The organism is Rathayibacter sp. AY1B8 (genome assembly GCF_002932775.1).
Taxonomy (GTDB): Bacteria; Actinomycetota; Actinomycetes; order Actinomycetales; family Microbacteriaceae; genus Rathayibacter.
Window position 1 is genome coordinate 1 of the sequence record NZ_PSWJ01000004.1, and the last position, 55,585, is coordinate 55,585.

Genomic DNA, 55,585 nt, shown 5'->3' on the forward strand with positions numbered 1-55,585 from the left:
GGTGGAGGTCATGGGTCGATGCTCCGCCGCCCCGGGGCGGGCCGCGAGGATCCGTGCCGTTCCGGCATGCGGCGCGACCGCCCGTGCCAGGATGGCGTCGTGCCCGAGACCCCTCCCGCCCCCTCCGACGACGAGATCGTCGCCGCCGTCGGACCGCGGCTCCGGCGCCTGCGCACCCGCCGCGACCGCACGCTCGCGTCCCTCGCGGCCGAGACCGGCATCTCGGCGAGCACCCTCTCGCGCCTCGAGAGCGGAGGCCGTCGCGCGACGCTGGAGCTGCTCCTCCCGATCGCCCGCGCCCTCGGGGCGCCGCTCGACGAGCTCGTCGGCGCCGCGCCGGAGGATCCCCGCGTGCACGGGCGGCCGGTGCGCCGGAACGGCATGCTCATCCAGCCGCTCAGCCGCGACGCGGGCGCGCTCCAGGCGTTCAAGCACACGCTCCCGGCCGGGCCGGTGACGGAGCCGGCGGAGCAGCGCGCTCACGAGGGCTTCGAGTGGCTCTACGTGCTGAGCGGGCGGCTCCGCCTGCGACTCGGCGAGCACGATCTGGTGCTGCCGGCCGGCGAGGCCGCCGAGTTCGACACCCGGGTGCCGCACTGGTTCGGCCGCGCCGACGAGCAGCAGGTCGAGTTCCTCAGCCTCTTCGGCCGCCAGGGCGAGCGGATGCACGTGCGCGCGTACACGCGCCGCTGAGCGCGGTCACGCCTCGCCGAGCACCTCGCGCGCGAAGCCCTCGGTGCGCGCCCGCAGAGTCGCGATCCGCTGCGCCCGCGCCGCCTCGAGGTCGAACCCGATGTAGGCCACCGACGGGCGCCGCCGCACATTCACCGAGCACTCGAAGCGGGAGCAGACGAGCGTGCCGAGCGAGTCCCCCGCCCGCCCGGCCGCTCCGGCCTTCCGCGCCCCGAAGAAGACGACGTCGTTCGGGAGCTGCACGTCGCGGCACCACGAGCACTGCGCCCGCGAGCGCGGCAGGGCGTCGGCCTGGGTGAGCAGGACCCCGACGAGGCGCTCCTCCAGCGGCACGACGACGTAGGCGCGGCGGCCCATCCTCCGGTCGCGCCAGCCGAGATGGTCGATGACCGACCAGTCGAGCGCGTCGAAGTCCTTCGGCAGCGCGAGATCGGCGACCTCCTTGCGGGAGGCGTTGACGAAGGACTCGCGGATCTCGGTCTCGGTCAGTGGCTGCATGGCGCTTCCGAGCCTAGGCCGGGATCAGCCCAGGTGGGCGACGGCCTCCTTCGGAGCCTGAGCGAGGAACTCCTCCTTCTTCACCCGGATCATCGCGACGGCGACGACGGAGGCCACGACCAGCCCGATCGCGGCCGCGACGAAGACCGCGGAGTAGCCGTCGACGAAGGCGACCGGCGACTGCTGCTCACCCGCGACTCCCGCGTAGAGGGTCGTGAAGATCGACAGCCCGATCGAGCCGCCGATCTGCATGGCGGCGTTCGCGGTCGCTCCGGCGGCACCGGCGTCGTGGGCCGCGACTCCGGTGAGCGCGAGGTTCTGCAGCGGCACGAAGACCATCGCCATGCCGATGCCCAGGAGGATCAGCGCGGGCAGCACCTCGAGGAGGTAGCCGCCGTCGGGGGTGATGCGGCTCAGGTAGAGGAGCCCGGCCGCCGCGATCAGCGGGCCGACGATCATCAGCACGCGCGGGCCGGTGCGCGGCAGCAGCTTGGCGGCGACTCCGGCGACGATCATGATCGTCACCGTCATCGGCAGATTGGCCAGGCCCGCCTCGAGCGGCGGCAGGCCCAGGACCAGCTGCAGGTGCAGGGTCAGGTAGAGGGTGGAGCCGATCATCACGCTGCCGACGATCGCCTGGACCAGGAAGGCTCCGCCGCGGACGCGGTCGGCGACGATGCGCAGCGGCAGCGACGGGTGGTCGGAGCGGGCCTGGATCCGCACGAAGAGGGCCAGCAGCAGCACGCCGACGAGGAGGAAGCCGAGGGTGTCGACGCGGAGCCAGCCCTGCTCGGCGAGGGTGAAGCCGTAGACGACGCTCGCGAGCCCGAGCGCGACGGTGATCGTCCCGGCGACGTCGAAGCGGTTGCGCCCCTCCGCGCGGCTCTCGGTGACGAGCAGCTGGCCGGCGATCGCGCCGACCACGACGACGGGGACGTTGACGAGGAGGCACCAGCGCCAGTCGGCGAACTCGGTGAGCAGCCCGCCCAGCACGAGGCCGACGGCGGCGCCCGCTCCGGCGACCGCTCCGAAGACGGCGAAGGCCGTGCCCCGCTCGCGGCCGGAGGGGAAGGAGACGGTGAGGAGGGCCAGAGCGGCCGGGGCGAGCAGCGCGGCGAAGGCGCCCTGCAGCCCGCGGGCGGCGATCAGCTCGGTGCCGGAGGTGGCGAGGCCGCCCCAGGCGGAGGCGGCGCCGAAGCCGATCATCCCGATCAGGTAGGTGCGCTTGCGGCCGGTGTAGTCGGCGATGCGGCCGCCCAGGAGCAGGAGCGCGCCGAACGCGAGGGCGTAGGCGGTGACGACCCACTGGCGCTCGACGTCGGTGAGGCCGAGGTCGGCCTGTGCGGCGGGGAGCGCGATCGTGACGATGGTGCCGTCGAGCACGACGACGAGCTGCGTGAGCGCGAGGATCACGAGCACCCACCAGCGGCGGGCGGAGGAGGGAGCGGACGGGGAGGGCATGGCGGCCTTTCACACGGAGCGGAGCGGGACCGGCGGGTCCGGATCCGAGCCGCGTCATCGGGGCCGAACCACCCCAACCAGTTGGTTGGGCGAAGAAGAGTGTATCGTTCGAGCGCCCGGAGGTGAACCATGGAGCCGACATCCGATGCGGCGCTGCCCGCGCGCGAGCGGATCCTCCGCGCGGCCTCCGTCGAGTTCGCCGCCCACGGCTTCGCGGGCGCCCGGGTCGACCGTGTGGCCGCGGCCGCGGGTCTGAACAAGGAGCGGCTCTACGCCTACTACGGCGGCAAGCGCGGCCTGTTCGTCGCGACCGTCGTCGAGGCGCTCGGCGCTCTCGACGAGACGCTCCTCGCCGAGGCGGCGGACCTCCCCGACCTCGCGGGCCGCATGTTCGACCATGTGTGGGAGCACCCGGAGTTCCTGCGCCTGCTCACGTGGGCGCGCCTGGAGGGAGCCGGCGTCTGGGAGGAGGCCGGCGAGCAGCTCGGCGGGGTCCCCGCCCCCGAGGCCCGGGTCCTCGAGTGGCAGCGCGCCGGCGTCGTCGACGCGAGCTGGTCCGCCGACGACCTCTTCATCGCCCTCCTCGGCCTCTGCGAGATCTGGCACCTCACCCCCTTCGCCTCCCGGGGCGGGGAGGAGACGCGCGACCGCCGCCGCGCCTTCGTCGTGCACGTCGCGCAGCTGGTGGGCGCACCGCGCTGAAGCCAGCCCCTCCCCCTTCACGGGGAGCGACGTCGGCATCATCTGATCCGGACGCGGTGGACGGGGCGGCTCATCCCTCCGAGCCGGAACCCGACGGATCGGAGGGGAGTGGGAGGTCCCACGGATCCGGCTTCGGGACGACCCCTTCATCACCCGGAAGGACCGCGCCCGCCGCGCGCTGAGCCTCGTCCTCGAGGAGGAGTGATTCGAAATCGCCGGGCGCGCACGGCATCTCCGCCCCGATCATGTACATCTCCTCGACAGCGCCGGTGACGAAGCTCGCCCGGAGCACCGGTCCGCCCTGCCCGTAGACCGTCGGGCGCGGAGTCGAATCGGTCACTCTCACCGTCATCCCCAGCGACTCCCAGTAGTCCGCGACCTTCCGCGCATCCCCCTCGACATCGGTGCCCGCCGGGGCCCACCAGGCGTAGCTGTAGCTCGCACCGCTCACCCGGTCGCCGGGGCCGCACACATCGGGCCTGGCCGCGCCGCTCCGCGGCCACCACCCCTCCACATCGAGCCGCCCCGCGGAGTCCCGCACGAACTCCACCACCCGATCCCGACCCTCCCGAGGACTCATCGTGCTCACCGGTCTCGCCTCCTTCTCCGTTGCACAAGCGGTCATCGACATCACGAGCAGAGCGGCGACGGTCAGCGCGACGCCCGTCCGCTGAGGAGAGCCTCTACCCGCCATGGGAGGCTCCCACGACCGCCTTCTGGAAGGCGGTCGGTCCGAGCGGCCGGTTCTCGGTCAGCAGGTCGAGTCGCCGGGAGACGGCCCACGCCGCGTTCTGCAGGGACTCGGTGTTCGTGTCGAGATACCCCGCGAGATCGCCGTCGTCGCTCTTCAGCGCAGCGTGATCCGTCACGATCCTCCCGGCGTCGCCTCCGGTCTCGACACCGAAGACGCGCGCGCCGAAGTCCTCGTCAGCGGGATCCGTGTGGTGGTTCCAGCTGAAGGCGCGGCCCATCCACGCGGCCTCGTCGCCGCTCTCGGTCTCGCCGAGGTACTTGTCCCGCGCCTGCCCCGCGAAGACGGATTCCGCGTGCAGGCCGCTCGCCTCGTCGACGCTGTCCGGGAGGCCGGCCGAGCCCAGCGTCACGACGACCCCGAGCTCGACGTCCGAGCGCGAGGCGGCGACGGCCATGACGGTGCTGCCGTAGGAGTGGGCGACGACGTTCGGCTTCGGCAGGTCGTCGCCCCGGACCGCGGAGAGCCCCTGGACAGCCGAGGCGAGTGCGGCGCCGCCGGCGACCGCCTGGTTCGAGGTGAGGACGTCCATGCCGTTCCCGCCGAGCCGCGCCATCGGCGGGGTCTCGTAGCCGATCCAGGAGACGACGGCGCTGCCGGGCGGGAGGAGCGACTGCAGATTCTGCGACGCCTTCGTCCATCGGGTCATGCTCTCCGTCGTCTGTCCCATCCCGGGGACGGCGTAGGTGACGTTCGTGGCGGTGTCGGGATCGCCGATCGAGACGGCGGCGAGCGGAGGCTCGTCGGCGGTCAGGGAGATGAGGAAGCGCGGGTCCTGACCGAGACCGCGCCGCAGCGATGCCCGGACGTCCCTCAGCGCCACCAGCTGCGACTCCACCGCCGCGAGTCGCTCCCCGTCGCCCGCCTTCCCGCGCAGGCCCGCCGCCTCGCTCCTCAGCGCCGCGATCCGCGCCCTCAGCGCGCTCTCGTTCGCCCTCACCCGGGCGCGGTAGGGAACACCCTCCAGATTCCCGATCACCCCGGGCAGACCGGCGACCAGCGCCTCCTGCTGCGGCGAGAAGCGCGCGCCGTCCGTGGAGTCGAGGCTCCGCCACCAGTCGTTCACGAGGGTCGGAGCCAGTCGCCCGAGCCGGGCCGCGAGATCGGGCGACGCGGCGAGGAGTGTCGCGAGATCGTCGGACGAGAGCGCCGCGAGGGAGTCGAGCAGGCTCCGGCCGCCCCGGGGCCGCGCCAGGGTGCCGACGGCGTCGAGGACGGGAACGGAGAGCGCCGCTCCCCCGGCGGCGGTGAAGGCCAGGGAGATCTGCTCGACCCAGGTCGCGTCGGCCGCACCGATCGACAGCAGCTCGCGGAAGCCCTGGAGCACCGAGAAGGACTCGACCGGCGCCCACGAGCAGCGGTTGCCGAAGGCTCCCCAGGCGGCCATCAGATCCTGGAGCCGGGAGCGCATCGCCTCGTCCGCCTGCCGGGTCTGCGAGACGAACACGTCGAGACGCTCGGGGTCGGCGGAGGTCGTGCCTCCCGAGGCGGAGCCGCCCGGGGACGTGCGGGGCACCGACCGGGGGGAGAACAGCGCACGGATCGGCGGAGGCACGACCGGCCGATCGGACGGCGGCCGGTCGACGACCTCGTCGACTCCCGCCGCGAGGGCCGCGATCGGATCGAGGCGGCGCTGCTGCTCGCGCTCGTCCGCCCGCCGCTCCCAGGCCGCGTACTCCTCCCGGCGCCGACGCTCCTCCTCGGCCTTCCTCGCCACGAGCCGCACCGTGTCGGCGAGCTCGTGCAGCTCGGCGCTCAGCCGACCGCGATTCTCCCTGTCGCAGAGGCGGACCCGGCGGAACAGCTCGGCGTACGCGCCGCGGAACTCGCCCAGCGCGTACTCGGCAGCGACGGACCTCAGCAGCTCCTGGGAGGCGAGCGCCTCCGCCGCCTCGTCCGAGGCGCGGACCAGCTCCGCCGCTGCTGCATGGTCGAAAGAGAACAGGGTCATCGCCTCCTGAGTGAGAACATCTCAGGAAATGTAGAACGACCACGACGGCGTCGGCTCCGGGTGGCGCGAGACGGCACGCGGTCAGCGCGCCCGCGCCGCGTCCGGCGGCACGCAGAAGTGGCGCGGACCCCGTCGGTCCGCGCCACTCGTTCAGATCACGCGGCTCACTCCGCCGCGGTCAGCCGCTCCAGGTATCCCGCGAACGCACGCAGGTCCTCCTCGGGCCAGGCGCTCAGCGCCTCCTGCATCCGCTGCCGCTGACGGCCGCCGAGGTCGCGCATCCGCTCGCATCCGGCCGCGCTGAGCGAGAGGAACCGCGCTCGGCCGTCGGCGGGATCGGAGGTCATCTCGACCAGGCCCAGCTCGGCGAGCTGGCGGGCCTGGCGGCTGATCGCGCTGCGGTCGACCCCGAGCCGCTCCGCCGCGGCGCCGGAGTGGACCGGACCGCAGCGCTCGAGGATCCGCAGCAGCCGCAGTCCGAAGGGCGGCAGCGCCGGGTCGATCGACGCCGCCGCGTCCCGGACGGCGAGGCGCACCTGGACGGCGAGCACGGTGATCTGCTCCTCGACCTCGTGCAGCGCCTCGGCCGAGGGCGCGGCGGCGGGCATCAGGAGCGCTCGATCACGTCGACGGAGCCGGTGGGAGCGGCGTGCCGGGCGTGCCCGACCGGCTCCTCCTGCCGCTCCTCGTCGGCGTGGCGGCCGTGTCCGACGGGAGTGGCCTCGCGACCCTCCCGGGCGTGCGTCGCGTCGTCCGTCCGCCGGGCCTGGCCGACGGGGCGGAGCGCCGCCTGGCCGTCCGAGGCGGCGATGAGGGCGTCCTCCGCGGCCTGCAGCGGAGTGGTCGGCTCCGCCTTGAGCTGCACCGCGTTCTTCGAGCCGAGGCTCACGTTGGGCAGGAGGACGACGGCGATCAGCGTGACCACGGCGAGCGGGATGCTGTAGAGGAACACGTCGCCGACGCCGATCCCGTAAGCGCTCTCGACCACGACGCGCACGGCGTCGGGCAGGGTGGCCGGCTGCGGGATCGTGCCGCTGCCCAGCGCCTGCGCGGCGAGAGCCTGGTCGGCGGGAGCGAGCCCCGCGATGCCGGTCTTGATGCGGTCGGCGATCACGGTGCCGAGCATCGAGCCCAGGACCGAGACTCCGACGGTGCCGCCGAGGCTGCGGAAGAACGTGACCGCGCTGGTCGCGACGCCGAGGTTCTTCACCTCGATCGAGTTCTGCACCACCAGGACGAGGTTCTGCATCAGCATGCCCAGGCCGGCGCCGAGGACGGCCATGTAGATCCCGACGAGGACCAGGTCCGTGTCGTAGCGGAGGGTGCTGAGGAGGGAGGTTCCGATCACGGCGAGCACGCCGCCGCTGATCATGATCGCCTTCCACTTGCCGGTGCGGGAGATGATCCCGCCGAAGATCGTCGACGCGATCAGCAGGCCGGCCATCATCGGGATGGTGAGCAGGCCCGACTGGGTCGGCGTGGCTCCGCGGGCCAGCTGCATGTACTGCGCGAGGAAGACGGCGACGCCGAACATCGAGACGCCGACCGAGATGCTCGCTACGACGGCGAGGCTGAAGGTGCGGTTCTTGAACATCCCCATGGGGATGATCGGCTCGGCCACGGTGAGCTCGGTGATCACGGCGGCGATCAGCAGCACGACGGCACCGCCGACCATGACCGCGGTCTCCCACGAGGCCCAGTCGAAGTTCTTGCCGGCGAGGGAGACCCAGATCAGCAGGAGCGAGACTCCGCCCGCGATGAGCACGGCGCCGAGGTAGTCGATCCGCACCTTGCGCTTCGGGTGCGCGGGGAGGCGGAGGGTCATCTGGAGGAGGACGATCGCGACGATCGCGACGGGCATCGCGATGAAGAAGTTCCAGCGCCAGCCGAACGCGTCGGTCACGACGCCGCCCAGGAGCGGGCCGCCGACAGTGCCGATCGCCATCACGCCGCCGAAGAGGCCGGCGTACTTGCCGCGCTCACGGGGGCTGATGATGTCGGCCATGATGATCTGGCTCAGCGCGGCGAGTCCGCCGGCGCCCAGGCCCTGGAACACGCGGAAGACGATCAGCATGTTCGTGTCCTGCGAGAAGCCGGCCAGAGCGGAGCCGATGACGAACAGGCCGAGGGCGAGCTGGATCAGCAGCTTGCGGTTGAACAGGTCGGCGAACTTGCCCCAGAGCGGAGTGGAGACCGTGGTCGCGAGCAGGGTCGCGGTGACGACCCAGGTGTAGGCGTTCTGGTCGCCCTTGAGGTCGGAGATGATCCGGGGCAGCGAGGTCGACACGACCGTGCCCGCGAGGATCGAGACGAACATGCCCAGCAGCAGGCCGCTGAGCGATTCGAGCACCTGGCGGTGCGACATGGCGCCGTCCGGCCCGGCGGGGGCGTGCGGCGCGGTGGTTCCGCGCGATGCGGCGCGGTGTTCGGGGTGTGACATGGGCTCCTCTTCAGCACGGCGGCGGTTCTAGTTGACCGCGATCAACTATTGACCGAGAGCAACTATATAGCCGGGCGTCACGAATCTCCAGTGGCACTCTGCTGCCGTCCAGGCGCCGCTCCGGCCGCGCCTATCCTCGGAGCATGGACAACATCGATCGGAAGATCCTCGATCTGCTGCGCCAGAACTCCCGCGCGGGCTACGGCGACATCGGCGGCGTGGTCGGGCTCTCCGCCTCCGCGGTGAAGCGCCGCGTCGACCGCCTCGTGGCCGACGGCGTGATCCGCGGCTTCACGATCAAGGTCGACCCCGCGGTCGACGGCATGGCCACCGAGGCCTACGTCGAGCTCTTCTGCCGCGGCACCGTCGCTCCGGACGAGCTCCGCCGCATCCTCTCCGCGGTCCCCGAGGTCGTCGACGCCGGCACGGTCACCGGCTCCGCCGACGCGATCGTCCACATCCGCTCGCGCGACATCCCCAGCCTCGAGCTCGCCCTCGAGAAGGTCCGCATCGCGCCCAACGTCGACCACACGCGCTCCGCGATCGTCCTCTCCCGCCTCATCCAGCGCAGCGAGGCCTGACGGATCGCGCCACCTCCTCGACGCGCGTCGCGACCGCCTGGTACTCCATACCTGTATGGTGAATCCAGGAGGGCGAGCGTGAGCGACAGGGAACAGGCCGGTACGGCGGCACGACGGAGACGGCGCATCTGGCTGATGCTGCCGGCACTGTTCGTCGGCGTCCTGGCCGGGCACCTCGTCGCGACCGCGGTGGGCGCCGAGGATCCGTGGGACGTCGTGGTCACCGCCGCCGTCGCGGCAGCGGTGGCGTCCGTCGTCCTCGCCCTCGTCGACCGGCGGCGCTGAGCCCTCCCTCCTGGATCGGAATCCGAGGGAGGGAACGACGATGGAACGACAGAGGACGAGCACGGCACTGGTCGCGGCGGCGGCCGCTCTGCTGGCGGTGCCGCTGTTCACAGCGCAGGCCGCGCACGCCGAGCCGGCGAGGCAGGAGACGAGCAGCCGGGTGCACCTCGAGGCACGGGGCGGATCGGCGTCGACGGTGACCTTCGACGTCACCGACGACACGCGGATCGTCGAGCTGGCGGGCGGCGGGGTCGGCTTCACGGACGGCGCCGAGACGTCCGACGCACTCCCGGAGAGGATCGACGTCGGACGCGGCCGCACCGTGTCGGGCCACTGGTCGATCGACGACTCCGACACGCTCACCTTCCACTTCGCCCCGGACTCGGCGTCCCGCTCGGCGGCGGGCGGCCTGCACCTGAACAGCGACTGGAGCTCGCCCGAGTGGGGCCACTGCGTCGCCGGGAGCGGCGTCAGCGGTGCCGCGACCGGCGGGGTGATCGGCGCGATCTCCGGTCCCGGCGCGATCGCCTCAGCGACCGGCGGGCTGCTCGCGGGGATCATCGGCGGAGCGATCACCTGCTGAGCGCCGCCTCCTGAACGACCCGGATCAGGCGGGCGCGTCCGCTGCGGTGTGGACGCGCTCGCCGCCGATCCAGGTGCCCAGCACCCGGGTGTCCCCGATCGCGCGGGGGTCGCCGGCGAAGGGGTCCCGGTCCAGCAGGGCGAAGTCCGCCGCGAGTCCCACGGCGATCGAGCCCGACTCGCCCTCCAGGCCGTTCACCCACGCCGAGCCGGCCGTGGAGGCGGAGAGGGCGGTGGCGAGGTCGAGGCGCTGCTCCGGGAGGAACACCTCCTCGCTCCACCCCGGCTCGCGCTCGGACGGCGCCGAGAGCCGGTTCACCGCGACGTGGATCGCGGCGAGCGGGTCGGGCGTCGACACCGGCCAGTCGCTCCCCGACGCGAGCACCGCGCCCGAGCGGAGCAGATCGCCGAACGGGTACTGCCACGAGCCGCGCCGCTCACCGAGGAACGGCAGCGTCAGCTCCACCATCTGCGGCTCCGCCGAGGCCCACAGCATCTGCAGGTTCGCCGCGACGTCGAGCGCACGGAAGCGCGGCAGGTCGTCCGGATGCACGACCTGCAGGTGCGCGAGGTGGTGGCGGTTGCCGCGGCGCCCGTTCGCCTCGATCGCCCGCTCGACGGCGTCCAGGCACTCGCGCACGGCGCGATCGCCGATCGCGTGGAAGTGCACCTGGAACCCGGCCGCGTCCAGGAGCGGCACGGCCTCGTTCAGGAGGCGCGGGTCGACCATCGAGAGGCCGTCGCCGTGACCGTGGCCGCCGTGCCCGTCGAGGTAGGGCTCGAGCATCGCCGCCGTGAAGTTCTCGGCGACCCCGTCCTGCATGATCTTGACGGTCGTCGGCGCGAAGCCGTCGGCGGCGAGCGCCGCGCGCCGCTCGACGAGCTCCGGGATCTGCTCGACGCCGCGGCCCCGGTCCCACCACAGCGCACCGCGGACGCGCCCGGTCAGCTCGCCGCTCAGCGCCGCGCGGCGGTACACCGGACCGGGGTCGCCCACATCGCCGTAGGAGCCGATGATCGCGTCCTGCCACGCCGTCACTCCGAACGAGTGCAGGGTCTCCTGCCCGAGGAGCAGCGCCCGGTGGAGCTCGTCCGCGCTCGCGGGCGGGAGGTGGCGGCGGACCGCGTCCATCGCCCCCTCGTGCAGGGTGCCGGAGGGGGTGCCGTCGGCCAGGCGCTCGATGCGGCCGTCGGCGGGGTCCGGCGTCGTGCGGTCGATCCCCGCGAGGCGCAGTGCGGCGGAGTTGACCCAGGCGCCGTGCCCGTCGGCGTTGGTGAGGAAGGCGGGCCGGTCAGGGACGACCGTGTCGAGCTCGCGGGCGGTCGGAGTGCCTCCGGGGAAGTCGGGCAGGTTCCAGCCGCCGCCGAGGATCCACTCCGCTCCGCTCTCCCGAGCCGCGTACTCGGCGACCGTCGCCAGGTGCTCGGCGGGCGACCCTCCCGCTCCGAGCCAGCAGCGCAGCAGCGCGGCGCCGCCCCAGACCGGGTGCACGTGGGCGTCCTGGAAGCCGGGGACGAGCATCCGGCCCTCGAGGTCGACCACCTCGGTGCGCGGCCCGATCAGGTCGGAGGCGTCGGCGCCGACCGCGACGATCCGCCCTCCGACGACAGCGACGCCGTGCGCTCGGGAGCGCACGGCGTCGGCGGTGAAGACGGCGCCGCCGGTCAGGACGAGATCGGCGGCGCTCACGGGTTCAGAAGCCCGCGGGAGCGAAGGCCTGCGTCATCAGGGAGAAGAGCGACACCGTCCAGCCGATCGCGATGAGGAACGACACGACCACGACGCCGAGGAAGACCCAGAGCGGGAGGAGTCCGCCGCCGGTCACGCGCTTCACGACCACGCTTCGGCCGATCACGTAGACGTAGGGAGCGGCGAGGAAGGCCCACGCCCAGTGGAACGGACGCTGCAGGCCGGCTCGCTTCAGCTGGCGCCAGTCGAGGAAGGCGAAGACGACCTCCGCCGCGTAGATCAGGAAGCCGACGACCTGGAGCACGCCGAGGCCGACGAGGTAGGCGGTCGACATCCCCATCGAGGAGCTCGGCCCGTAGGTCGAGGCCATCGACGAGTCGACGATCGCGCTCGGCGGGAGGAGGAAGATCGACAGCGCCGAGAGCAGCGGCAGGAGAACCACCACCCAGATCCACGGGGTGGACGTGACGATGCTCGTGTCGCGCTGCTGCACGGGTGCTCCGGGAGCCGCGGCGTAGGCCGGGTACTGCGGCTGCTGCTGGCCGTAGGGCTGCTGCGGCTGCTGGCCGTACTGCTGGGGAGCCTGCTGGCCGTAGCCCTGCTGCCCGTAGCCCTGCTGCCCGTAGCCCTGCTGCCCGTAGCCCTGCTGCCCGTAGCTCTGCTGCGGGTCGGCGGACGACGGCTGCTGCGGATACCGACCCGAGGCCGACTGCCCGTAGCTCGTCGCCGCTCCGCTCGACGTCTCCCCGTAGGCGGGACGCTCGGCGGGCGGCGCGGGCGGAGTCGGTGCGGTCGGCGGAACGGGAGTCGCGGCGGCCTGCGCCGACCCGCTCTCGGCCGGGGCGGTGGGAGTGGCCGCCGGCGCGTCGCGGAGCGACTCCGTCCAGCCGGTCCCGTCCCACCAGCGCTGACGGGACGAGCCCGCCGGGTCCGGGTACCACCCGGCGCGGGGTCCGGAGGCCTCGCCGCCCGTGCTCGCGCCCTGGTCCGTGCCGGTTCCGTTGTCGTCCGTCATGGCGTCCTCCACTCCCCTCCGGGCGTCTGCCCGCGATCTCGGACCACCGTAGCGCCGCGACACGATGCATGGCCTGAGGGCGGGCTGATCGCGCGCTGTCCGAGCGCTGTCCGCTCCGGCAGACGCCGGAGGCCGCCGACCGCCAGGATGGACGCATGCCCCACCTCCTCCGAGCCCGCGCCGCCCTCTTCGACATGGACGGGACGCTCGTCGACTCGACGGCAGTCGTCGAGACCATCTGGGGCGCCTTCGCCGAGCGCTTCGCTCTCGACCACGACGCGGTGCTCGGCGCCGTTCACGGTGTCCGCGCCGCCGACAGCGTCCGCCGCTTCGCTCCGACCGGCAGCGACGTCGACGCGATCGTCGCGGAGCTCGACGCGTACGAGCTCGAGCACACCGAGGGCACCGTCGAGATCCCCGGCGCGACGGCGTTCCTCGCCTCACTCCCCCGCGAGCGCGTCGCCCTGGTCACGTCCGCGAGCCCGGCACTGGCGGCCGCCCGTCTGGCCGCGGCGGGCGTCCCCTCCCCCGACACCGTCGTCACCGCGCACGACGTCGCGAACGGCAAGCCTGCTCCCGACGGCTACCTCGCCGCCGCTGCCCTGCTCGGCGTCTCCCCCGAGGACGCGCTGGTGTTCGAGGACGCCGAGGCCGGCATCCGGGCGGGTCTGGACGCCGGCATGCGCGTCATCGTCGTCGGGAGCCACGAGAGTGCGAGCACCCGGGGGCTGCCCCGGATCGCGCACTACTCCGACGCGCACGCCGCGCTCGAGGGCGACGAGCTCGTCGTCACCCTCGGCGGGCCTCAGTAGCGGATCGCGTCGATCACCTTCACCCGCACGGCGACGATCGCCGGCACCAGGCCCGCGAGCGCGCCGACGAGGGTCGCCGCCCCGAGCCCGAGCAGCGCCGCCTCGGCCGGGAAAGGCGGGATGTCGGCGATCCCGTTGTCCTGCACGAAGGCCACCGTCCACGGGTTGGTGACGAGGATGACCGCGATCGTCACGCCGACCACTCCGGCGACCACGGTCGCCACGACGCTCTCCATCATGATCGAGAAGAAGATGCGGCCGGAGGAGGCGCCGAAGCTGCGCCGGATGCCGATCTCGCGGATCCGCTGCCGGACGGTGACCAGGGCGATGTTGAGCAGTCCGAGCGCGCCGAGCGCCAGCACCAGGCCCGCCACGCCGCCGATCACCCAGGTCAGCACGCCGAAGGGGTCGGAGTCGTAGACCAGGTAGTCCTGCCGGTCGACCGACACCTCGAAGTCGGATCCCAGGGCGCCGGCCACGTCGCGCTCCACCGCCGCGGCGAGGGGCTCGGCCAGGTCGAGCGGCACCCACATCTCGTAGTTCGGCACGCCCTGCCCGCCGAACTGCGGGTCGGCGTCGCGGGCGACCGCCGGGTAGGCGTCCGCGAGCATCATCATCGACGGATCCGTCTCGAACTGCGAGGAGGGAGTCACGCCGACCACCACGCCCGTGACGTCGCGCTCGGAGCCGAGCAGGGTGACCACCGGGTGGGTGCGCAGATCCGGGCTCCCGATCCGCTCCCAGAAGCGCTCGTTGACGACGAGTGCGGGAGCGAGGCGCTGGGAGTCGCGGGCGGTGAACCAGGAGCCGTCCACGATCTTCAGCCGGTGCATCTCGGCGAAGGGCTGGTCGACCGCCTGCACCGCGACGTCGACGGCGCCGTCGGCGAACTGGACGCGCGCGCTGCCGTAGGTCGAGCGGCTCGCGTAGGTGATGGAGTAGCGCTCGAGCGCACCGGTCCACGCGGCCTGGAGTGCGTCGGCATCCACCTCGGCGGTGCCGGTACCGGAGGGGTAGGCGGAGAGGAAGAGGCTCGCCGGGCGCCCGCTGGAGCGCTCGGCCTGCTCGATGCTGGCCTGGCGGGCGATGCCACCGGCGGCGACGACCGCGGTCAGGGCGGCGACGGCCACCGCGACTCCGATCAGCGAGAGAAGCACGCGTCCGCGGTGGATCCGCAGCTCGGTCCACGCCTCGACGATCGCGCCGGCGATCCCGACGAGCGCGCGCATCAGAGGACCGCCGCCTCGGCGACGGGGCCCGCATCCGCGGTCGAGCCCAGGCGGCCGTGGTCGAGCCGGTAGTGGCGCTCGGCCCGCGCCGCGATGGCCGGGTCGTGGGTGATGGTGACCAGCGCGGAGCCGGACTCGCGGGCGATCTCGTCGAGCAGGCCCATCACGCTCTCGCCGGTGTCGGTGTCGAGGGCGCCCGTCGGCTCGTCGGCGAGGATCAGCCGCGGTCGGCGCACCAGGGCGCGGGCGATCGCGATCCGCTGCTGCTCGCCGCCGGACATGCGCCCGGGCATCGAGTCCACGCGGTGCCCGAGGCCGACCCGCTCCAGCATCTCGGCCGCGAGGTCGCGGCGGCGCCAGAACTCCGATCCGGTCGCGTAGAGCAGCGGCGTCATCACGTTCTCGCGGGCGGTCCGCCCCTCCAGCAGGTTGAACTGCTGGAAGATGAAGCCGATGCTGCCGCCGCGGATGCGCGCGCGGGCCCGCGAGGACAGGGTCTCGGTGGGAGCACCCTCGAGCAGCATCCGCCCCTCGGTGGGCTCGTCGATGAGTCCGAGGATGTTGAGCAGCGTCGACTTGCCGGAGCCGCTGCGCCCCACGACCGAGACGTGGTCGCCCTCGCCCACCTCGAGATCGACGCCGTCGAGGATCGTCAGCGGCGGTGCGTCGGGCAGCGGGACGACCTTGCGGATCCCCTCGAGCCGGAGGATCGTCACGAGCAGAAGACCGAGCCGTCGGGCTGCGCGATGCAGTCGCCGCCCAGCTGGACGTCGGGAGCCGCCTCCTCCGCGCCCGGCACGAACTGCAGGAGCTCGGCGCCCTCCTCCACTCCGCCGGTGATCTCGACGGAGCTGCCGTCGGTGAGTCCCAGCGTCACCGGGACCTCCTCGGTGCTGCCGTCGTCCGCCCGGCGGAACACGACGCCGGACTGGGCGGTGCCCTCGACCGCGGTGGTCGGCACGACGAGGACGTCCTCCGCCTTGCCTCCCGCGAGCGTCACCGAGGCGGCGAGCCCGGGGAACACGGTGACCTCCGTCGGCACCTGGCAGGTGAAGCTCGTGCCGGAGCCGCCGGTGGAGGTTCCACCGCCGCCGCCGTCCGTCGCTCCGCCGGTCGTGCCGCCCTCGCCGGCTCCGGCGAGAGGGGTGCTGATGGTGAGGTCGGTGCAGGTGAAGCCGGCGGGCCCGCCGGTGATCGCGACCTGCGCCTCCGTCGGCCGGTTCTGGATGCGGTAGAGCTGCTGCGCGTCGATCGTGCCGGTGACGGCGTAGCTCGGCGGCGCGACCTGTCCGGTCACCTCGCCGACCGTGACGGCCTGGTCGTGGATGACGCCGAGCGCGCTGAGGGTGCCGCCGGTCGCGGCGTAGACCCGCTCGAAGCGCACGGAGGGCTCCTGCTGGGTGAGGGTGACGGCGCCGTCCGGGCCGGTCGTCTCGACCGGGTCGCGCGGAGTCTCGACGCGGATGTCGTAGATGAGATCGCCCGACGCGACGGCCGCGCCCTGCTGCACGTAGACGTCGTCGACCGTTCCGGCCGCCGTCGCCTTCAGCGGCACGGCGGGGTCGGCGGCGACGGTGCCCTGGAGGGTGAGGTCGTTGGTGACCGTGCCGCGGGCGACCGTGACGGTCGGCTCGGTGATCTCACCGGTCGGCTGCGTCGGATCGGCCTCGGCCGCGCCGTCCGGGAAGAACGCGATCTTCACCAGGGCGATGCTCGCCGCTCCGATGATGACCATCCACACGATCGGGAACACCCAACGCCGAACCGCACCCATCAAGTCCCCCGACTCCGCTTCCAGAGCGCTCCGCCGTGGGGCGCCGGAGGCAGCCTATCCGGCGACGAGGTGGCGTCCCGGACCGTGGCGCGCCCGTCAGCCGACGAGCGCCGCGACGATCGAGGCGACGCGGCGCGCCCTCGTCTCGGCGGCCTTCGCGCCCTCGACCGACGTGACGTGGGCCTTCCGCGCGCTGGGCGAGAGCGCGGCGAAGCGCTCCGCAGCGCCCGCTGAGGCCAGCGCGGACGCCAGGTCCTCCGGCACGACGACCTCGCGCGGCGCGGTGTCGAGCTCGATCACGACGTCGATCGCGTCACCGCCGGCGAGCTGCGTCTCGCGGCGCTTCTCGGCCGAGAACGGGATGAGCGCGCGTCCGCCCATCGCTCCGACCGTGCTGGTGAAGCGGTAGCCGTTCACCGTCACCGCGACGGCGGGACGCTTGCCGCCGCCGAGTGCCTCGAGGACCTCGGGCGGCACCTCGATGCCGGTGTTGTTGCCGATCCGGAAGAGCGTCGTGGTGAACTGCACGAGGCGATGATGGCACGGACTCCGCGTGTCGCGCGGCCGATCGCCGTACGGATGCGGAGGGCCGTCGACTCGATCCTCGTCGACCTCCCGTTCACGGATCCGGAGCGCTCGAGGGCGTTCTCCCCGGCGCTCGGCCGGACCCTGGATCCCCTGTTCAGCGACGACGCCGCCTGCTCCGTCGCCTCCGAGCACGTGTCCGCGATGCTCCTCCCGCACCCCTCCTTCTCGACCTCCAGGTCGAAGGAGATCGTCGACGCGCGCTCCCAGGTGCAGGGCCTCTTCTCGGTGAGCGTCGGCAGCCGGGAGGAGGTGGGCGAGGTGCTCGGGAACGGGCCGGCCTCCGGCGGCCCCGAGCCGGTCGCGGTGCAGGACCTCGGCTCCATGCGGGCGCGGCCTCGAGGACCCTGACGGGCACGTCCGGGAGTCCCTGTACATGAATTCGGCCGCGGCCGAGGCCGGTCCGCCCCGGGAGCGAGGGGTCGGTGCGCTCAGCAGGAGCGGGTGTCGGGGTCTCCGAGCGAGGAGCGCACGGCGTCGACCGTCATCCTGCCCTCGGGGTCGAGCCGGGCGAGCATGCGCGACATGATGTCGGCCAGCTGCGGGATCTGCTCGGCGTCGAGCGGATCGATGACGTCGGCCAGCACGGTCGCGACGTGACCGGGCGCCGTGTCGACGATCTTCTGGAGGCCGGCGTCGGTGAGCACCGCGTTCGTGGCGCGGCCGTCGGAGGCGCAGGGGCGGCGCTCGAGGTAGCCGCGGGCGACGAGGCGGGTCACCACGTGCGAGAGCCGGGGCAGGGTCGCGTTGGTGCGGGCGGCGAGCGTGGTCATCCGGAGGGCGCGGTCGGGCGCCTCGGACAGCATCGCCAGCGTCAGGTACTCGAAGTGCGTGAGCCCCGCGTCGCGCTGCAGCTGCGTGTCGAGGGCGCCCGGCAGCAGTTCCACGACCGCGATGAAGCGCAGCCAGGCGTCGAGCTGATCGGGCGTCAGCCAGCGTGTCTCGGGCGCACTCATCCCCCCACCCTACCCACTACTTGCCGCGACAAGTAAGTCCCCCCGCGCCTCGTCGAGCCGCGTCCCGGGGCTTCGTCGGGAGGCCGACCCGCGCCAGCCTGATCTCTCCATCCCCGCGAGCACCGCCCCCGAGGCGAACCAGCGATCCGCGTACCAGCGGATCGCTGCAGCCGTACGCACCCCGCCCTGCAGAACGCACCCCGTCGAGAAGCCGACCGCGCCACACTCGATCCACACCATCCCCGCGAGCACCGCCCCCGAGGCGAACCAGCGATCCGCGTACCAGCGGATCGCTGTAGCCGAACGCACCCCGCCCTGCAGAACGCACCCCGTCGAGAAGCCGACCGCGCCACGCCCGTCAGGGACGGGCGTGGAATCGACTACAGCACGTCGTCGCTCAGATCGATCGGGTTGCCGAAGCGGTGGTTCGTGATCGAGATCGCCTGCTCGCGGAGGAAGGGCAGCAGTTCGACGCGGCCGGCGGGGGTGACCGGGTCGGCGTAGACGGCGGTGTCGAGGGCGCCGCCGAGGGCTTCGGCGAGGGCGGTCGCGAGGGGGACGCGGGATCCGTCGGCGCGGGTGAGCGGGACCGGCTTGCCTGTGCTGCCGCGGGTCATGCCGGCGACGACGTCGGTGAAGGAGCCGGTCGAGTCGGACGATCGGCGGACGACGGCCTGCTGTCCGTGCGTCGGGCTGCCGGGGGCCTGCGGGCCCGCATAGCCGTCGACGCGGTCGGAGACGATGTCGCCGATGATGCGGATGCGCGGCGCCGTGATGCGGCCGGCCGCGGCGCGCTCGAGCCACTGGGCGTCGGTCTCGACGACGATGCGCGGGACGAGGCCCGCCATCTCGGCGAGCTCGTCGCCGCCGAGCATCTCCTCGACCCGCGGCGGGAGCGGGAGGGACGTGGAGATGTCCATCCGGGAGCGGGTCAGCAGGCCCGCGGCGATGACGCGGAGGAGCTCTCCGAGGTCGCCGCCGTCGGCCAGGCGCAGCGCGATCGGCACGCGGAGGTAGCGGAACAGGTTCCGCTCGACGCCGACCTTCGAGATGTCGGTGACGACGCCGAACTCGGTCGCCCAGGCGAGCTGGTCGGAGAGGGCGGAGCGGCGGAGCAGGTCGAACTGCTCGAACCGGAGCGAGGACTGGGCCGCCTCGATGAACTGGCGCGCGCGGTCGTCGAGGCCGCGCAGGTGCAGCGTCGAGGAGGAGCGCGCGGGCGAGGGCTTCCAGGAGCCGAGGCCGATGAGGTGGTTGGGTCCGCCCGTCTTCGCGCCGCCGCCGACGGACGAGCGCTTCCAGCCGCCGAAGGGCTGGCGCCGGACGATGGCTCCGGTGATGCCCCGGTTGACGTAGAGGTTGCCCGCCTCGACCGAGTCGATCCAGAGGGCGAGCTCGTCGGCGTGCAGGGAGTGGAGCCCGGCCGTGAGCCCGTACTCGGTGCCGTTCTGCATCCGGACGGCGTCCTCGAGGGTCGCCGCGTGCATGATCCCGAGCACCGGGCCGAAGAACTCGGTGAGGTGGACGTAGCTGTCCTCGGTGACGCCCTCTCGGATCCCGGGCGACCAGAGCGTGCCGCTCTCGTCGAGGCGCTGCGGCTCGACGAGCCACGACTCGCCTCCGCCCAGCGTGGTGAGCGCGTGCAGGAGCTTGCCGGTGGGCTCCTCGATGAGCGGCCCCATCACCGCCGACGGGTCGTCGGGCCGGCCGACGCGGAGCGACGTGACGGCGTCGACCAGCTGGGCGCGGAAGCGCTTGGAGCGGGCGACCGAGCCGACCAGGATCACCAGGGAGGCGGCGGAGCACTTCTGGCCGGCGTGCCCGAAGGCGCTGCGGACGATGTCGGCGACGGCGAGGTCGTAGTCGGCGTGGGGAGTGACGATGATCGCGTTCTTGCCGCTGGTCTCGGCCTGCAGTGCGAGGCCGGGCCGCCAGGAGCGGAAGAGGCGGGCGGTCTCGTAGGAGCCGGTGAGCAGCACGCGGTCCACGAGGGGGTCGGTGATCAGCGCCCGTCCCAGCTCCTCCTCGTCGAGGTCGACCAGGGCGAGGAGCTCCTGCGGGACGCCCGCGTCCCAGAGCGCCTCGACGAGCACAGCCGCCGAGCGGCGGGCCTGGGGCGCCGGCTTCACCACGACTCCGGAGCCGGCGGCGAGCGCCGCGAGGATCGATCCGGCCGGGATGGCGACCGGGAAGTTCCACGGCGGAGCGACGACGGTGACCCGCGCGGGGACGAAGGTGGCCCCGGTGACGGCGTCGAGCTCGCGGGCGCGGGTGGCGTAGTAGTGGGCGAAGTCGATGGCCTCGGAGACCTCGGGGTCGGCCTCGGCGATCGTCTTGCCGGTCTCGGAGGCCATCACCTCGATCAGGCGGTCGCGGTTCGCGGCGAGGACGAGGCCCGCGCGGTCGAGCACGGCCGCTCGGTCGTAGCCCAGGCGCTCGCCCCAGCGCTCCGCGCGGCGGGACACCGCGCGCAGCACCTCCTGGAGCTCCACCTCGGTGCTCACGCGCGCGGCGTCGGCCGTGCCCGCTCCGATGGTCGAGCCGGCGATGCGCTCGGTGATCAGGCGCGCCCAGCGGCGGTTGCCGGGGAGGGCGGGGTCGGTGTCGGGCTCGTTGTGGAAGCCCGCGGTCGCGGCGGCGGCACCGGAGCCGCGGCTGAGGCCGAGGACGGCCTGCGTCAGGCCCGCGGCGGCCGGGTCCTGCGCCCGCTCGCCGGCGCGGGCGTGCTCCTGCACGAGGCGGCGGCCGGAGCCGGAGGACCACTCCCGCAGGCGGTCCTGCGTGCGGTTCGGCGGCGGGACGGAGTCGTCGAGGGCCTCGAGCGAGGCGCGGAAGCGGCCGAGCTCCCGCTGCAGCACCTCCTCGTCGTCGAGGCGGAACGCGGCCGAGAGGAAGTTCTCGGGGCTGCTGTTCTCCTCGAGCCGGCGGATGAGGTACGAGATGGCCACGTCGAACTCGTGCGGGTGCACGACGGGCGTGTAGAGGAGGAGTCGTCCCACGTCCTCGCGGACGGCGCGCGCCTGCCCGGTCGCCATCCCGAGCAGCATCTCGATCTCGACCGCGCCGGTCACCCCGCGCTCGGTCGCCGTGAGCCACGCCCAGGCGAGGTCGAAGAGGTTGTGCCCGGCGACGCCCACGCGCACCGCGTCGACGCGCTCCGGCCGCAGCGCCCGGTCGAGCAGGCGCTTGTAGTTCGTGTCGGCCTCCACCTTGCTGCCGACGGTCGCGAGCGGCCAGTCGTGCAGGGCCGCGTCGACCCCCTCCATCGCGAGGTTCGCGCCCTTCACGACGCGCACCTTGATCGGGGCTCCGCCGCGGGCCCGGCGCTCCTGCGCCCACTCGGTCAGCTCGTCGAGCACGCGGACGGAGTCGGGCAGGTAGGCCTGCAGGACGATGCCCGCCTCGAGGTCGAGCATGCCCGGCTGCTCGAGGAGGCGCCGGAACACGGCGACCGTCAGGTCGAGGTCGCGGTACTCCTCCATGTCGAGGTTGATGAAGGTGGGGTCGGCTCCGGACGCGGCGGCCTGGTAGAGCGGGGTGAGACGCTCCACGACGCGGTCGACCTCCTCCTCGAAGGCCCACATCGACAGCTGGCTGACGACGCTCGAGACCTTGACGCTGACGTAGTCGACGTCCGGCCGCTCGAGCAGGCGGAGGGTCCCCTCGAGGCGGCGGCGGGCCTCGCGCTCGCCGAGCACGGCCTCGCCGAGGAGGTTGAGGTTGAGCCGGTCGCCGCCCTCGCGCAGCGCGGCGACGGCCGCACCGAGACGCGCCTCCGAGGCGTCGACCACGAGGTGCCCGACGAGGCGGCGGAGGACCCGGCGGGCCGCGGGCACGACCACCCAGGGCAGCACGGGGCCGACGGCGCCGCCGGTGCTGATCGCCGCGCGCAGGTAGGAGGGGAGGAAGGCGGGCGTCTTCGCGGTGAGCGCCGCGAGGTTCTCGGCCGCGACCGAGAGGTCCTCGGGCCGGGCGACGCCGTCGACGAACCCGACGGTGAAGTCGAGTCCGTTCGGGTCCTGGAGCACGCCCGCGAGCCGCTGGGCGGCGGGCTCGACCGGGAACTCGCCGCTGCGCGCGATCCAGCGGCGGACCAGGGACTCGACGCGCTCGATCATCGGGCGGTCGTCGACCTCGGGCTCGGCGGCGGCGGGCGCGGCGTGCTCCGACTCCGACGCGGCGTCGGGCCCGCGCACGACCTCGTCCTCAGCATCGCGCACGACCTCGTCGTCGGCATCGGGCTCGCTCACGGCCGCGTCCTGAGCGTCGCGCACGACCTCGTCCTCCTCCTGAACACCGGGCTCGCGCAGGTCCTCATCCTCAGCGTCGGACTCCTGCTCGTCCTGAGGCTCGGCCACGTCCTCGGACGCGGACTCCGGCGCCGGCACGACCTCGGCCCCGCTCACGGAGTCGCGCGCCTCACCGGCCTCGACCTCGTCGTCCGACCCCGTGCCGCCCTCCGGCGTCCGACCACCGATCGTCGCGTCGACCCCGCTCCGCACGGCCGCGTCGTCGGGCTCGCGCTCCGGGTCGCTGCCGGGCACACCTGGGGTCGTCGACTGCTGCATCCTCCGAGGCTAAGCCCGACCCGCCGCCCGGACGCGGCGTGACGCGGTGGTCGCGCCGACTCGCCCGCGAGCCGCCCCTGTGGAGGAGCGGATCAGTGCCGGCGGTGGTCCTGGATGGTCATCCGCGGGCCGTGCCGCGGCTTCCTCGCTCCGCTGCAGCCGATCAGCCGGATGACCCGCTGCCGGTGCCCGCGCCACGGCTCGAGGAGCTCGAGCATGCCGTCGTCGTCGACCCCGAGCCGGCCCGTGAGCGCGAAGCCGACGGCCGCGGCCAGGTGGTAGTCGCCCACGCTGACCGCGTCCGGATCTCCGTGGGCGCGCATCATCACCTCGGACGCCGTCCACGGCCCGATCCCCGGCACCGACTGCAGCCGGCGGGCGACCTCGTCGCCGCCCCGCCCGAGCGCGAGGGTCCGCTCGAGGCCGGAGGCGACGAGCGCGGCGGTGAGGACGGTCCGCGAGCGCCGCGGATCCACTCCCGCGCGGTGCCAGTCCCACGAGGGCACGCGCCGCCACTGCTGCGCGCTCGGAGCCACGTGCAGAGCGACCGGCCCCGGGGCGGGCTCCCCGTGGAGGCGCACCAGCACCCGGTAGGCGCGCCACGCCTCCGTGCTCGTGACCTTCTGCTCGAGGACCGACGGCGCGAGCATCTCGAACACCAGGTTCGCGCGCGTGAGGCGCAGGCCCGACGAGCGGCGGAGCACCTCGGCGAGCGGCGCGTGGGCCGACAGGTCGAGCCCGCTCCAGTCGTCGCCGTGGCCGAGGAGCTCGGGGACCGCGTCGATCAGCCACTCCGCTCCCCCGCCCCAGGCGCGCGCGTGGACCGCGCCGTCCGCCGCCTGCCGCAGGTGCAGCGTGCCCGGGCCGAGCGGCGTGCGGAACGCCCGCCAGAAGCCGGACGCGTCGAGGAGCATGGTCGGGTCGCCCGAGCCCCGCAGCAGCGTGCGGAGGGTGAGCGCGAGGCTCACGGGCTCCGACGGCGCGTAGACCGTCGCCCAGGATGGCTCGGGAGCAGGGGCGGGGATCGACACGCAGTGATGGTAACCGGCGGCTCCGACACCGGATCGGACGCTCCTCCGCAGAACCCCCATCCACGACGTGTTCGGAGCGACACACCCGGCGGATTGGTTCAGACGGCGTGAACACATGCGCGGATCCGATCGCCCGTTTCCACTGGTCAGCAGGTCGGTCCCGGGCGTAGCTTCGCGCTGTCGCGGCGGCGCTCCAGCCGCCCGGCACCCGCCTATCACTGGAGATGCGCACATGTTCGACACGACCTTCATCCGCAACGCGATCGTCAAGAGCTCTGAGACCGCTCTCGACCGTCGCCGCTTCTTCGAGGCCACCGGCGTCGCCGGCCTCGGCATCGGAGCCGCGGCCCTCGCCGCGCCCACCGCCTCCGCCGAGGAGGTCGCTGCCAGCGGCCCCAGCGACGCCTCGATCCTCAACTTCGCCCTCAACCTCGAGTACCTCGAGGCCGAGTTCTACCTCCGCGCCGTCTACGGCACCGGCCTCGGCGGCTCGGACGTGACCGGCAAGGGCACGCCCGGCGGCGTCATCGGCGGCCGCCCCGTCGACTTCAAGACCCCGTGGCTGAAGAGCTTCGCCACCGAGGTCGCGAACGACGAGAAGGCCCACGTGCAGTTCCTGCGGGCCGCGCTGGGCACCGCGAAGGTGGCCCGCCCGGCGATCAACCTGAAGGACAGCTTCAACTCCGCCGCCGTTGCGGCGGGGCTGATCAAGGCCGGTCAGTCGTTCGACCCGTTCGCGAGCGAGTCGAACTTCCTGCTCGGCGCCTTCGTCTTCGAGGACGTGGGAGTGACCGCCTACAAGGGCGCCGCCCCGCTCATCCAGTCGAAGACCTACCTCGACGCGGCCGCCGGCATCCTCGCGGTGGAGGCGTACCACGCGGGCGCGATCCGCTCGGCGATCTACGCCGCCGACCTGTCCGACTCGGCGAACAAGCTCTCCGACGCGCGCGACAGCCTCGACGGCAAGACCGACCTCGACCAGGGCGTCAAGGTCAACGGCCAGGCGAACATCGTCCCGACCGACGGCAGCTCCATCGCGTTCAGCCGCACCCCGGGCCAGGTCCTCAACATCGTGTACCTGAACCCCGCGGCCGGGACGCGCACCGGCGGATTCTTCCCCCGCGGCGTCAACGGCGAGCTCGTCACGACCTAGTCCCACCAGCACCGAGCACGACGACGGGCCCTTCCTCGAGGCGGCGAGGAGGGGCCCGTCGTCGTCCGCGTGCACATCCGTTCACCGGGTCCTCTAACCTGAGCGGGTGAAGATCGGGATCCTGACCTCCGGTGGCGACTGCCCCGGCCTCAACGCCGTCATCCGCGGTGCCGTCTACAAGGGCATCAAGGTCTACGACCAGGAGTTCGTGGGCTTCCGGAACGGCTGGCGCGGAGTGGTCGACGGCGACCTCCTGCCCCTGGGCCGCCCCGAGATCCAGGGAATCGCCAAGCAGGGCGGCACGATCATCGGCACCAGCCGGACGAACCCCTTCGAGGGCGAGAACGGCGGCCCCGAGAAGATCGCCGAGACGATGGACCGCAACGGCATCGACTCGATCATCGCGATCGGCGGCGAGGGCACCCTGGCGGCGGCCAAGCGCCTCACGGACGCGGGCCTCAAGATCGTCGGCGTCCCCAAGACCATCGACAACGACCTCGGCGCCACCGACTACACCTTCGGCTTCGACACCGCCGTCGGCATCGCGACCGACGCGATGGACCGCCTCCGCACCACCGGCGACTCGCACGGCCGCTGCATGGTCGCCGAGGTCATGGGCCGCCACGTCGGCTGGATCGCCCTGCACTCCGGCATGGCCGCGGGCGCCCACGTCATCCTCATCCCGGAGAAGCGCACCTCCCTAAACCAGATCGTCGAGTGGGTGCAGAGCGCGCAGGACCGCGGGCGCGCACCGCTCGTCGTGGTCGCCGAGGGCTTCTCGCTCGACACGATGGACGACGCCCACTCCGAGCGCGGCCTCGACGCCTTCGGCCGGCCCCGCCTCGGCGGCATCGGCGAGCTGCTGGCCCCGCTCATCGAGGAGCGCACCGGCATCGAGACCCGCGCCACGACGCTCGGCCACATCCAGCGCGGAGGCACGCCCACCGCGTTCGACCGCGTCCTCGCGACCCGCCTGGGCATGGCCGCCATCGACTCCGTCGTCGCCGAGCACTGGGGCCGCATGGTCGCCCTGCGCGGCACCGACATCTACCACGTGGACTTCGCCGAGGCGCTCGGCACCCTCAAGACGGTCCCGGACGCCCGCTACGAGGAGGCGCGCACCCTCTTCGGGTAGCGCGCGCTCCCCGCGGAGCGGGTCAGCCCTTCGCGCCGTCCGGCGTCGCCGTGGCGACGATCTGCGCCCGCGCGAGGGTGTGGAAGTGCGCGTTGAAGCCGAGGATCGCCGGCGTCGACTCCGGATCGAGGTCGAGCGACTCGACGTCGAGGGCGTGCACCACGAAGAAGTAGCGGTGCTCGCGGTCCGGCGGCGCCGCTCCGACGAACTGGCGCAGCCGCATCTCGTTGGGCAGCGTCTGCGCGCCCGCCGGGAGCAGCTCGAAGCCGGCGGCTCCGGCTCCCGTGGGGAGCTCCGTGGTGTCGGCCGGGAGGTTGTAGACGGCCCAGTGCCAGAAGCCGGAGCCGGTGGGCGCGTCGGGGTCGAACACCGTCACGGCGAAGCTCTTCGTCTCGGCGGGGGCTCCCGACCAGCGCAGGTGCGGCGAGACGTCCTCCCCGCCGGAGCCCTCGCCGTAGTGGCGGGCGGACAGGGGCGCACCGTCGGCGATGTCGTCGCTCTCGAGCGCGAAGGTCGGCACCTCGCCGAGGCGGGCGTAGGGGTCGTAGGTCCAGTCGGACATCCGGTTTCTCCGTTCGGGAAGGGCGGGCGGGGGCCCGCGCCCTCAGCCTAGGAACCCGGCGGTGCGCGCCGAAGGGCTTGCGGAGGGGGTCAGGACCCGAGATAGCGCCCGGGCCGGTGGTTGAACGCCAGGACCAGGTTGAGCACCACCACTCCCGCCGCCGAGATCAGCACGTTCAGCGGAGGCACCACCAGCAGCGCGGCCGCGACCACGCACGCGTCGAGCGCCATCATCACGTAGCCCGCCCGCCAGCCGAGCCGCTCCTGCGCGATCAGGGCGACGATGCTGAATCCGCCCAGGCTCGACCCGTGCCGGAAGAGGATCAGGAGGCCGATCCCCGCGAGCACGTCGCCCGTGAGGACGCCGTAGACGGGCTCGATCCGCAGCTCGCCGAACGCCAGCGGGTGCAGGCCCGCCAGGACCGAGACCAGCACGATCGAGAACATGGTCCGCAGCGTGAAGCGCCAGCCCTTCTTCCACAGCGAGAGGGCGAGGAACGGCACGTTGACCGTGACGAGGATCACGCCGAACGGGATGTCGAGCGGGTACCCCAGCAGCAGCGCGAGACCCGCGGTGCCGCCCGTGACCGCCTGGCTCGCGCGCAGCAGGTAGAGGCCGAGCGACACGACGAACGCACCGGTGACGAGACCGAAGACGTCCTCGAGGCGGGAGTGCGGCACGGGGGCGGAGGCGTCGGGCACCCGACGATGCTGCCACACGCCGCGCCCCGGTCCGGACGTCCTCGTAAGATGTGCCGGTGCTGCCGAAGATCCTGCTGTTCTACCGCTTCGTGCCGCTGGCCGACCCCGAGTCCGTGCGGCTCTGGCAGCGCGAGCTGTGCGAGTCGCTGGGCCTGCGCGGGCGCCTGCTGATCTCGGAGCACGGGGTGAACGGCACGCTGGGCGGCGGGATGGACGCCCTGAAGCGCTACGTCCGCCGCACTCGTGAGCACTCGGCCTTCCGCGGGCTCGAGGTGAAGTGGAGCGACGGCTCCGGCCTCGACGACGCTGGCCGCAGCCTCGACTTCCCCGGTCTCTCGGTGAAGGTGCGCGACGAGATCGTCTCGTTCGGCGCGCCCGACGAGCTGCGGGTCGACGCCGACGGGGTCGTCGGGACGGCGCCGCGGCTCGACCCGGACCAGCTGGACGCCCTGGTCGCCGAGCGCGACGACGTGGTGCTCTTCGACGGCCGCAACGCCTTCGAAGCCGAGATCGGCCGCTTCGAGGGGGCGATCGTGCCGGGGGTCTCCAGCACCCGCGAGTTCGTCGAGCAGCTCGACGCCGGCGTCTACGACCACCTCAAGGGCCGGCCCGTCGTCACGTACTGCACCGGCGGCATCCGCTGCGAGGTGCTGTCGAGCCTGATGACGGCGCGCGGCTTCGGCGAGGTGTACCAGCTCGACGGCGGCGTCGTCCGCTACGCCGAGGCGCGGCGCGACCGCGGGCTGTGGAAGGGGGCCCTGTACGTCTTCGACGGCCGCGGCTCCGTCTCCTTCTCCCCCGACGCCGAGGTGCTCGGCCGCTGCACCTCGTGCGCCGCGCCGACCAGCCGGATGTGCAACTGCACCGACCTCTCCTGCCGCGCCCAGCTCGTGGTGTGCGCGGACTGCGATGCGGCGGCCTGCGCCGCGCATGCGGGCCCTACGCTCGTGCCATGAGCATCGAAGCGCGCGGACGCACCCTCGTCGACCTCCACACCGCCCCCGAGCTGCTGCAGGTGGTGAACGTCTGGGACGTGATCAGCGCGACCACGATCGCCGCGCTCCCGGAGACCCGGGCGCTCGCGACCGCCAGCCACTCCATCGCGGCGGCGTTCGGCTACGAGGACGGCGAGCGGATCCCGCTGGAGCTGCACCTGGGCATGATCGAGCGCATCGTCGCCGCCGTCGAGGTCCCGGTCTCGGCCGACCTCGAGGCGGGCTACGGCGACGCGGGCGAGACGGTCCGGCGCGCGATCGGGATCGGCGTCGTGGGCGCGAACCTCGAGGACCAGGCGAAGCCGCTCCCGGAGGCGCTGCGGGCGGTCGAGAAGGCCGTCGCCGCGGCCGAGGAGGAGGCGGTGCCCTTCGCGCTCAACGCCCGCACGGACGTGTTCCTCCGCGCCGGCGACCGCGACCGCGGCGAGGTCCTGGCCGACGCGATCGAGCGCGGCCGCGCGTACCTCGACGCCGGCGCCACCTGCTTCTTCGTCCCCGGGCTGCTCCAGGACGCCGAGCTGGAGTCCCTCGTCGCCGCCCTCGGGCGGCAGCGCGTCAGCGTCATCGGCGTCCCCGGATCGCAGTCCCCCGCCCGCTTCGAGGAGCTCGGGCTGGCCCGCGTCTCCTACGGTCCGTGGACGCAGCGCGTCGCCCTGACGGCGCTCCAGGACGCGGCCGCCGCCCTCTACTCCGGCGGATCGCTCCCCGAGGGCACCCGGCCCCTGAACTGACCGCCCGGCCGCGGGCCCGCGGGCGTAGCGTGGGCCCATGTACCGAGCCATCGTCGTCGAGCGGCACTCCGACTCCGACACCGAGACCCCCAACCGAGCCCGCCTCCTCGAGCGCGACGACCCCGACCGCTCGCACGGCGACGTGTCGATCGCCGTCGAGTACTCGAGCGTCAACTACAAGGACGCCCTCGCGCTGGCGGGGCGGCCCGGCATCGTGCGCCGCACCCCGCTCGTCGCCGGCATCGACCTGGTCGGCACCGTGGAGTACGCGGACGGCGAGGCGGGCGAGCGCTTCGACTCCGGCGACCGGGTGGTGCTCAACGGCGCCGGCCTCGGCGAGCGCCACGACGGCGGGCTCGCCGAGCGGGCGCGTGTCGACTCCGCGTCGCTGCTCCGGCTGCCCGGCGCCATCTCGGCGGCACGGGCCGGAGCGATCGGCACCGCGGGCTTCACGGCGATGCTGGCCGTGCTGGCGCTCGAGCGGCACGGCGTGCGGCCGGGCAGCGGTCCCGTCCTGGTGACGGGGGCCTCGGGAGGCGTGGGGTCGCTCGCCGTCGCGCTCCTGGCGCGCCTCGGCCACGAGGTCGTCGCCTCGACCGGCCGGCTCGGCGAGCACGGCGCTCTGCTCCAGCGCCTCGGCGCCTCCGACGTCATCGACCGCGCCGAGCTGCAGGAGGGCGGGAAGCCGCTGCAGTCCGAGCGCTGGGCGGGAGCGGTGGACTCCGCCGGCTCGCACACGCTCGCGAACGCCCTCGCGCAGACGCGGTGGGGCGGCACCGTGGCGGCGTGCGGTCTCGCGCAGGGCCCGGACCTGCCGGTGAGCGTGATGCCGTTCATCCTGCGCGGAGTGACGCTGGCCGGCATCAACTCGGTGGAGGCGCCGCGCAAGCTCCGCGAGGAGGCCTGGCGCCGCCTCGCCCACGACCTCGACCTGGAGCTGCTCGACGAGCTGACGACGACGGTGCCGCTCGGCGGGGCGGTCGACGCGGCCGAGGACGTGCTCGCCGGCCGCTCGCACGGTCGGACTGTGGTGGACGTCCGCGCCTGACGGTTCGGCCTCGCCGGAGGGCGTCCGCCCGCCCCGAGCGTGGAGGAGGGGGCGCCTCGGCCGGCGCTGCGGGGCGGCTGCTCGTGCGGCGGTGCGCTACTCCGCGGCCTCGGTGGCGCCGCTCGGCTCGGCCGACGCGTGACCGACGGAGGAGTCGGGGCGCGCGGCGCGGGGCTTCGCCGGCGTGCGGGGCTTCGGCGCGGGCTTCGCGGCCGGAGCCGGCTTCGCGGGGGCGGGCTCGGCGGACTCGGATCCGGCGGGCTTCGGCTCGGCGGGCTTCGATCCCGCGGACTTCGGCTCGGCGGGCTTCGGCTCCGCGGGCTTCGGCTCGGCGGGCTTCGGCTCCGCGGGCTTCACCGGGGCTGCGGACTCGATCGGCTCGGAGCCGATGACGTCCACGGGCGCGGACCCCCCGGACCCGGCCGGCGTGCTCGCGGCGGTCCGAGCACTCGTTTTCGGAGCGGCCTTCGGCGTGGCCTTCGGGCTCTTCGGAGCGGCCCCCGCTGCTGACTCCGTCGGCGCCGCGACGTCCTCCGCGGCGCCGTCCGCCTCCGGAGCCGCGGTCGCCGCGGCCGCCGCGCTCCCGCCGCTCGCCGCCTCCTGACCCTCGACCGCCGTCGCCGGACCCGCCGCCTCCGCGGCCACGGCCGCGGCCTCCGCCGCCTTCGCCTTCGTCTTCGCGCGCTTCTCCGCGGCGGCCGCCTGGGCCCGCTCCGCCTGCTCGGCGACCTCGGGGACGATCACGAGGTCGTCGGTCTCGATCACGGGGATCGCCGCGGTCGTCGTCCCCAGCTGGAGGGCCGCGATCAGCTCGGGAGCGTGCCTGGTGCTCACGATCAGGCGGGAGTAGTCCTCGTCGACCAGGTCGATCACGACGGCCGAGGCGGTGCGCTTGATCAGCAGGAAGTCCTTGCCGCCATGGAACTTCCACGTGCCGGCCGCGAGCGCGAGCGGCACCGCGGTGCCCGGCGCGCGGATGCCCCGGACCCAGATCCAGGGGTCCTCGGTGACCGTCGCCGAGCGGATGCTCGACCGGTCGACGACGACGTCGCTGCGGTGGAACGCGAGCAGTCGCTCGGCCGCGGTGAGGCGGAGTTCGAGGCGGTCGGGGAGCACGGTCACGACGGGCATGCCTCTAGTCTGCCCCGCCGCTCGCGTGGGTGGCAGCATGGTCGGATGCCGATGGATCCGGACGAGGCGCGCCTCCTCGACGCGCTGCTGGCCGAGCGGCAGGCCGAGACGCGCGACGAGGCGGCCCGGCTCGAGGCCTCGCTGGCCGAGCTCCTGCGCGACCGTGCCGACGGCACCGCCGATGACGAGCACGACCCGGAGGGCACGCCGCTCTCGGCCGAGTGGTCGCGGATGGCCGGGGTCCGCGACGCTCTCGGCCGCACGGCACGCGAGCTCGACGCCGCTCGCACCCGCCTCGGCACCGGCGGCTACGGGGACTGCGCCTCGTGCGGCCGCCCGATCGGAGCCGCCCGCCTCGCCGCCCGGCCCACGGCCGAGCTCTGCATCGACTGCGCCCGGCTGGCGGAGTCGCGCATCCGCTGACGCCCCGCGAGGCGAGCCTGCGGCGAGCCCTCCGCCTGAAGGCCCCCACAGATCCCGGCGTGCGGAAACCCGGTTTCTCCTGCGAGCATTCACATCCGGTCGCGTCCCTCGAACAGGTCTGACGGACCACCCCTCCCCCCCCCTGCTCGAAAGGCACTCCTGCGATGACCGAGACGTCGACCGCCCGATCGACCGGCGCCCCTCCCGCCCCCGACAAGCGCGCCTGGCGCTCGCTGATCGTCCTGCTCGCGGGCATGTTCATCGCCCTGCTCGACACAACCATCGTGAACGTGGCGCTGCCCACCATCCGCACCACGCTCGACGCCTCCGAGTCGACGCTCTCCTGGATCATCTCCGGCTACGCCCTCGCGTTCGGCCTCGCCCTCATCCCCGCCGGCCGCCTCGGCGACCGCTTCGGGCACAAGTGGGTCTTCGTCAGCGGCATCGCCCTCTTCACCGTCGCCAGCTTCGCGTGCGGACTGGCCGCGGACGACACCCAGCTCGTCATCGCCCGCATCGTGCAGGGCCTGGCGGGCGGCGTCTTCGTCCCGGCGGTCAACGCCTACATCCAGCTCCTCTTCCGCGGCCCCTCGCGCGGCAAGGCCTTCGCGGTGATGGGCGCGGTCCTCGGCGTCTCGTCGGCGCTCGGCCCGATCATCGGCGGCCTGATCATCCAGGCCTTCGGCGACGAGAACGGCTGGCGCCTGGTCTTCTGGGTGAACCTGCCCATCGGCGTCGCGACCCTGATCGCCGCCGCGGTCCTCCTCCCCGCCCGCCGCGACCTCGAGGCCGGCGACCGCGCCCCGAGCGGAGGCGTCGACTGGCTCGGCCTCGTGCTCGTCTCCGGCGGCCTGGTCGCCCTGCTCGTCCCGCTCATCCAGGGCGAGGACGAGGGCTGGCCGCTGTGGACCTTCCTCTCGATCGCCGGCGGAGTCCTGCTCCTCGCCGCGTTCGGCGCCTGGGAGGTCCTCCACGTCCGCCGCGGCCGCGCTCCCCTGGTGCCGCCGTCGCTGTTCCGCCACCCGGCCTTCACCGGAGGCGTGATCCTCGCGCTGGTCTACTTCGCGGCCTTCACGAGCATCTTCTTCACCATCTCGCTGCTCTGGCAGTCGGGCCTCGGCCATACCGCGCTCGAGTCGGGCCTGGTGTCGATCCCCTTCGCGATCGGCAGCATCATCAGCTCCTCGCAGAGCAACCGGATGACCGCGCGCCTGGGGCGCAACGTCCTGGTGATGGGCAGCGGACTGCTCGCCATCGGGCTCGGCTGGGTCTGGCTGGTGCTGCTGACCGCGACCCCGGACTCGATCAGCAACTGGCAGCTCCTGCCGCCGCTGCTGATCGCGGGCCTCGGCAACGGCTTCTTCATCGCCCCGAACGTGCAGTTCATCGTCTCGACCGTCGACCCGCAGGACGCGGGCGCGGCGAGCGGCGTGATCTCGGCGATCCAGCGCATCGGCTCGGCCGTGGGCATCGCGGTCATCGGCAGCGTGCTGTTCGGGAGCCTCGTCATCACGGGTCCGGACACGGTCGCCTCGGGCTTCCTCGACGCCGCGGCTCCCGCGATGCTCCTCAGCACCCTGATGGCGGTCGCCGCCTTCGCGCTGGTGTTCGTGCTGCCGAAGTCGGTCTCGCGCCGGGGCTGAGGGCCCCTGCCCGGTCGCCGCACGCCGGCGGCCGGGCGCGCGGAACGTACGCCGCCCGGAGCTCCGGCGCGGCGGGCCCCCCGCCTGATCCGCGGGCGGCCCGGGAGCCTACGCCCGAGCGGCCGCCGCGGCCTTCGCCGCCGCCGGCAGCGCGTCCACGATGCGCCCGATCGCCGCGTCGTCGTGCGCGGCCGAGACGAACCAGGCCTCGTACACCGACGGCGGCAGCGAGACGCCCGCATCGAGCATCGCGTGGAAGAACGCCGGGTAGCGGAACGACTCCTGCGCCTGGACCTCGGCGTAGTCGCGCACCGGCCGGCCCAGGTCCGTGAACATGAAGCTGAAGAGGCTCCCGGCCGTCTGCACCGTGTGCGCGACGCCCTCGGCCGTCAGCGCCGCCGACACCTCGCGCTGGAGAGTCAGCGCCGTGGCGTCCAGCGAGGCGTAGACCGCGTCGTCGGCCAGCTGCAGCGTCCGGATGCCCGCGGCCACCGCGACCGGGTTCCCGGAGAGGGTGCCCGCCTGGTACACCGGCCCGAGCGGTGCCAGGTGGTCCATGACGTCCGCACGGCCGCCGAGAGCCGCGACCGGCATCCCTCCGCCGATGACCTTGCCGAAGGTGTAGAGGTCGGCCCGGTACGGAGCCTCGGCGCCGCGGTTCTCGAGCCCCCACCAGCCGCCGGCGCTCACCCGGAAGCCGGTCAGCACCTCGTCCATGATCAGCAGCGATCCGTTCGCATGCACGAGCTCGGCGAGGGCCGCGTTGAAGCCCGGGTCCGGAGCGACGACGCCCATGTTGGCGGCCGCGGCCTCGGTGATGACCGCCGCGATGTCGGCGCCGCGCTCGGCCAGGACCGCGCGCACCGCCTCGAGGTCGTTGTACGGCAGCACGATCGTCTGGGCCGCGGTCGCGGCCGTGACGCCGGCGGAGGCGGGCAGCGAGAGGGTCGCGAGACCGGAGCCGGCATCGGCGAGCAGCCCGTCGGAGTGGCCGTGGTAGTGGCCGGAGAACTTGATCAGCAGGTCGCGGCCGGTGACGCCGCGGGCGAGGCGGATCGCCGTCATCGTCGCCTCGGTGCCGGTGGAGACCAGGCGGAGCTTCTCGATCGGCGAGACTCCCCCGGCCGTGATCCGCGCCTCGACCAGCTCGGCGAGGTCGGTCTCGGCGGGAGTGGACGCGCCGAACGAGAGACCGCGGGCGGCCGCCTCCTGCACCGCCGCGACGACCTCGGGGTGCGCGTGCCCGAGGACGGCGGGGCCCCAGGAGCAGACGAGGTCGACGTACTCGCGCCCGTCCGCGTCCGTGATGTACGGGCCGGCGGCCGAGACCATGAAGCGCGGGGTCCCGCCGACCGAGCGGAACGCTCTGACGGGCGAGTTGACGCCTCCGGGGATCGCGTGCCGGGCACGCTCGTACAGGGTGTCGTTCGCCGAGGTGGTCACCCCTCCAGGGTACGCGCGCCGCCCGGCGCCCTCGCGCCGGAGGAGCGCTTTCGGACGAGACGCCGAGGCTCGCTCCCAGGAGGAGGAGCGGCTACTTCAGCAGGTCGCGAGCGATCTCGACGGCCCAGTACGTGAGAACCGCGTCGGCCCCCGCGCGGAGGATCCCCGTGACCGACTCCAGGATCGCCGGCTCGCGCGAGATCCAGCCGTTCGCGGCGGCGGCCTCGATCATCGCGTACTCCCCCGACACCTGGTACGCCCAGACCGGCACGTCCGAGACGGAGGCGATGTCCGAGAGCACGTCGAGATAGCTCATGGCGGGCTTCACCATCACCACGTCGGCTCCCTCGGCGAGGTCGAGGGTCGCCTCGCGCAGGCCCTCGCGGCGGTTCGCCGGGTCCTGCTGGTAGGTGCGGCGATCGCCTTCGAGCGTGGACTGCACGGCCTCGCGGAACGGACCGTAGAAGCTGGAGGCGTACTTCGCCGAGTACGCGAGGATCGCGGTGTCCAGGTGCCCGGCGCCGTCGAGAGCGGCGCGGATCGCTCCGACCTGGCCGTCCATCATCCCCGAGAGCCCGAGCAGGTGGGAGCCGGCCTCGGCCTGGGCGAGCGCCATCTCCTCGTAGCGGAGGAGCGTGGCGTCGTTGTCGACGCGCCCGCGGTCGTCGAGCACGCCGCAGTGGCCGTGGTCGGTGAACTCGTCCAGGCACAGGTCGGTCTGCACGACCAGCGCGTCGCCGACCTCCTCCACGACGACCCGCGTCGCGGCGTTGAGCACGCCGTCGGGGTCGGTCGCACCGGAGCCGACCGCGTCGCGCGTGGTGGGCACGCCGAACAGCATCACGCCGCCGATCCCCGCCTCGGCCGCCTCCGTCACCGCTCCGCGGACGCTGTCCAGCGAGTGGTGCATCACCCCCGGCATCGACCCGATCGGCCGGGCCTCGGTGATCCCATCGGCCACGAAGAGGGGCAGGATCAGCTGCGCCGGGTGGATGCGCGTCTCCTGGACGAGACGGCGGAGTGCGGGGGACGTGCGGAGGCGGCGCGGGCGGATGGAAGTCATGTCCTCCAGCGTAATCCCGCCCCGCCGAGCACCCCCCGGGAGCGCGGACGCCCCACCCCGTGGAGGTGCTCCGGACGCAGGACGTCAGCCGAGAGGCGGGTCCCCGGCCTGTGGGGCGAGGCCCGCCCCTCCCGGCCGACGTCGCGCCGGAGAGGCGGCTCAGCGGGGAGCGCGCTCCGTGGCGACGGCCGCGACCGCGTCGATGAGGGAGGAGGCCGAGCGCTCGTCGGCGACGACGTCGACGCGCAGGCCGAAGGCGCGGGCGTCCTTCGCGGTCTGCGGCCCGATCGCGGCGACGAGGATCGACTCGGGCACCGGGCCGAGCTGCTTCTGGACCTGCTCCGCCACGCTGCCCGAGGTGACGAGGATCGCGTGCACGGCTCCGCCGGCGACATCCGCCACGACGCGCTCCTCCACCGGGACACCGACCGTGCGGTAGGCGACCACGGAGCGCACGTCGTGCCCGATGCGGGTGAGGCCCTCGGTGAGCAGCGGCTTGGCGATCTCGGACCGCAGCGTCAGCACGCGCAGGGGGTGTCGGCCGCCGGTGGCCTCCTCCCACTCGGCCAGGAGGCCGCGGGCGGAGTTGTCCTCGGAGGGGACGAGGTCGACGGAGTACCCGGCGGCGACGAGCGCGGCCGCCGTGGTCTCGCCGACCGCCGCCACCTTGGTGCTCGCGGGCACGGTGGTGCGCAGGAGGGACAGGACGTCGACCGTGGTGGCGCTCGTGACGGTCATCCAGTCGAAGGCGCCGGCCTCTAGGTCGGCGAGGGCCTGCTCGAGCGCCGGGAAGTCGTCGGTCGGCGCGAAGTTGATCATCGGAGCGACGACGGGCGAGGCTCCCTTGGCACGGAGAGCGGCGGCGACACCGTCCCCCCACGGGCCTCCGCGGGGGACGAGGATGCGCCACCCCTGCAACGGCTTCTCCCACTGGGAGTAGGCGGCGGGGACGATCACGAAGGGGCTCCCAGGGGTGCGAGTTCGGCGGCACCCGCACCGAGAAGCGCGTCAGCGAGCAGAGAGCCGCAACGGAACGCGGCTTCGACGACGGGCAGTTCGCGACCACCATACTGCGGATCCGCCCGGTGTCGACCACCGCCGACCGAACCGTTATCGACCGGCTCCGCGACCTCCCGTGCGAGGGACGCCGTGCCGTCGACGGCGAAGACCACGCCGTGCAGGACCACGCGGTCCTCCTCGACGACCGCGGAGGCTCCGATCGGAGCGGCGCACCCGGCCTCGAGGGAGGCGAGGAGCGACCGCTCGGCCGTGATCGCCGCGCGGGTCGGCACGTGCTCGACCGCCGCGAGAGCGGCACGCAGCTCCTCCGACGGCTCCTCGTCGCGCACCTCGATGGCCAGCGCTCCCTGACCGGGGGCGTGCGGGGAGACGTCGAAGCCGAGCACCTCGGTGATCGCGTCGACCCGGCCGAGGCGGCGCAGGCCGGACAGGGCGAGCACGATCGCATCCAGCGGCGAGTCGCTGCCGGGCAGCACCCTCCGGAGCCGGGTGTCGATGTTGCCGCGGATGTCCACGATCTCAAGGTCCGGACGGGCGGCCAGCAGCGCCGCGCGCCGGCGGGGCGAGCCCGTGCCCACGCGGGCTCCGACCGGCAGGGTCGCCAGGGTGAGCCCGTCGCGGGCGCAGAGCGCGTCGCGCGGGTCCTCCCGCTCGGGGACCGCTCCGAGCAGCAGGCCCTCCACCGGAGCGGTGGGCAGGTCCTTCAACGAGTGCACGATCGCATCGCAGCGCCCGGCGAGCAGCGCGTCGCGCAGAGCGCTGACGAACACGCCGGTGCCGCCGAGGGAGGCGAGCGGGCCGCGCATGCGGTCGCCGTCCGACTCGATGCGCACCAGCTCCACGGGGACCCCCGCGGCGGCCGACATCAGATCGGCCGTCATCCGGGTCTGCGCCACCGCGAGCGCGCTCGCGCGGGTGCCGACTCTGATGCTCACGACAGACGACTCCTCATCACGGTGCGACTCCCGCCAGGGCGGGCTTGAACCCCGCTCGCACGTTCTCGCAGCAGCCGGGGCGGCAGACGTCGTACCAGGGGCCGAGCGCCGTCATCGAGGGCCGGTCCTCGGTCGGCACGCCGTTGACGCGCTCGAGGACCAGGTCGATCAGGCCGGAGACGTAGACCGAGTCCGTGCCGGGGGTCGCGACGCGGAGCGCGACGAGTCCGTGCTCCTCCGAGGTCTCGAGGGCCTCGTTGTCGAGGTCCCACATGACCTCCATGTGGTCGGACACGAAGCCGAGCGGGACGATCAGCAGCGCGCGGCGGCCGCGGGCCGGCAGCTCCGCGATGGCGTCGTTGATGTCCGGCTCGAGCCAGGGCTGGGTGGGCGGGCCGGAGCGCGACTGGTAGACCAGCTGCCAGGGCACGTCCTCGTCCGTGGCGGCGGCCATGACGACCTCGGCGACGGCGAGGTGCTGCGCCTCGTAGGCGCCGCCCGGTCCGAACTCGTGCACGTCGACGACGGTGCCGTCGTCGTGGCGCTCGTGGGGTCCGCTGCGCTCGGCGTCGGCCATGGGGATCGAGTGCGTCGAGAACAGCACCTCCACCTCGGACGTGACATCGAGGTCGGGCATCCGCTCGCGCAGCTCGTCGAGCCCGTCGTGGACGGCCTTGATGAACGGCATCACGAAGCCGGGGTGGTCGAAGAACTGGCGCACCTTGTCGATCCGCAGCTCGCCCTCGAGGCCGGTCGCGTCGAGCGCCGCCGCGTAGTCCTCGCGGTACTGCCTGCAGGACGAGAAGGAGGAGTACGCGCTGGTGGCGATGGCGAGCAGGTTGGTGAACCCGCGCTCCTTCGCCTCGGCGACGGCCTCGCTCATGTAGGGCGCCCAGTTGCGGTTGCCCCAGAGCACGGGGAGGTCGATGCCGCGGTTCGCGAGCTCGGCCTCGAGCGCCTTCTTCAGCGCACGGTTCTGCGCGTTGATCGGGCTGACGCCGCCGAAGTGGCGGTAGTGGTGGGCGACCTCCTCGAGGCGCTCCTCCGGGATGCCGCGGCCGCGGGTGACGTTGCGGAGGAACGGGATGACGTCGTCCTGACCCTCGGGCCCGCCGAAGCCGGCGAGGAGGATCGCGTCGTAGGCCACGGGGACCTCGACGTGCTCGGGGCCGGACGCCGCCGCAGGGGTGGCCCCGCGGACGAGGATCGGCTCGCTGGTCGTGTCGCTCATCGGAGCACCTCGGCGATCTGGTCGGCGTCGATGCGCCGTCCTGTGTAGAAGGGGACTTCCTCGCGCACGTGGCGGCGGGCCTCCGTGGCGCGCAGGTCGCGCATGAGGTCGACGAGGTTGACGAGCTCCTCGTCCTCGAGGGCGAGGATCCACTCGTAGTCGCCGAGCGAGAACGAGGCGACCGTGTTGGTCAGGACGGAGCGGAACCGCGAGCCCTGGCGCCCGTGCTGGGCGAGCATCGCGCGGCGCTCCTCCTCGGGGAGGATGTACCACTCGTAGGAGCGGACGAAGGGGTAGACCGTGAGCCAGCGGGCCGGCGCCTTCCCGCGCATGTAGGCGGGGAGGTGGTTCGAGCTGAACTCGGCGTCGCGGTGCACGCCCATCGCGTTCCACGTCGGCAGGAGGCCGACCAGCAGCTCCGTGCGCCGCAGCTCGCGGTAGGCCCGCTGCAGCTCCTCGGGCGCCGGGCCCGTGAGCCACAGCATGATGTCGGCGTCGGCGCGCAGGGCCGAGACGTCGTAGGTGCCGCGGACGGTCACGCCCTCGCCCTCGAGCTGGGCGACGAGGTGCTCGTACTGCTTCACCGCGGGATCCACGGCGTCGCTGGAGAGGGTGAACGGACGTGCGGGATCCCTGCGGAGAACCGCCCAGAGCGTGTATCCCAGGGCCTGATCGGAGTGATCCTGATCGGCGGGGGGCTGCGGCGCCGGAGCGGCGGCGCTCGTGTCGGGGGCGGACTGAACGGGACCCGCCGTGCCGGCGGTCTGATCGGTCATTCTTCCATCATCCCTCCGCTCGTGCCGATGCACAAAAGCGGCGGGGGCTCTGGCGCCGGAGGGCCCGGGACGCTAGCGCCCCGGGCCCTCCGGCACTCAGTCCTCGATGATCTGCTTCGCGACGCCCCAGACGACGAGGCCCACGGCGGCGGCGGCGCCGACCGCTCCGGCGATCAGCGCGGAGGGGTTCTGGCGGCGCACCACCTGGAGCTTGCGCTCGATCGTCCGCTGGGCGGTACGCACCTTGCGCGGCACGTTGACCTTGTACTCGATCGCGTCGAGGGTCGCGGCGAGCTCGGAGCGAGCGCGCTCGATGTCGGCCTTCAGCTGGCCGGGCTTCAGCTCCGCCGGGTCGACGAAGCGGGGCGTGGTGCTGCTGACGGATCGCTCAGTTGTCATAGCTGCCCACTCCCTTGAACGCCTGGACGTCCTTCTTGATGCTGTCGATCGAGTCCTGCGGCACCGGCGGCACGGCCTTCTTGATGGAGCGCACGCCGACGAGGGCGAGGATCACGGCCACCAGGAGGAAGAAGACCGTCACGATCAGCGCCGACAGCCAGGCCGGAAGCCAGGAGGCGATGCCGATGATCGCGAAGGCGACCAGCGTCGCCCACGCGGTCAGGAGGAGGAAGGCCGCGACCGCGAACAGGCCGACGGCCAGACCCGCGCTCTTCGCCTTGCCCGCCAGCTCGTTCTTCAGCGAGGCGACCTCGGCCTTGACGAGCTCGATCACGAGGCCGGGCAGGTCGCTGACCAGCTCTCCAAGTGATCGGGCGTTCTTGGGATTGCGTTCGTTCACCACGGGAGCTCCTCGAGGGTGGGACGTGCCGGCCGGCGCGCGCCTGGCACGGCCGGAGGGATGAGCACTAGGCCCTGCTGGTGGAGGTGGACGTCGTCGACCCGCCGGAGCCGGCCGACGCCGCGGCCTCATCGACCTTCGAGGCCGCCTTGCGGGCGGCGGCCGACGCCTCCGCGTCGCTCGCTCCCTGGGCCTTCCTGCCGCCGGACACGGCCTTGACGACCACCGAGCGCACGACCTCGTACGCCTTGTCCGAGACGCTGCTCAGCTGGGTCTTCGCAGCACCGCCGACGGCGCCCGCGACGTCCTGCACCGGCTGGGTCCGCCAGAAGCGGCCTGCCGCCGAGGCGATCTGCTCGTACCGCTTGCGGCCGGCGCGTGCTCCCAGCACGTACCCGGCTGCGGCTCCTGCCACGAAAAGAATCTTGCCCTTCACGCCTACTCCTCGTCCTGGGTCGCTCTCGCGATCGTCCACGCGGTCGGTGACCACTCGTGCCGGGGCACGCCGCGCGCTCGCGCGGATGCCTGGGCCTAAGAGTAGCCGTCGGCGTCGCGGGCGTCGCTCGGCAGCCCGACTCCTTGACGCACCAGTCGGCGCCGGATAAGGGCGGCCGTCTCGGCGGCGTGCGGGAGCACCGAGGCGAGGCCCGTGCCCGCGATCCAGGTGCCGGTCACGGCGACTCCCTCGATCGGGAGGAGCGCCTCGCGGAACGCCTCCAGGTGCGCACGGCGGCCCAGCGCCGCGGCGGGCCGGACGTTGGCCCAGCTCACCCGGGCGGAGTCGACGAGCGACGCCGGATCGAGGGCGAGTCCGAGCAGCGTCGAGGCGTCGAGCAGGGCGATCGCCGCCGCCTCGGCATCGGTGCGCCCCTCGAGCGGCGGGCGCTCGCCCGGGCGCCCGTAGGAGAGGCGCAGCACGTGGCGCCCGGGAGGGAGGGAGGCGGCCAGCCAGTCCCACTTCGCGGTCGCGTGCGTGATCGCCTTGGCCGTGACGTCGGTGGCGGTGGGCGCCACGAGCACACCGGAGCCGCGGGGGGCTGCGTCCAGGCGGGCGTCGTCGAGGACGAGGGTCACCAGCTCGACGGAGTCGTGGGGCGCCTCGTCGGCGCGCTCCGCGACGGCGGGGGCGAGGCCGGCCAGCAGCGCCCGGGCGTCGCGCTCCGGCGTCGAGACGATCACCGCTCGGGCGCTCAGAGTGCCGTCGGCGAGGGTCAGGACGAAGTCGCCGTCGGAGCCCTCGAGCCGCTGCACGGAGGCGCCGGTGCGGATCTCGCCGGAGAGGTAGTCGATCCGCTGGACCAGCGCGGCGACCAGGCGGTGCATCCCGCCCTCGAGCCCGCGGACCGCGACTCCGGCCGGGAGGTTCGCGCGGAGGGCGGCCACTGCCCGGGCGAGGGAGCCCGCGCGGGTGAGCGCGCCGTTCAGTCCGGGTGCGGCGAGGTCGACGTCGATGTCGTCCGGCCGGCTCGAGTAGACGCCGGAGACGACCGGCGCGACCAGGTCCTCGAGCACGCGCTCGCCCATCCGGGTGCGCACCAGCTCGGCGAGGGAGTGGGCGCGGCCGATGCGCAGCACCGGCATCAGGGTGTCGAGCCAGGCGCGCCAGGCGCCGCGGCGGCCGATCGCCCGCACGACGTCGGGGGCGAGCGGCGTGCCGGGGATGCCGAGGATGCCGGCCCGGGGCGACGGCACGGAGCGGCCGCCCGAGAGGTGCAGCCACGAGCCGTGCGTCCGCGGCTCGACGATCGACTCGGCGAGCGGGACGCCGTCGAGGGTCAGCGCGGCGAGCGCCCGCTCGACGTGGCCGCCCCGGGTGGCGAAGCTCTCGGCGCCCGCGTCGAGCAAAGCGCCGGCCAGCGCGAGCGGGGAGACCGAGCCCCCGACCCGCTCCCCCGCCTCGAGCACCACGACGCGCAGGCCGATGCGCAGGCACTCCGCGGCGGCGGCGAGCCCCGCCACTCCGCCGCCGACGACGGCGACGTCGTACGACGCCGCGTCGCGGGGGCGCTCCTCGCTCACGGCCGCCAGGCGTGCACGAACGCGACGAGGCGCGTGAGCACGTCGGGGTCGGTCTCGGGCGGCACGCCGTGGCCGAGGTTGAGCACGTGCGCGGGGGCGCTCAGGCCCCGGCGGAGCACGTCGTCGACGTGGGACTCGAGGACCTCCCACGGCGCGGTCAGCAGCGCCGGGTCGACGTTGCCCTGCACCGGCACGAAGCCGCCGAGGCGGTGGTTGGCCTCGTCGAGCGGGATCCGGTAGTCGACGCCGACCACGTCGGCGCCGATGCCGTGCATCGCTCCGAGCAGCTCGCCGGTGCCGACGCCGAAGTGCACGATCGGGACGTTGCGGCGCGTCTCCCCGTGGTCGAACGCCAGGTCGCGCACGTGGACGAGGGCGCGCGCGGAGGCGGGAGCGACGTGGGTCGTGTAGTCCGAGAGCGAGAGCGCCCCGGCCCAGGAGTCGAAGAGCTGCGCGGCGCTGGCCCCGGCGAGCACCTGCGCGCGGAGGAAGCGGCCGGTGACCTCGGCGGTCCACTCCATCAGCTGGGCCCAGGCGGCGGGGTCGGCGTGCATCATCGTCCGCGCGCGCAGGTGGTCCTTGGACGGGCCGCCCTCCACCAGGTAGGCGGCCAGGGTGAAGGGAGCGCCGGCGAAGCCGATGAGCGGGGTGTCGCCGAGGCCCGCGACGGTGCGGCGCACGCCCTCGCGGATGGGCTCGAGCGTCTCGTCGAGGACGGACGGGTCGATCGAGGCGAGCTCGGCGACGTCGGCGGCCGTGCGCACCGGCTTCTCGAGCACCGGACCGCGCCCGGGGACGATGTCGACGCCGACGCCCGCGAGCCGCAGCGGGATCACGATGTCGCTGAAGAAGATGGCCGCGTCCACTCCGTGGCGCCGCACCGGCTGCAGGGTGATCTCGCTCGCCAGCGCCGGGTCGAGGCAGGCGTCGAGCATCTTCGTGTCGGTGCGCAGGGCCCGGTACTCCGGGAGGCTGCGGCCGGCCTGGCGCATGAACCAGACGGGCGTCCTCTCGCCCCGCTCGGAGCGGTAGGCGCGCAGGAGCAGCGAGTCGGCCGTGCGGCCGGCGGAGAGGGGGTGCAGCGGATCGAGCAGGCCGTCGGTGGGGGAGGTCACCGCGGCATTATTCCAGGCGCATCCGTGCATTCCTCCCCAGTCCGGGACCCCGCCCCGCAGAGCGCGGGTAGACTGACGTGGTGCTTCTGTGTCTGACGGCGTCGCACAAGAACGCCAGCTTCGATCTCCTCGAGAAGCTCTCCGTCGACTCCTCCGCCGTGACCGCGGCCCTCTCCGAGGGGATCGACTTCGTCTCCGGAGCCGTCGTCGTCGCGACCTGCAACCGCTTCGAGGCCTACCTCGACATCGAGGAGCCGCTGACCGCCGCGCAGGCCGTCGCCGTCGAGGCCGCCACCGCCGCCGTCAGCGCCGCGACCGGCGTCGAGCAGGACGAGCTGCGCGGGAGCGTCGACGTCGTCTCGGGCGACCGGGTGGCCGAGCACCTCTTCGCCGTCTCCAGCGGGCTCGAGTCCGTCGTGGTCGGCGAGGGCGAGATCGCGGGCCAGGTCCGCCGGTCCCTCGAGGAGGCGCGCCGCCTCGGCACCACCTCCTCCGAGCTCGAGCGGCTGTTCCAGCGCGCCTCGCAGACCTCGCGCGGCATCAAGAACCGCACCGGCCTCGGCAGCGCCGGCCGCTCGATCGTGCGCCTCGCGCTCGACCTGGCCGCGAGCCGCGTCACCGACTGGCGGGCCGCCCGCGTCCTCCTCGTCGGCACCGGCAGCTACGCGCGGGCGACCGTCGCGGCCCTGCGCGACCGCGGAGTGGTCGACATCGCCGTGCACTCCCCCTCCGGCCGCGCCGAGGGCTTCGCCGCCCGCCGCTCGCTCCGGCCCATCGCCGCCTCCGATCTCGCGCTCGAGGCGGTCTCGGCCGACATCGTCATCACCTGCACCACGACCCAGGAGCCGGTGCTCGACGCCGCCCTGCTCGCCGCCGGGCGCCTCCAGGGCTTCTCCCGCGAGCGCCAGCTCGTGATCGACCTGGGCCTGCCGCGCAACGTCGCCTCCGACGTCACCTCGGTCGCCGGCGTCGAGCTCCTCGACCTCGAGACGATCAGCCTGCACGCACCTCTCGACGTGCTCGACGCGTCGCAGCAGGCGCGCGCGCTCGTCGACAAGGCGGCCCGGAAGTTCTCGGACGTCGCCGACGAGAAGAGCCTCACTCCGGCCGTCGTCGCCCTGCGCGCCCACGTGTTCGACGCGCTCGACGCCGAGATCGAGCGGGCCCGGTCCCGCGGCGACGAGGACGGCCGCACCGAGCAGGCGCTCCGCCACCTCGCCGGCGTCCTGCTGCACACCCCGAGCGTCCGCGCCCGCGACTACGCGCGCGCCGGAGCCCAGGGGGCCTACCTCACCGGGCTCGAGGCGCTCTTCGGCATCGAGGTCCCGGCCGAGCCCGCCGCCTCCGCCCGCCCCGACGCGGACGCCGCCACCGCGTGAGCCTCCGGCTCCCCTTCGACGCGGAGCCGCTGCGCTCCGCGCCGCTGCTCACCGAGCGCCTGCTCCTGCGTCCCCTCGGACCGGAGGACGCCGAGGACCACGCGCGCTACCAGGGCGACGCCGACGCCGTCCGGTTCCTCCGCTGGCCGGTGCGCACCCCCGAGGAGTCGCGGGCGCACCTGCAGCGCCGCCTCCCCTCGACACGGCTCGCCGCCGACGGCGACGTGGCCGTGCTGGCGATCGTCCCCCGGGAGGGCGTCCTCGCCGGGCGGATGATCGGCGACCTCACGCTCATCGCGACGTCCGTCGAGCAGGAGGCGGTCGAGATCGGCTGGGTGCTGCACCCGGAGGCGCAGGGGCGCGGCTACGCGACCGAGGCCGCCCGGGCGCTGCTCGACCTCGCGTTCGACACCCTCGGCGCCCACCGCGTGATCGCGCAGCTCGACGCTCGGAACACCGCCTCCGCCCGCCTCTGCGAGCGCCTCGGGATGCGCCTCGAGGCGCACCACCGGGAGGACGAGTTCTGCAAGGGCGAGTGGACCTCGACCCTCGTCTTCGCCCTGCTCGCCCGCGAGCGCTGACCGCAGGGCCGGCTGGACCGCGTTCGGCGGGACGCCGCCGGCCCGTCCGGTCGGCGGCGTCCCGGAGGAGCGTCAGGCCCCGCGGAGCCCGGTGAAGAGGTACGACTCGAGCTGCTCGAGCGGGATGCGCTCCTGCTTCATCGTGTCGCGGTCGCGGACGGTCACGGCGTCGTCCTCGAGCGAGTCGAAGTCGACGGTCACGCAGTACGGGGTGCCGATCTCGTCCTGGCGGCGGTAGCGGCGGCCGATCGCTCCGGAGTCGTCGAAGTCGACGTTCCAGAGCTGGCGCAGCTGGTCGGCGACGCGGCGCGCGAGCGGCGAGAGTGCCTCGTTGCGCGAGAGCGGCAGCACGGCCACCTTCACCGGCGCCAGGCGCGGGTCGAGGTGCAGCACGGTCCGCGTCTCGACCTTGCCCTTGGCGTTCGGCGGCAGCTCCTGCTCCTCGTAGGCGTCGACGAGGAACGCCATGAGCGCGCGGGTGAGGCCGAACGACGGCTCGATCACGAACGGCACGTAGCGCTCGTTCTTGTTCTGGTCGAAGAACGAGAGGTCCTTGCCCGAGTGCTCGATGTGCGTCTTGAGGTCGTAGTCGGTGCGGTTCGCGACTCCCATCAGCTCGCCCCACTCGCCCGAGGCGAAGCTGAAGCGGTACTCGATGTCGACGGTGCGCTTGGAGTAGTGGGAGAGCTTGTCCTTCGGGTGCTCGTACTGCCGGATGTTCTCGGGGTTCATCCCGAGCCCGACGAACCAGTCCCAGGCGAGCTGCATCCAGGTCTCCTGCCACTCCTCGTCCGTGCCGGGCTCGACGAAGAACTCGAGCTCCATCTGCTCGAACTCGCGGGTGCGGAAGATGAAGTTGCCGGGGGTGATCTCGTTGCGGAACGCCTTGCCGATCTGGCCGATGCCGAAGGGCGGCTTGCGACGGGCGCTCTGCAGCACGTTCGCGAAGTTGGTGAAGATGCCCTGGGCGGTCTCGGGACGCAGGTAGTGCAGACCCGACTCGTCGTCGACGACGCCGAGGTAGGTCTTCATCAGGCCCGAGAACTGCTTGATCTCGGTCCACTGGCCGACCTTGTCGGGGTGCTCCGGGTCCGGGATGTCGGCGAGGCCGTTCACGGGCGGGTGGCCGTTGACCTCCTCGTACTTCTCGAAGAGGTGGTCGGCGCGGTAGCGCTTGTGGGTGATCAGCGACTCGGTCAGCGGGTCCGAGAAGACGCCGACGTGTCCCGAGGCGTGCCAGATCGCCGTGGGCAGGATGACCGCGGAGTCCAGGCCGACGACGTCGCCCCGGCCCTGCACGAAGGTCTTCCACCACTGGCGCTTGATGTTCTCCTTGAACTCCACGCCGAGCGGCCCGTAGTCCCACGCGGAGCGGGTGCCCCCGTAGATCTCACCCGAGGGGAAGACGAATCCCCTGTGCTGCGCGAGGGTGATGACTTTGTCGAGGGTGGTGGGTTCTGCCACGGGTTGCTCCTCAGCTGTTCGGGCGCACGGGGCCCCGGCGCGCGCCGGCTGCGCGCGTCCTTCTGGTGTGCCCCCATGGTAGCCGCGGGGGCGCCGAGCCGGTCCGCCCGCGGCGGGCATGATGAGCGGATGAGCACCCTCCCGCCGATCGTCGTGTCCGCCGTCGCCGTCCTCCGCGACCGGCACGTCCTGATGGTCACGGCGCGGGGCCGCGACGTCCTCTACCTCCCCGGCGGCAAGGTCGACGAGGGCGAGAGCGGGATCGAGGCGGCGGCCCGGGAGGCCCGCGAGGAGCTCGGCGCCGTCGCGCTCGGCCTCGAGCCCCTGTTCACCGTCCGCACCCAGGCGCACGGCGAGCCGGAGGGGCGGGAGGTCCACATGAGCGTCTTCGCCGCCGAGCTCGACCGCGAGGCGCGCCCGAGCGGCGAGATCGACTCTCTGCACTGGGTCGACGGCTCCGATGCGGGCCGCTGCCCGCCCGCCGGGGTCGAGACCCTCCGGCTGCTGCGCGGTCTCGATCTCGTCGACTGACCCTCCGGCGCCGGGCCGACCGTGGGGCGGCTAGCCTCGTGGCGTGGAGACGAGACGGCGTGCACGGGACCGGTCGAGCGCGGAGGAGCCGGACCGGCTCGAGCCGGTGCGGCTGGAGGCGGCCGTGCCCATCCTGCGGATCTTCTCGGTCGCCAAGGCGGGCGAGTTCTACGTCGACTACCTCGGCTTCGAGGTGGACTGGGAGCACCGCGCCGCGCTCGACGCCCCCCTCTACCTGCAGGTGTCGCGCTCGGGGCTCCGCCTGCACCTCAGCGAGCACCACCGCGACGGCAGTCCTGGCGCCGCCGTGCACGTCGCCCTCCGCGGTGTCCGCGAGCTGCACGCCGAGCTCGACGCGAAGGCGTACCCCTACCTCAACCCGCGGATCACCCGCACGCCGTTCGGCTTCGCGCTCGACGTGATCGATCCGTTCGGCAACCAGCTGCGCTTCGCGGAGCCGGCTCCGGTGCCGCGCCTGCCCTGATCGGTGCGCGTGCGAGTGCTTGTACAACCTGAGCGCCGACTGATCAACCGTTCACCGGCCGTCCATGCACTTCGGAGTCCCATCCTTTAGCGTGGCCCCGATGGCTTCACGGGGGACGATCGAGCGGCCGGTCACGGCCCGGGCAACGGGACGGCAGCGCCGGCCGCGGCTCCGCTTCATGGAGGCTGCACCGCTGGCGACGGGCATGCTGGGCTCGATCGCGATCCTCCTCGGCTCGCTCGGCGTGGGCTACCTGCCCGCCGGCTCGCCCATCCGCGACTGGCCTCTCGTCGCCTCGATCCGCGCCACGGGCTGGCTCACCGAGTCCAGCGGCGCCCTCGTCGTGGGCGGCGGGATGCTGCTGCTGATCGCGTGGCTCCGCCTGCGCACGGTCGCGCTCGCGGCGGGCCCCGGCTCCGTCCGCACCATCGTGGTGGCGGCCCTCGCCTGGACCGCTCCGCTCCTCGTGACGGTGCCGCTGTTCAGCCACGACATGTTCTCCTACGTGGCGCAGGGTCGCCTGATGACCCAGGGCATCGACCCCTACACCCACGGCGTCGCGACGCTCCCGGGCTGGTTCGACCTCGGCGTCGACCCGCTCTGGGCCGACACGCCCACGCCCTACGGGCCCCTCTACCTTTTGATCGAGCGCACCGCCGTGCAGTTCGCGGGCTACGGCGCACCGGAGCTCTCGATCGCGATGCTCCGCGCCGTGTCGGTCGCGGGCGTGGCCGTCATGGCCGTCTACGCGCTCCGCCTGGCGCGCCTGCGCGGCCTCTCGGTCCCGCTCACCGCCTGGACGATCGTCGCCAACCCGCTGACCCTCGTGCTCTTCGTCGTCGCCGGCCACAACGACTCCGTGATGCTGGCGCTCATCCTCGCGTCGCTCTACTACGCCCAGACCGACCGGCGCATCGCCGCCGTCGTGCTGATGGCCGGAGCGATCGCGATCAAGCCGATCGCCGTGATCGCGCTCCCCGTGCTCGCGCTCCTGTGGCTGCGCCACGACGCGACGTGGCGCGAGCGCACCCGCGGCTGGCTCTGGACGGGCGCCGGAGCGCTCGGCCTCGTGGTCGCCGTCGGGCTGCTCGCGGGCGTCGGGGTCGGCTGGGTCGCGGCGATGGTCGTGCCCGGCTCGATCCTGCACTGGTACGCGCCGATGTCGTTCGTCACGGTCTCGGTCTCCCGCGCCGTCGAGTTCACCGGTCACGACCCCGCCGCGGCGATCGCCGTGGTCAAGATCCTCGCGCTCGGGCTCGCCGGCCTGATCGCTGCGCGCCTCATGCTGTCGCGGCGCTCCATCGATCCGCTCGCCCGCCTGTCCGGTGCGCTGCTCGCGTTCGTGACGGCGTCGACCGCCATCCACCCCTGGTACGCCCTCTGGATCCTGCCGATCGCCGCGCTCGCGCGCCCGTGGAGCCGCTCCCACGTGCACCTGGCGGTCTACGCGTCGATCTTCCTCATGTGCGTCACGCTCGCCGAGCCGATCGACGGCGGAGGCGGCACGATGGACCAGATCCCGGCGCGGGTCGCGACGATCGCCGCGATCGCCGTGGTCGGGATGTACGTCCTCCTCGGCTACACGGACGAGGAGCGGGTCGAGGGCCTGCCCCTCGTGCGCGCGCTGCCGTTCGGCTCCGTGATCCTCGCCCGCCTCAGCGGCGGCCGCCTGGTCGACGCCCGGATGGCCGCGACGCGCCTGCGCGACTAGCCGGAGCCGCGGCTCAGGAGTCGGACTCGTCGCTCCGACGGCGAGTGCGGCGGTCGAGCGCGGCCTGCGCCGTCTCAGCGGCCGAGTCCGGGGAGCCGACCGGCCCGGTGGGTCCGGCGAGGGTGCTCGAGAGCGACGACAGCCAGCCGGAGTCGTCGCGGCCGACGTTCAGCGCCTCCGAGAAGAGGGGGAGGTCGCTGCGGGCGGCGTGGATCGCGTAGGACTCGCGGGAGAACCCGTTGTCGGGGACGACGGGCGTCCTGCGGGACGCGCGCGTGGCGTCCGGGGCCTGCTCCTGTCGCGAGGCGTCCGACGCCTGCTCCTGGGGGGCCTGCTCCTGTCGCGAGGCGTCCGACGCCTGCTCCTGGGGGGCCTGCTCCTGGGCGGCCTGCTCCCGGCGGGCGTCGCGCTCGTCGCGCGGGGTGCTGCTGTCGTGGTCCACGGCGGTCCTCCTGCTCTCCGCCCCGAGCGGAGGGACGGGCGCCGCGATGACGGGGCGGCGCCCGGTCAGGCTACCCCTCGTTCAGGGCGTGGCGTCGTCGGTGGCCCCTGATCGTGGCGCGGGGCGCCAGACGACCAGCTCGGTCCGGCGCTGCGCGCGCGTGCCGTGGCGCAGAGTGACCACGTCCCCCTCGAGTCCGGCGGCGAACACGCGGCGGCCCGGCCGGTTGAGGAGCTCGTCGGCGAGGGCCGACTCCAGCTCGCGCACCCGCTGCGAGAGCGACTGCACCTGGTTCTCGAGCTGCAGGACGCGCGCGATGCCCTCGAGCGAGACGCCCTCGGAGGAGAGCCGGGCGACCTCGCGCAGCTGCACCACGTCGCGCATCGAGTAGCGGCGCGACTTGCCCGCGGTGCGGGTCGGGCTCACGAGCCCGAGCCGGTCGTACTGCCGGAGCGTCTGCGGGTGCATCCCCGCCAGCTCGGCGGCGACGGCGATCGCGAAGACGGGCGTGTTCTCGTCCATGTCTCCTCCTCCGACCGGTCGCGCCGATCCGGTGCTAGTAGCGGGCCTTCTCCAGGATGTCCTCGCGCGGGTCCTCGTCCGGCTCGGCGGCGGCGTAGGCCTCGAGGGCTTCACGGGCGGCGGCGGACAGGTGGCTCGGGACGGCGACCTGCAGGACGGCGAGCAGGTCGCCCGTGCCCTTGGGGGTCGTGACGCCGCGGCCCTTGACGCGCAGGACGCGGCCGCTCGGGGTGCCTGCGGCGACCCGGAGCTTGACGGGCTCGCCGCCGAGGGTCGGCACCTCGATCGTCGCGCCGAAGACGGCCTCGACGAAGGTCACGGGGACCGTCACGCGCAGGTTCAGCCCGTCGCGCTCGAACACCGGATGCTTGCGGACCGAGACGGTGAGCACCAGGTCGCCGGGATCGCCGCCGTCCGGGCTGGGGCGGCCCTTGCCGCGGACGCGGATCTTCTGGTCGTCGGCCACGCCGGCAGGGATGCGCACCGAGAGGGTGCGCCCGTCGCCGGTCTGCAGCTGGACGGTGTCGCCCCGGGTCGCGGTGCGGAAGTCGATGGTGGTGCTGGCGGTGACGTCGGCGCCCTTCTGCGGGCCGCCGAAGCCGCGGTAGCCGCCGCTGGGCTGGCCGAAGCGGCTGCCTCCGCCGCCGAACATGCCGCCGAGGATGTCCTCGAAGCCGGGCGGCGGGCCCTGCTGGGTGCTGTAGGAGGTGCGCCCGCCCTGGCCGAACATGCCGCCGAAGACGTCGTCGAACCCTCCGGGCTGGCCTCCCGCGGTGAAGCGCGCTCCGCCCCCCATGGCGCGGATCTGGTCGTACTCCTTGCGCTGCTCGGCGTCCGAGAGCACGGTGTACGCCTCGCTGATCTCCTTGAAGCGCGCCTCGGCCTTCGCGTCCCCCGGGTTGGAGTCGGGGTGGAACTGGCGGGCGAGCTTGCGGTAGGTCTTCTTCAGGTCCGCGGCGGAGACGTCCTTGGACACGCCGAGGACCTTGTAGAAGTCCTTGTCGAACCAATCCTGGCTGGCCATGTGCCTCTTCCTGTGTCGAATGCGGCGAGGGACCCCGCCCCGGTCCGGCAGCGGGCTGCCGAGCGGGGCGGGGTCCTCCGCGGTGGTGGTGCCGGTGGCGGTGTCAGTCGGCGGGGACTGCCACGACCACCTTGGCGGCCCGCAGCAGCGAGCCTCCGAGGTAGTAGCCCGCCTCGACGACGTCCGCGACCGTGGAGGTCTCGGCGCCGGGGGTGGGCTGCTGGAAGATCGCCTCGTGGATGTTCGGGTCGAACAGGTCGCCCACGGCGCCGGTCTTCACCAGGCCGAGCTTCTCCACTCCGCCGCGCAGCTTCTGCGCGATGGCCGTGAAGGGCCCGCCCTCGGCGAGGTCGCCGTGCTTCTCGGCGCGGTCGAGGTCGTCGAGCACGGGGAGGATGACCTTCACCGCGTCGCCGATCGCCCGCTCCTTGTCGATCTGGCGGTTCGCCTCGGTGCGCTTGCGGTAGTTCGCGTACTCCGCGGTGACCCGCTGGAGATCGGCGAGGTGCTCGGCCGCGAGCGTCTCGGCGCTGGACTGTCCCGAGAGGAACGAGAGGTCGGCGTCCGAGAGGCTGGTCTCGACGTCGGGCCCCTCGGCCTCGATGAGGCCCTCCTGGTCCTGGGCGTCCTGCGCCGCCTCCGCTCCCGCCTCGCCGCCGGTGGCCGGCTGCTCCTCGGGGAGGTCCTGGGGCTCGTTCTCGGCTGCCATGGCTACTTCGTGTCCTTCGGCTCGTCCTCGTCGATGACCTCGGCGTCGACGATGTCCTCGTCGTCCTTCTTGTCACCGTCGGCCGGAGCGTCCGCGGGGGCGCTCTGCGCGGCCTGGTCCTGGGAGTAGATCGCCTGGCCGATCTTGGTCTGCGAGGCGTTGAGGGCGTCGAACGCGGTCTTGACGGCCGCGTCGTCGTCGCCGGCGAGCGCGGTCTTCAGCGCGTCGACGTCTCCCTGCACCTCGGACTTGACGTCCTCGGGCAGCTTGTCCTCGTTGTCCTTGATCAGCTTGTCGATCGAGTACGCCAGGGTCTCGGCGTTGTTGCGGATCTCGGCCGCCTCGCGGCGGGCCTTGTCCTCGGCGGCGTGCTCCTCGGCCTCGCGGACCATGCGGTCGATGTCGTCCTTGGGCAGCGACGAGCCGCCCGTGATCGTCATCGACTGCTCCTTGCCGGTGCCCTTGTCCTTCGCGGACACGTGGACGATGCCGTTGGCGTCGATGTCGAAGGTGACCTCGACCTGCGGGATGCCGCGCGGGGCCGGCGCGATGCCGGTCAGCTCGAACGTGCCCAGGTTCTTGTTGTCGCGGGTGAACTCGCGCTCGCCCTGGAAGACCTGGATCGCGACGGACGGCTGGTTGTCGTCGGCCGTGGTGAAGGTCTCGGACCTCTTGGTCGGGATCGCGGTGTTGCGCTCGATGAGCTTGGTCATGATCCCGCCCTTGGTCTCGATGCCCAGCGAGAGCGGGGTCACGTCGATCAGGAGGACGTCCTTGCGCTCGCCCTTGAGGACGCCGGCCTGCAGCGCGGCGCCGACGGCGACGACCTCGTCCGGGTTGACGCCCTTGTTGGGCTCCTTGCCGCCGGTGAGCTTCTTGACGAGCTCGGCGACGGCCGGCATGCGGGTCGAGCCGCCGACGAGGACCACGTGAGCGATGTCCTCGACCTTGACGCCCGCCTCGGCGATGACGTCGGTGAAGGGCTTGCGGGTGCGCTCGATCAGGTCGCTGGTGAGCTCCTCGAACTTGGCGCGGGTGAGCGTCTCGTCGAGGTTCGCCGGACCGTTCTCGGTGAGCGAGAGGTAGGGCAGCTGGATGCTGGTCGAGGTGCTCGAGGAGAGCTCCTTCTTCGCCTGCTCCGCGGCCTCCTTGAGGCGCTGACGAGCGATCTTGTCCTTCGAGACGTCGACGCCGGTCGAGTCCTTGAAGCGCTTGACCAGGTGGTCGACGACGCGCTGGTCCCAGTCGTCGCCGCCGAGGCGGTTGTCGCCCGAGGTCGCGCGGACCTGGATGGTCGAGAAGTCGTCGTCCTTGCCCACCTCGAGGAGGGAGACGTCGAACGTTCCGCCGCCGAGGTCGAAGACGAGGATGAGCTCGTCCTCCTTGCCCTTGTCGAGGCCGTAGGCCAGCGCGGCCGCGGTGGGCTCGTTGATGATGCGCAGGACGTTGAGGCCGGCGATCTCGCCGGCGTCCTTGGTCGCCTGGCGCTCGGCGTCGTTGAAGTAGGCCGGGACGGTGATGACCGCGTCGGTCACCTTGTCGCCCAGGTACTGCTCCGCGTCGCGCTTGAGCTTGCCCAGGATGCGGGCCGAGATCTCCTGCGGGGTGTACTTCTTGTCCTCGACGCCGAAGGTCCAGTCGGTGCCCATGTGGCGCTTGACCGACGCGATGGTGCGGTCGACGTTGGTGACGGCCTGGCGCTTCGCGGTCTCGCCGACGAGCACCTCCCCGTCCTTGGTGAACGCCACGACGGACGGCGTGGTGCGGAAGCCCTCGGCGTTGGCGATGACGGTGGGCTCGCCTCCCTCGAGGACGGCCACGACAGAGTTGGTGGTTCCCAGGTCGATGCCTACGGCACGGGACATATGCGTTGTTCTCCTTCGCGATCGGCGTCGCGCGGGCGGCTGCCGGTCAGTTGACGGGTGGTGCGGAATCCTCTGCGGGAGTTGAGCCCCGCACGCTCAAGTTTACGCATCCGTCGTCTCGCGTCAAGTCCGGAGGCGAGAAGTTGAGTCGCATCGGCTCAACTCTCAGACTCGCGGGTCCCGCCGCTTCCGGCCGTTCACCTCCTCCCCCTACGGTGGGCCCATGACGACGCGCACCGGCCGCTGGCCCGTCCTCGCCTGGGGCCTGTGGGACTGGGGCGGATCGGCCTTCAACGCGGTGGTGACTACCTTCGTCTTCACCGTCTACCTGACCACCGACGGGCTCTTCGGCACCTCGAGCGGAGTCTCGGCCGCGCTCGGCTGGTCCCTCGCCGCCGCCGGCGTGGTCGTCGCCGTGATCGCGCCGATCACCGGCCGCCGGGCCGACCTCGGCGGGCGCCGCCGGCTCTGGCTGGGGATCCACTCCGCCGTCGTCGTCCTCTGCATCCTGCTGATGTTCCTCGTGCGCCCCGACCCGGCCCTCCTCTGGCTGGGACTCGGACTGCTCGCGGTCGGCACGGTCTTCTTCGAGTTCGCGAGCGTCAACTACAACGCGATGCTCCTCCAGGTCTCGACCCGGGCGACCATCGGCCGCGTCTCCGGTTTCGGCTGGGGCATGGGCTACGTGGGCGGGATCGTCCTGCTGCTGATCGTGTACTTCGGCTTCATCTCGCCCGAGGTCGGGCTCTTCGGAGTGACGGGTGACGACGGCCTCGACGTGCGCGTCTCGATCCTGGTCGCCGGCGTCTGGTTCGCCGTCTTCGCCCTCCCGGTGCTGGTCGCGGTGCCGGAGACGCCGGCACAGGCGAGCCGGGCGGAGCGCGTCGGCGTGATCGCCTCCTACCGCGCGCTCTTCGCGCAGGTCGCCGCCCTCTGGCGCGAGAGCCGCAGCACCGTGGCCTTCCTCATCGCCAGCGCGGTGTTCCGCGACGGGCTCACCGGGGTCTTCACCTTCGGCGGCGTGCTGGCGCAGGGCACCTTCGGCTTCGACGCCGGCGAGGTGATCCTGTTCGCCATCGCCGCGAACGTCGTGGCCGGAGTGGCGACCATCTCGGTCGGCGCGCTCGACGACCGCATCGGCCCCAAGGCCGTGATCGTCGCCTCGCTCATCGGCCTGGTCGTCTGCGGCACCGCCGTCTTCGTCCTGCACGACGGGGGGAGCACGGTGTTCTGGATCTTCGGCCTGCTCCTGTGCCTGTTCGTCGGCCCGGCGCAGTCGGCGAGCCGCAGCTACCTGGCCCGCCTCATCCCGGAGGGACGCGAGGGCGAGATCTTCGGCCTCTACG

At 73.2% G+C, this 55,585-nt stretch carries 55 protein-coding genes (1 of these 55 cut by a window edge); 20 read left to right on the plus strand and 35 right to left on the minus strand.

The features are described 5' to 3' along the window. Nucleotides 1-99 precede the first annotated feature (99 nt). A complete protein-coding gene (locus tag C5C63_RS04145) occupies nt 100-693 on the plus strand; it encodes a helix-turn-helix domain-containing protein (protein ID WP_258065383.1) in 594 nt (197 codons plus the stop codon). Between the two features lie 6 nt (nt 694-699). On the opposite strand, the gene C5C63_RS04150 is transcribed toward C5C63_RS04145, so the two are convergent. Together C5C63_RS04150 and C5C63_RS04155 are read right to left on the minus strand one after the other, a co-directional pair. Further along, the gene (locus C5C63_RS04150) at nt 700-1,191 is read right to left on the minus strand and encodes an FBP domain-containing protein (protein ID WP_104222848.1); all 492 of its coding nucleotides are present in this window, start codon (nt 1,189-1,191) and stop codon (nt 700-702) included. A 24-nt stretch (nt 1,192-1,215) separates the two neighbouring features. After that, nucleotides 1,216-2,652 (minus strand): MFS transporter, encoded by a 1,437-nt coding sequence (locus C5C63_RS04155; protein ID WP_104325523.1) that lies wholly within the window; start codon nt 2,650-2,652, stop codon nt 1,216-1,218. A gap of 129 nt (nt 2,653-2,781) precedes the next feature. On the opposite strand from C5C63_RS04155, the gene C5C63_RS04160 reads away from it, so the two are divergent. Continuing rightward, nucleotides 2,782-3,354 carry a TetR family transcriptional regulator gene (locus tag C5C63_RS04160; protein ID WP_104297647.1) on the plus strand — a complete coding sequence of 191 codons (573 nt, stop codon included), beginning with the start codon at nt 2,782-2,784 and terminating at the stop codon, nt 3,352-3,354. 70 nt (nt 3,355-3,424) lie between these two features. Here C5C63_RS04160 and C5C63_RS04165 read toward each other — a convergent pair whose 3' ends face one another. The 4 genes from C5C63_RS04165 to C5C63_RS04180 all read right to left on the minus strand — a co-directional run bounded on the left by C5C63_RS04165 (nt 3,425) and on the right by C5C63_RS04180 (nt 8,421). Continuing rightward, nucleotides 3,425-3,988: a hypothetical protein gene (locus C5C63_RS04165; protein ID WP_146084568.1), complete on the minus strand. Its 564-nt coding sequence runs from the start codon at nt 3,986-3,988 to the stop codon at nt 3,425-3,427. Nucleotides 3,989-4,037: 49 nt separating this feature from the next. Continuing rightward, on the minus strand, nt 4,038-6,056 hold the full coding sequence (locus C5C63_RS04170; protein ID WP_104325524.1) for an alpha/beta hydrolase: 2,019 nt from the start codon (nt 6,054-6,056) through the stop codon (nt 4,038-4,040). A gap of 164 nt (nt 6,057-6,220) precedes the next feature. Continuing rightward, a complete protein-coding gene (locus tag C5C63_RS04175) occupies nt 6,221-6,664 on the minus strand; it encodes a MarR family winged helix-turn-helix transcriptional regulator (RefSeq protein WP_104222853.1) in 444 nt (147 codons plus the stop codon). Next, nucleotides 6,664-8,421 (minus strand): MDR family MFS transporter, encoded by a 1,758-nt coding sequence (locus tag C5C63_RS04180; protein WP_104273714.1) that lies wholly within the window; start codon nt 8,419-8,421, stop codon nt 6,664-6,666. Before C5C63_RS04180 ends, C5C63_RS04175 begins: the two co-directional genes overlap by 1 nt. A gap of 218 nt (nt 8,422-8,639) precedes the next feature. On the opposite strand from C5C63_RS04180, the gene C5C63_RS04185 reads away from it, so the two are divergent. From C5C63_RS04185 to C5C63_RS04190, 3 genes are all read left to right on the plus strand, one after another. Continuing rightward, nucleotides 8,640-9,077 (plus strand): Lrp/AsnC family transcriptional regulator, encoded by a 438-nt coding sequence (locus C5C63_RS04185; RefSeq protein ID WP_104222855.1) that lies wholly within the window; start codon nt 8,640-8,642, stop codon nt 9,075-9,077. A gap of 78 nt (nt 9,078-9,155) precedes the next feature. Continuing rightward, nucleotides 9,156-9,362, plus strand: coding sequence for a hypothetical protein (locus C5C63_RS16655; protein WP_146076614.1), 207 nt, complete (start codon nt 9,156-9,158; stop codon nt 9,360-9,362). Between the two features lie 40 nt (nt 9,363-9,402). Next, on the plus strand, nt 9,403-9,945 hold the full coding sequence (locus C5C63_RS04190) for a hypothetical protein (RefSeq protein ID WP_104233106.1): 543 nt from the start codon (nt 9,403-9,405) through the stop codon (nt 9,943-9,945). Between the two features lie 24 nt (nt 9,946-9,969). On the opposite strand, the gene C5C63_RS04195 is transcribed toward C5C63_RS04190, so the two are convergent. Then, nucleotides 9,970-11,634 (minus strand): amidohydrolase, encoded by a 1,665-nt coding sequence (locus tag C5C63_RS04195; RefSeq protein WP_104325525.1) that lies wholly within the window; start codon nt 11,632-11,634, stop codon nt 9,970-9,972. 4 nt (nt 11,635-11,638) lie between these two features. Beyond that, entirely contained in the window at nt 11,639-12,649 is a 1,011-nt protein-coding gene (locus C5C63_RS04200) for a DUF2510 domain-containing protein (RefSeq protein WP_146086348.1), read from the minus strand. A gap of 155 nt (nt 12,650-12,804) precedes the next feature. Here C5C63_RS04200 and C5C63_RS04205 point away from each other — a divergent pair, with 155 nt between their 5' ends. Continuing rightward, nucleotides 12,805-13,461, plus strand: a complete 657-nt coding sequence (locus tag C5C63_RS04205) for an HAD-IA family hydrolase (RefSeq protein WP_104325527.1) — start codon at nt 12,805-12,807, stop codon at nt 13,459-13,461. On the opposite strand, the gene C5C63_RS04210 is transcribed toward C5C63_RS04205, so the two are convergent. The 4 genes from C5C63_RS04210 to C5C63_RS04225 form a co-directional block, all read right to left on the minus strand. Continuing rightward, the gene (locus tag C5C63_RS04210) at nt 13,455-14,690 is read right to left on the minus strand and encodes an ABC transporter permease (protein ID WP_104222860.1); all 1,236 of its coding nucleotides are present in this window, start codon (nt 14,688-14,690) and stop codon (nt 13,455-13,457) included. The two genes, C5C63_RS04205 and C5C63_RS04210, sit on opposite strands and share 7 nt — an antisense overlap. Continuing rightward, on the minus strand, nt 14,690-15,406 hold the full coding sequence (locus C5C63_RS04215; protein WP_104222861.1) for an ABC transporter ATP-binding protein: 717 nt from the start codon (nt 15,404-15,406) through the stop codon (nt 14,690-14,692). Before C5C63_RS04215 ends, C5C63_RS04210 begins: the two co-directional genes overlap by 1 nt. Further along, on the minus strand, nt 15,403-16,425 hold the full coding sequence (locus C5C63_RS04220; protein ID WP_104246912.1) for an efflux RND transporter periplasmic adaptor subunit: 1,023 nt from the start codon (nt 16,423-16,425) through the stop codon (nt 15,403-15,405). The genes C5C63_RS04215 and C5C63_RS04220 overlap by 4 nt, the downstream gene beginning before the upstream one ends. A gap of 135 nt (nt 16,426-16,560) precedes the next feature. Further along, complete coding sequence (locus tag C5C63_RS04225; protein WP_104325528.1) at nt 16,561-16,992, minus strand: YdeI/OmpD-associated family protein; 432 nt, start codon at nt 16,990-16,992, stop codon at nt 16,561-16,563. Nucleotides 16,993-17,043: 51 nt separating this feature from the next. Between C5C63_RS04225 and C5C63_RS04230 the strand changes: the two genes are divergently transcribed. Beyond that, nucleotides 17,044-17,400 (plus strand): VOC family protein, encoded by a 357-nt coding sequence (locus C5C63_RS04230; protein WP_181110550.1) that lies wholly within the window; start codon nt 17,044-17,046, stop codon nt 17,398-17,400. An 80-nt stretch (nt 17,401-17,480) separates the two neighbouring features. Here the strand turns inward: C5C63_RS04230 and C5C63_RS04235 are convergent, their stop codons facing one another. The 3 genes from C5C63_RS04235 to C5C63_RS04245 form a co-directional block, all read right to left on the minus strand. After that, nucleotides 17,481-18,005 (minus strand): MarR family winged helix-turn-helix transcriptional regulator, encoded by a 525-nt coding sequence (locus tag C5C63_RS04235; RefSeq protein WP_104233099.1) that lies wholly within the window; start codon nt 18,003-18,005, stop codon nt 17,481-17,483. Nucleotides 18,006-18,385: 380 nt separating this feature from the next. Continuing rightward, on the minus strand, nt 18,386-22,123 hold the full coding sequence (locus tag C5C63_RS04240) for a proline dehydrogenase family protein (RefSeq protein ID WP_219815271.1): 3,738 nt from the start codon (nt 22,121-22,123) through the stop codon (nt 18,386-18,388). 542 nt (nt 22,124-22,665) lie between these two features. Next, a complete protein-coding gene (locus C5C63_RS04245) occupies nt 22,666-23,604 on the minus strand; it encodes a DNA-3-methyladenine glycosylase (protein ID WP_258062865.1) in 939 nt (312 codons plus the stop codon). A 232-nt stretch (nt 23,605-23,836) separates the two neighbouring features. Here C5C63_RS04245 and C5C63_RS04250 point away from each other — a divergent pair, with 232 nt between their 5' ends. Both C5C63_RS04250 and C5C63_RS04255 read left to right on the plus strand, forming a co-directional pair. After that, nucleotides 23,837-24,757, plus strand: a complete 921-nt coding sequence (locus C5C63_RS04250) for a ferritin-like domain-containing protein (RefSeq protein ID WP_104222865.1) — start codon at nt 23,837-23,839, stop codon at nt 24,755-24,757. Between the two features lie 106 nt (nt 24,758-24,863). Beyond that, nucleotides 24,864-25,892 (plus strand): 6-phosphofructokinase, encoded by a 1,029-nt coding sequence (locus tag C5C63_RS04255; protein WP_104323673.1) that lies wholly within the window; start codon nt 24,864-24,866, stop codon nt 25,890-25,892. Between the two features lie 22 nt (nt 25,893-25,914). On the opposite strand, the gene C5C63_RS04260 is transcribed toward C5C63_RS04255, so the two are convergent. Then, nucleotides 25,915-26,454 (minus strand): YbhB/YbcL family Raf kinase inhibitor-like protein, encoded by a 540-nt coding sequence (locus C5C63_RS04260; protein ID WP_104222867.1) that lies wholly within the window; start codon nt 26,452-26,454, stop codon nt 25,915-25,917. Between the two features lie 89 nt (nt 26,455-26,543). Then, nucleotides 26,544-27,155, minus strand: a complete 612-nt coding sequence (locus C5C63_RS04265) for a YitT family protein (protein ID WP_244230588.1) — start codon at nt 27,153-27,155, stop codon at nt 26,544-26,546. A gap of 56 nt (nt 27,156-27,211) precedes the next feature. On the opposite strand from C5C63_RS04265, the gene C5C63_RS04270 reads away from it, so the two are divergent. Genes C5C63_RS04270 through C5C63_RS04280 form a run of 3 tightly spaced genes read left to right on the plus strand, consistent with a single transcriptional unit; the run spans nt 27,212 to nt 29,929 of the window. Continuing rightward, nucleotides 27,212-28,111: a rhodanese-related sulfurtransferase gene (locus tag C5C63_RS04270; protein WP_104325606.1), complete on the plus strand. Its 900-nt coding sequence runs from the start codon at nt 27,212-27,214 to the stop codon at nt 28,109-28,111. After that, on the plus strand, nt 28,108-28,881 hold the full coding sequence (locus C5C63_RS04275; protein WP_104325529.1) for an isocitrate lyase/phosphoenolpyruvate mutase family protein: 774 nt from the start codon (nt 28,108-28,110) through the stop codon (nt 28,879-28,881). Before C5C63_RS04270 ends, C5C63_RS04275 begins: the two co-directional genes overlap by 4 nt. A gap of 37 nt (nt 28,882-28,918) precedes the next feature. Next, entirely contained in the window at nt 28,919-29,929 is a 1,011-nt protein-coding gene (locus C5C63_RS04280; RefSeq protein WP_104325530.1) for an MDR family oxidoreductase, read from the plus strand. A gap of 96 nt (nt 29,930-30,025) precedes the next feature. Here C5C63_RS04280 and C5C63_RS17510 read toward each other — a convergent pair whose 3' ends face one another. Then, complete coding sequence (locus C5C63_RS17510) at nt 30,026-31,060, minus strand: hypothetical protein (RefSeq protein WP_308471538.1); 1,035 nt, start codon at nt 31,058-31,060, stop codon at nt 30,026-30,028. A gap of 45 nt (nt 31,061-31,105) precedes the next feature. Here C5C63_RS17510 and C5C63_RS04290 point away from each other — a divergent pair, with 45 nt between their 5' ends. Together C5C63_RS04290 and C5C63_RS04295 are read left to right on the plus strand one after the other, a co-directional pair. Then, nucleotides 31,106-31,483: a TraR/DksA C4-type zinc finger protein gene (locus C5C63_RS04290; protein WP_258065384.1), complete on the plus strand. Its 378-nt coding sequence runs from the start codon at nt 31,106-31,108 to the stop codon at nt 31,481-31,483. A 164-nt stretch (nt 31,484-31,647) separates the two neighbouring features. After that, nucleotides 31,648-33,126, plus strand: a complete 1,479-nt coding sequence (locus C5C63_RS04295) for an MFS transporter (RefSeq protein ID WP_104233092.1) — start codon at nt 31,648-31,650, stop codon at nt 33,124-33,126. 108 nt (nt 33,127-33,234) lie between these two features. Here the strand turns inward: C5C63_RS04295 and hemL are convergent, their stop codons facing one another. The 11 genes from hemL to hemE all read right to left on the minus strand — a co-directional run bounded on the left by hemL (nt 33,235) and on the right by hemE (nt 43,557). Beyond that, nucleotides 33,235-34,569 carry a glutamate-1-semialdehyde 2,1-aminomutase gene (gene hemL / locus C5C63_RS04300; RefSeq protein ID WP_104246920.1) on the minus strand — a complete coding sequence of 445 codons (1,335 nt, stop codon included), beginning with the start codon at nt 34,567-34,569 and terminating at the stop codon, nt 33,235-33,237. 91 nt (nt 34,570-34,660) lie between these two features. Next, entirely contained in the window at nt 34,661-35,632 is a 972-nt protein-coding gene (gene hemB / locus C5C63_RS04305) for a porphobilinogen synthase (RefSeq protein WP_104325532.1), read from the minus strand. A gap of 159 nt (nt 35,633-35,791) precedes the next feature. Then, nucleotides 35,792-36,586 (minus strand): uroporphyrinogen-III synthase, encoded by a 795-nt coding sequence (locus tag C5C63_RS04310; protein WP_104222950.1) that lies wholly within the window; start codon nt 36,584-36,586, stop codon nt 35,792-35,794. Further along, nucleotides 36,586-37,587, minus strand: coding sequence for a hydroxymethylbilane synthase (gene hemC / locus C5C63_RS04315; protein ID WP_104325533.1), 1,002 nt, complete (start codon nt 37,585-37,587; stop codon nt 36,586-36,588). Before hemC ends, C5C63_RS04310 begins: the two co-directional genes overlap by 1 nt. Before the next feature lie 16 nt (nt 37,588-37,603). Then, nucleotides 37,604-38,818, minus strand: a complete 1,215-nt coding sequence (locus C5C63_RS04320; protein WP_104325534.1) for a ferrochelatase — start codon at nt 38,816-38,818, stop codon at nt 37,604-37,606. Next, complete coding sequence (hemQ, locus tag C5C63_RS04325; protein WP_104233087.1) at nt 38,815-39,594, minus strand: hydrogen peroxide-dependent heme synthase; 780 nt, start codon at nt 39,592-39,594, stop codon at nt 38,815-38,817. Before hemQ ends, C5C63_RS04320 begins: the two co-directional genes overlap by 4 nt. A 96-nt stretch (nt 39,595-39,690) precedes the next feature. Continuing rightward, a complete protein-coding gene (locus C5C63_RS04330; protein ID WP_104222879.1) occupies nt 39,691-39,993 on the minus strand; it encodes a DUF3618 domain-containing protein in 303 nt (100 codons plus the stop codon). Further along, nucleotides 39,983-40,393, minus strand: a complete 411-nt coding sequence (locus C5C63_RS04335) for a phage holin family protein (RefSeq protein ID WP_258065385.1) — start codon at nt 40,391-40,393, stop codon at nt 39,983-39,985. The genes C5C63_RS04330 and C5C63_RS04335 overlap by 11 nt, the downstream gene beginning before the upstream one ends. Before the next feature lie 67 nt (nt 40,394-40,460). Continuing rightward, nucleotides 40,461-40,829, minus strand: a complete 369-nt coding sequence (locus C5C63_RS04340) for a hypothetical protein (RefSeq protein WP_146076613.1) — start codon at nt 40,827-40,829, stop codon at nt 40,461-40,463. Between the two features lie 95 nt (nt 40,830-40,924). Beyond that, nucleotides 40,925-42,412, minus strand: coding sequence for an NAD(P)/FAD-dependent oxidoreductase (locus C5C63_RS04345; RefSeq protein ID WP_258065386.1), 1,488 nt, complete (start codon nt 42,410-42,412; stop codon nt 40,925-40,927). Next, nucleotides 42,409-43,557: a uroporphyrinogen decarboxylase gene (gene hemE, locus C5C63_RS04350; RefSeq protein WP_104222882.1), complete on the minus strand. Its 1,149-nt coding sequence runs from the start codon at nt 43,555-43,557 to the stop codon at nt 42,409-42,411. Before hemE ends, C5C63_RS04345 begins: the two co-directional genes overlap by 4 nt. A gap of 50 nt (nt 43,558-43,607) precedes the next feature. On the opposite strand from hemE, the gene C5C63_RS04355 reads away from it, so the two are divergent. Both C5C63_RS04355 and C5C63_RS04360 read left to right on the plus strand, forming a co-directional pair. Next, nucleotides 43,608-44,906, plus strand: a complete 1,299-nt coding sequence (locus tag C5C63_RS04355) for a glutamyl-tRNA reductase (protein ID WP_104325607.1) — start codon at nt 43,608-43,610, stop codon at nt 44,904-44,906. Continuing rightward, nucleotides 44,903-45,487, plus strand: coding sequence for a GNAT family N-acetyltransferase (locus C5C63_RS04360; RefSeq protein WP_258059379.1), 585 nt, complete (start codon nt 44,903-44,905; stop codon nt 45,485-45,487). The genes C5C63_RS04355 and C5C63_RS04360 overlap by 4 nt, the downstream gene beginning before the upstream one ends. 72 nt (nt 45,488-45,559) lie before the next feature. Here C5C63_RS04360 and C5C63_RS04365 read toward each other — a convergent pair whose 3' ends face one another. Beyond that, nucleotides 45,560-46,951 (minus strand): glycine--tRNA ligase, encoded by a 1,392-nt coding sequence (locus C5C63_RS04365; RefSeq protein WP_104226140.1) that lies wholly within the window; start codon nt 46,949-46,951, stop codon nt 45,560-45,562. A gap of 129 nt (nt 46,952-47,080) precedes the next feature. Here C5C63_RS04365 and C5C63_RS04370 point away from each other — a divergent pair, with 129 nt between their 5' ends. The 3 genes from C5C63_RS04370 to mptB all read left to right on the plus strand — a co-directional run bounded on the left by C5C63_RS04370 (nt 47,081) and on the right by mptB (nt 49,677). Next, on the plus strand, nt 47,081-47,482 hold the full coding sequence (locus C5C63_RS04370; RefSeq protein WP_104237622.1) for an NUDIX domain-containing protein: 402 nt from the start codon (nt 47,081-47,083) through the stop codon (nt 47,480-47,482). A gap of 43 nt (nt 47,483-47,525) precedes the next feature. Then, entirely contained in the window at nt 47,526-47,966 is a 441-nt protein-coding gene (locus tag C5C63_RS04375) for a glyoxalase superfamily protein (protein ID WP_208543318.1), read from the plus strand. Nucleotides 47,967-48,066: 100 nt separating this feature from the next. After that, entirely contained in the window at nt 48,067-49,677 is a 1,611-nt protein-coding gene (gene mptB, locus C5C63_RS04380; protein ID WP_146086349.1) for a polyprenol phosphomannose-dependent alpha 1,6 mannosyltransferase MptB, read from the plus strand. A gap of 13 nt (nt 49,678-49,690) precedes the next feature. Here mptB and C5C63_RS04385 read toward each other — a convergent pair whose 3' ends face one another. From C5C63_RS04385 to dnaK, 5 genes are all read right to left on the minus strand, one after another. Beyond that, nucleotides 49,691-50,119 carry a hypothetical protein gene (locus C5C63_RS04385; RefSeq protein WP_104325537.1) on the minus strand — a complete coding sequence of 143 codons (429 nt, stop codon included), beginning with the start codon at nt 50,117-50,119 and terminating at the stop codon, nt 49,691-49,693. A gap of 81 nt (nt 50,120-50,200) precedes the next feature. Beyond that, nucleotides 50,201-50,641: a heat shock protein transcriptional repressor HspR gene (locus C5C63_RS04390; RefSeq protein ID WP_104325538.1), complete on the minus strand. Its 441-nt coding sequence runs from the start codon at nt 50,639-50,641 to the stop codon at nt 50,201-50,203. A gap of 34 nt (nt 50,642-50,675) precedes the next feature. After that, nucleotides 50,676-51,665: a DnaJ C-terminal domain-containing protein gene (locus C5C63_RS04395; RefSeq protein ID WP_104222888.1), complete on the minus strand. Its 990-nt coding sequence runs from the start codon at nt 51,663-51,665 to the stop codon at nt 50,676-50,678. Between the two features lie 103 nt (nt 51,666-51,768). After that, nucleotides 51,769-52,374 (minus strand): nucleotide exchange factor GrpE, encoded by a 606-nt coding sequence (locus C5C63_RS04400; protein ID WP_104325539.1) that lies wholly within the window; start codon nt 52,372-52,374, stop codon nt 51,769-51,771. A 2-nt stretch (nt 52,375-52,376) separates the two neighbouring features. Continuing rightward, nucleotides 52,377-54,239 carry a molecular chaperone DnaK gene (gene dnaK, locus C5C63_RS04405; protein ID WP_104222890.1) on the minus strand — a complete coding sequence of 621 codons (1,863 nt, stop codon included), beginning with the start codon at nt 54,237-54,239 and terminating at the stop codon, nt 52,377-52,379. Between the two features lie 223 nt (nt 54,240-54,462). On the opposite strand from dnaK, the gene C5C63_RS04410 reads away from it, so the two are divergent. Then, nucleotides 54,463-55,585 carry the 5' portion of an MFS transporter gene (locus C5C63_RS04410; protein WP_104325540.1) on the plus strand. It continues 233 nt past the right edge of the window, so the window shows 1,123 of its 1,356 coding nt (coding positions 1-1,123); the start codon lies at nt 54,463-54,465; the stop codon falls past the right edge of the window.

Coding starts and splice junctions, on each gene's coding strand:
- C5C63_RS04150 (WP_104222848.1), bottom strand. CDS start 1,191: ATGCAGCCACTGACCGAGACCGAGATCCGCGAGTCCTTCGTCAACGCC.
- C5C63_RS04155 (WP_104325523.1), bottom strand. CDS start 2,652: ATGCCCTCCCCGTCCGCTCCCTCCTCCGCCCGCCGCTGGTGGGTGCTC.
- C5C63_RS04160 (WP_104297647.1), top strand. CDS start 2,782: ATGGAGCCGACATCCGATGCGGCGCTGCCCGCGCGCGAGCGGATCCTC.
- C5C63_RS04170 (WP_104325524.1), bottom strand. CDS start 6,056: ATGACCCTGTTCTCTTTCGACCATGCAGCAGCGGCGGAGCTGGTCCGC.
- C5C63_RS04175 (WP_104222853.1), bottom strand. CDS start 6,664: ATGCCCGCCGCCGCGCCCTCGGCCGAGGCGCTGCACGAGGTCGAGGAG.
- C5C63_RS04180 (WP_104273714.1), bottom strand. CDS start 8,421: ATGTCGCACCGCCAGGTGCTCGAATCGCTCAGCGGCCTGCTGCTGGGC.
- C5C63_RS04185 (WP_104222855.1), top strand. CDS start 8,640: ATGGACAACATCGATCGGAAGATCCTCGATCTGCTGCGCCAGAACTCC.
- C5C63_RS04190 (WP_104233106.1), top strand. CDS start 9,403: ATGGAACGACAGAGGACGAGCACGGCACTGGTCGCGGCGGCGGCCGCT.
- C5C63_RS04200 (WP_146086348.1), bottom strand. CDS start 12,649: ATGACGGACGACAACGGAACCGGCACGGACCAGGGCGCGAGCACGGGC.
- C5C63_RS04205 (WP_104325527.1), top strand. CDS start 12,805: ATGCCCCACCTCCTCCGAGCCCGCGCCGCCCTCTTCGACATGGACGGG.
- C5C63_RS04210 (WP_104222860.1), bottom strand. CDS start 14,690: ATGCGCGCGCTCGTCGGGATCGCCGGCGCGATCGTCGAGGCGTGGACC.
- C5C63_RS04220 (WP_104246912.1), bottom strand. CDS start 16,425: ATGGTCATCATCGGAGCGGCGAGCATCGCCCTGGTGAAGATCGCGTTC.
- C5C63_RS04230 (WP_181110550.1), top strand. CDS start 17,044: ATGCGGAGGGCCGTCGACTCGATCCTCGTCGACCTCCCGTTCACGGAT.
- C5C63_RS04235 (WP_104233099.1), bottom strand. CDS start 18,005: ATGAGTGCGCCCGAGACACGCTGGCTGACGCCCGATCAGCTCGACGCC.
- C5C63_RS04240 (WP_219815271.1), bottom strand. CDS start 22,123: ATGATCGAGCGCGTCGAGTCCCTGGTCCGCCGCTGGATCGCGCGCAGC.
- C5C63_RS04250 (WP_104222865.1), top strand. CDS start 23,837: ATGTTCGACACGACCTTCATCCGCAACGCGATCGTCAAGAGCTCTGAG.
- C5C63_RS04260 (WP_104222867.1), bottom strand. CDS start 26,454: ATGTCCGACTGGACCTACGACCCCTACGCCCGCCTCGGCGAGGTGCCG.
- C5C63_RS04275 (WP_104325529.1), top strand. CDS start 28,108: ATGAGCATCGAAGCGCGCGGACGCACCCTCGTCGACCTCCACACCGCC.
- C5C63_RS04280 (WP_104325530.1), top strand. CDS start 28,919: ATGTACCGAGCCATCGTCGTCGAGCGGCACTCCGACTCCGACACCGAG.
- C5C63_RS17510 (WP_308471538.1), bottom strand. CDS start 31,060: ATGCCCGTCGTGACCGTGCTCCCCGACCGCCTCGAACTCCGCCTCACC.
- C5C63_RS04290 (WP_258065384.1), top strand. CDS start 31,106: ATGCCGATGGATCCGGACGAGGCGCGCCTCCTCGACGCGCTGCTGGCC.
- C5C63_RS04295 (WP_104233092.1), top strand. CDS start 31,648: ATGACCGAGACGTCGACCGCCCGATCGACCGGCGCCCCTCCCGCCCCC.
- hemB (WP_104325532.1), bottom strand. CDS start 35,632: ATGACTTCCATCCGCCCGCGCCGCCTCCGCACGTCCCCCGCACTCCGC.
- C5C63_RS04320 (WP_104325534.1), bottom strand. CDS start 38,818: ATGAGCGACACGACCAGCGAGCCGATCCTCGTCCGCGGGGCCACCCCT.
- hemQ (WP_104233087.1), bottom strand. CDS start 39,594: ATGACCGATCAGACCGCCGGCACGGCGGGTCCCGTTCAGTCCGCCCCC.
- C5C63_RS04330 (WP_104222879.1), bottom strand. CDS start 39,993: ATGACAACTGAGCGATCCGTCAGCAGCACCACGCCCCGCTTCGTCGAC.
- hemE (WP_104222882.1), bottom strand. CDS start 43,557: ATGCACGGATGCGCCTGGAATAATGCCGCGGTGACCTCCCCCACCGAC.
- C5C63_RS04370 (WP_104237622.1), top strand. CDS start 47,081: ATGAGCACCCTCCCGCCGATCGTCGTGTCCGCCGTCGCCGTCCTCCGC.
- mptB (WP_146086349.1), top strand. CDS start 48,067: ATGGCTTCACGGGGGACGATCGAGCGGCCGGTCACGGCCCGGGCAACG.
- C5C63_RS04390 (WP_104325538.1), bottom strand. CDS start 50,641: ATGGACGAGAACACGCCCGTCTTCGCGATCGCCGTCGCCGCCGAGCTG.
- C5C63_RS04395 (WP_104222888.1), bottom strand. CDS start 51,665: ATGGCCAGCCAGGATTGGTTCGACAAGGACTTCTACAAGGTCCTCGGC.
- C5C63_RS04400 (WP_104325539.1), bottom strand. CDS start 52,374: ATGGCAGCCGAGAACGAGCCCCAGGACCTCCCCGAGGAGCAGCCGGCC.
- dnaK (WP_104222890.1), bottom strand. CDS start 54,239: ATGTCCCGTGCCGTAGGCATCGACCTGGGAACCACCAACTCTGTCGTG.